This window comes from Nocardioides pacificus, from assembly GCF_054775955.1.
Genome location: NZ_BAAHCI010000014.1, coordinates 347,913 through 403,837 on the forward strand (window position 1 = coordinate 347,913; position 55,925 = coordinate 403,837).

Annotated in this window: 54 protein-coding genes (1 of these 54 only partly in view); 16 read left to right on the forward strand and 38 right to left on the reverse strand. The window is 70.6% G+C overall.

From position 1 onward, the window contains the following. Positions 1-111 precede the first annotated feature (111 nt). Together ACYU7L_RS18085 and ACYU7L_RS18090 are read left to right on the forward strand one after the other, a co-directional pair. Positions 112-210 carry an excalibur calcium-binding domain-containing protein gene (locus ACYU7L_RS18085; RefSeq protein WP_460799843.1) on the forward strand — a complete coding sequence of 33 codons (99 nt, stop codon included), beginning with the start codon at positions 112-114 and terminating at the stop codon, positions 208-210. Positions 211-270: 60 nt separating this feature from the next. Next, positions 271-1,119: an excalibur calcium-binding domain-containing protein gene (locus tag ACYU7L_RS18090; protein WP_460799584.1), complete on the forward strand. Its 849-nt coding sequence runs from the start codon at positions 271-273 to the stop codon at positions 1,117-1,119. 137 nt (positions 1,120-1,256) lie between these two features. Here ACYU7L_RS18090 and ACYU7L_RS18095 read toward each other — a convergent pair whose 3' ends face one another. The 6 genes from ACYU7L_RS18095 to ACYU7L_RS18120 form a co-directional block, all read right to left on the reverse strand. Next, complete coding sequence (locus tag ACYU7L_RS18095; RefSeq protein WP_460799587.1) at positions 1,257-2,279, reverse strand: SHOCT domain-containing protein; 1,023 nt, start codon at positions 2,277-2,279, stop codon at positions 1,257-1,259. Positions 2,280-2,378: 99 nt separating this feature from the next. Continuing rightward, positions 2,379-3,152 carry a protein NO VEIN domain-containing protein gene (locus tag ACYU7L_RS18100; RefSeq protein WP_460799589.1) on the reverse strand — a complete coding sequence of 258 codons (774 nt, stop codon included), beginning with the start codon at positions 3,150-3,152 and terminating at the stop codon, positions 2,379-2,381. 133 nt (positions 3,153-3,285) lie between these two features. Next, entirely contained in the window at positions 3,286-4,449 is a 1,164-nt protein-coding gene (locus ACYU7L_RS18105) for an acetyl-CoA C-acetyltransferase (protein WP_460799591.1), read from the reverse strand. Between the two features lie 25 nt (positions 4,450-4,474). Further along, positions 4,475-5,071, reverse strand: a complete 597-nt coding sequence (locus ACYU7L_RS18110) for a TetR/AcrR family transcriptional regulator (RefSeq protein WP_460799595.1) — start codon at positions 5,069-5,071, stop codon at positions 4,475-4,477. Between the two features lie 21 nt (positions 5,072-5,092). Beyond that, positions 5,093-5,896, reverse strand: coding sequence for an SDR family oxidoreductase (locus tag ACYU7L_RS18115; protein WP_460799597.1), 804 nt, complete (start codon positions 5,894-5,896; stop codon positions 5,093-5,095). After that, positions 5,893-7,107 (reverse strand): acyl-CoA dehydrogenase family protein, encoded by a 1,215-nt coding sequence (locus ACYU7L_RS18120; RefSeq protein WP_460799600.1) that lies wholly within the window; start codon positions 7,105-7,107, stop codon positions 5,893-5,895. Before ACYU7L_RS18120 ends, ACYU7L_RS18115 begins: the two co-directional genes overlap by 4 nt. Positions 7,108-7,197: 90 nt before the next feature. Here ACYU7L_RS18120 and ACYU7L_RS18125 point away from each other — a divergent pair, with 90 nt between their 5' ends. The 6 genes from ACYU7L_RS18125 (at position 7,198) to ACYU7L_RS18150 (ending at position 14,136) form a co-directional block, all read left to right on the forward strand. Next, positions 7,198-8,817: an AMP-binding protein gene (locus ACYU7L_RS18125; RefSeq protein ID WP_460799603.1), complete on the forward strand. Its 1,620-nt coding sequence runs from the start codon at positions 7,198-7,200 to the stop codon at positions 8,815-8,817. Beyond that, positions 8,814-9,719 (forward strand): enoyl-CoA hydratase, encoded by a 906-nt coding sequence (locus tag ACYU7L_RS18130; RefSeq protein ID WP_460799605.1) that lies wholly within the window; start codon positions 8,814-8,816, stop codon positions 9,717-9,719. Before ACYU7L_RS18125 ends, ACYU7L_RS18130 begins: the two co-directional genes overlap by 4 nt. Further along, positions 9,719-10,900 carry an acyl-CoA dehydrogenase family protein gene (locus ACYU7L_RS18135; RefSeq protein ID WP_460799608.1) on the forward strand — a complete coding sequence of 394 codons (1,182 nt, stop codon included), beginning with the start codon at positions 9,719-9,721 and terminating at the stop codon, positions 10,898-10,900. Before ACYU7L_RS18130 ends, ACYU7L_RS18135 begins: the two co-directional genes overlap by 1 nt. Beyond that, the gene (locus ACYU7L_RS18140; RefSeq protein ID WP_460799610.1) at positions 10,897-11,889 is read left to right on the forward strand and encodes an acyl-CoA dehydrogenase family protein; all 993 of its coding nucleotides are present in this window, start codon (positions 10,897-10,899) and stop codon (positions 11,887-11,889) included. Before ACYU7L_RS18135 ends, ACYU7L_RS18140 begins: the two co-directional genes overlap by 4 nt. 1 nt (position 11,890) lies before the next feature. After that, positions 11,891-12,958, forward strand: coding sequence for an acyl-CoA dehydrogenase family protein (locus tag ACYU7L_RS18145; RefSeq protein WP_460799612.1), 1,068 nt, complete (start codon positions 11,891-11,893; stop codon positions 12,956-12,958). Positions 12,959-13,509: 551 nt separating this feature from the next. Next, positions 13,510-14,136, forward strand: a complete 627-nt coding sequence (locus ACYU7L_RS18150) for a hypothetical protein (protein WP_460799614.1) — start codon at positions 13,510-13,512, stop codon at positions 14,134-14,136. A gap of 102 nt (positions 14,137-14,238) precedes the next feature. Here ACYU7L_RS18150 and ACYU7L_RS18155 read toward each other — a convergent pair whose 3' ends face one another. Beyond that, on the reverse strand, positions 14,239-15,852 hold the full coding sequence (locus ACYU7L_RS18155; RefSeq protein ID WP_460799618.1) for an ABC transporter substrate-binding protein: 1,614 nt from the start codon (positions 15,850-15,852) through the stop codon (positions 14,239-14,241). Between the two features lie 71 nt (positions 15,853-15,923). Next, positions 15,924-17,579 (reverse strand): FAD-dependent oxidoreductase, encoded by a 1,656-nt coding sequence (locus ACYU7L_RS18160; protein WP_460799620.1) that lies wholly within the window; start codon positions 17,577-17,579, stop codon positions 15,924-15,926. Between the two features lie 149 nt (positions 17,580-17,728). On the opposite strand from ACYU7L_RS18160, the gene ACYU7L_RS18165 reads away from it, so the two are divergent. Further along, the gene (locus tag ACYU7L_RS18165; protein WP_460799625.1) at positions 17,729-18,307 is read left to right on the forward strand and encodes a TetR/AcrR family transcriptional regulator; all 579 of its coding nucleotides are present in this window, start codon (positions 17,729-17,731) and stop codon (positions 18,305-18,307) included. A 108-nt stretch (positions 18,308-18,415) separates the two neighbouring features. Here ACYU7L_RS18165 and ACYU7L_RS18170 read toward each other — a convergent pair whose 3' ends face one another. The 7 genes from ACYU7L_RS18170 to hsaA all read right to left on the reverse strand — a co-directional run bounded on the left by ACYU7L_RS18170 (position 18,416) and on the right by hsaA (position 24,870). Further along, positions 18,416-19,483 carry a hypothetical protein gene (locus ACYU7L_RS18170; RefSeq protein ID WP_460799628.1) on the reverse strand — a complete coding sequence of 356 codons (1,068 nt, stop codon included), beginning with the start codon at positions 19,481-19,483 and terminating at the stop codon, positions 18,416-18,418. Next, on the reverse strand, positions 19,480-19,992 hold the full coding sequence (locus ACYU7L_RS18175; protein WP_460799630.1) for an RNA polymerase sigma factor: 513 nt from the start codon (positions 19,990-19,992) through the stop codon (positions 19,480-19,482). Before ACYU7L_RS18175 ends, ACYU7L_RS18170 begins: the two co-directional genes overlap by 4 nt. A 151-nt stretch (positions 19,993-20,143) precedes the next feature. Further along, positions 20,144-21,100: a hypothetical protein gene (locus tag ACYU7L_RS18180; protein ID WP_460799634.1), complete on the reverse strand. Its 957-nt coding sequence runs from the start codon at positions 21,098-21,100 to the stop codon at positions 20,144-20,146. A gap of 157 nt (positions 21,101-21,257) precedes the next feature. Continuing rightward, positions 21,258-21,878, reverse strand: a complete 621-nt coding sequence (locus ACYU7L_RS18185; RefSeq protein ID WP_460799638.1) for a flavin reductase family protein — start codon at positions 21,876-21,878, stop codon at positions 21,258-21,260. 17 nt (positions 21,879-21,895) lie between these two features. Further along, positions 21,896-22,789, reverse strand: coding sequence for an iron-dependent extradiol dioxygenase HsaC (hsaC, locus tag ACYU7L_RS18190; RefSeq protein ID WP_460799640.1), 894 nt, complete (start codon positions 22,787-22,789; stop codon positions 21,896-21,898). An 11-nt stretch (positions 22,790-22,800) separates the two neighbouring features. After that, positions 22,801-23,700: a 4,5:9,10-diseco-3-hydroxy-5,9,17-trioxoandrosta-1(10),2-diene-4-oate hydrolase gene (hsaD, locus tag ACYU7L_RS18195; RefSeq protein ID WP_460799643.1), complete on the reverse strand. Its 900-nt coding sequence runs from the start codon at positions 23,698-23,700 to the stop codon at positions 22,801-22,803. 3 nt (positions 23,701-23,703) lie between these two features. Then, positions 23,704-24,870: a 3-hydroxy-9,10-secoandrosta-1,3,5(10)-triene-9,17-dione monooxygenase oxygenase subunit gene (hsaA, locus tag ACYU7L_RS18200; RefSeq protein WP_460799645.1), complete on the reverse strand. Its 1,167-nt coding sequence runs from the start codon at positions 24,868-24,870 to the stop codon at positions 23,704-23,706. A 260-nt stretch (positions 24,871-25,130) separates the two neighbouring features. Between hsaA and kstD the strand changes: the two genes are divergently transcribed. Both kstD and ACYU7L_RS18210 read left to right on the forward strand, forming a co-directional pair. Further along, positions 25,131-26,864, forward strand: a complete 1,734-nt coding sequence (gene kstD / locus ACYU7L_RS18205; RefSeq protein ID WP_460799648.1) for a 3-oxosteroid 1-dehydrogenase — start codon at positions 25,131-25,133, stop codon at positions 26,862-26,864. Between the two features lie 7 nt (positions 26,865-26,871). Beyond that, the gene (locus ACYU7L_RS18210; protein WP_460799650.1) at positions 26,872-27,840 is read left to right on the forward strand and encodes an alpha/beta fold hydrolase; all 969 of its coding nucleotides are present in this window, start codon (positions 26,872-26,874) and stop codon (positions 27,838-27,840) included. Here the strand turns inward: ACYU7L_RS18210 and ACYU7L_RS18215 are convergent. Next, a complete protein-coding gene (locus tag ACYU7L_RS18215) occupies positions 27,800-29,212 on the reverse strand; it encodes a WS/DGAT/MGAT family O-acyltransferase (protein WP_460799653.1) in 1,413 nt (470 codons plus the stop codon). The two genes, ACYU7L_RS18210 and ACYU7L_RS18215, sit on opposite strands and share 41 nt — an antisense overlap. Before the next feature lie 136 nt (positions 29,213-29,348). Here ACYU7L_RS18215 and ACYU7L_RS18220 point away from each other — a divergent pair, with 136 nt between their 5' ends. After that, the gene (locus ACYU7L_RS18220) at positions 29,349-30,602 is read left to right on the forward strand and encodes an alpha/beta hydrolase fold domain-containing protein (protein ID WP_460799655.1); all 1,254 of its coding nucleotides are present in this window, start codon (positions 29,349-29,351) and stop codon (positions 30,600-30,602) included. Positions 30,603-30,720: 118 nt separating this feature from the next. Here the strand turns inward: ACYU7L_RS18220 and ACYU7L_RS18225 are convergent, their stop codons facing one another. The 3 genes from ACYU7L_RS18225 to ACYU7L_RS18235 all read right to left on the reverse strand — a co-directional run bounded on the left by ACYU7L_RS18225 (position 30,721) and on the right by ACYU7L_RS18235 (position 34,215). Continuing rightward, positions 30,721-33,171 carry an ABC transporter permease gene (locus tag ACYU7L_RS18225; protein WP_460799657.1) on the reverse strand — a complete coding sequence of 817 codons (2,451 nt, stop codon included), beginning with the start codon at positions 33,169-33,171 and terminating at the stop codon, positions 30,721-30,723. 6 nt (positions 33,172-33,177) lie between these two features. Next, positions 33,178-33,942, reverse strand: a complete 765-nt coding sequence (locus tag ACYU7L_RS18230; protein WP_460799659.1) for an ABC transporter ATP-binding protein — start codon at positions 33,940-33,942, stop codon at positions 33,178-33,180. Between the two features lie 114 nt (positions 33,943-34,056). Next, entirely contained in the window at positions 34,057-34,215 is a 159-nt protein-coding gene (locus tag ACYU7L_RS18235) for a hypothetical protein (RefSeq protein ID WP_460799661.1), read from the reverse strand. Positions 34,216-34,245: 30 nt separating this feature from the next. Here ACYU7L_RS18235 and ACYU7L_RS18240 point away from each other — a divergent pair, with 30 nt between their 5' ends. Next, complete coding sequence (locus ACYU7L_RS18240) at positions 34,246-35,085, forward strand: sulfurtransferase (protein ID WP_460799663.1); 840 nt, start codon at positions 34,246-34,248, stop codon at positions 35,083-35,085. A gap of 148 nt (positions 35,086-35,233) precedes the next feature. On the opposite strand, the gene ACYU7L_RS18245 is transcribed toward ACYU7L_RS18240, so the two are convergent. Beyond that, complete coding sequence (locus ACYU7L_RS18245; RefSeq protein WP_460799665.1) at positions 35,234-37,396, reverse strand: acyl-CoA dehydrogenase family protein; 2,163 nt, start codon at positions 37,394-37,396, stop codon at positions 35,234-35,236. Between the two features lie 85 nt (positions 37,397-37,481). Between ACYU7L_RS18245 and ACYU7L_RS18250 the strand changes: the two genes are divergently transcribed. Further along, complete coding sequence (locus ACYU7L_RS18250; RefSeq protein WP_460799667.1) at positions 37,482-38,168, forward strand: class I SAM-dependent methyltransferase; 687 nt, start codon at positions 37,482-37,484, stop codon at positions 38,166-38,168. On the opposite strand, the gene ACYU7L_RS18255 is transcribed toward ACYU7L_RS18250, so the two are convergent. The 3 genes from ACYU7L_RS18255 to ACYU7L_RS18265 are packed head-to-tail and all read right to left on the reverse strand — an operon-like array spanning position 38,127 to position 41,263. After that, entirely contained in the window at positions 38,127-39,269 is a 1,143-nt protein-coding gene (locus ACYU7L_RS18255; RefSeq protein WP_460799669.1) for a prenyltransferase, read from the reverse strand. The two genes, ACYU7L_RS18250 and ACYU7L_RS18255, sit on opposite strands and share 42 nt — an antisense overlap. A 7-nt stretch (positions 39,270-39,276) precedes the next feature. After that, the gene (locus tag ACYU7L_RS18260) at positions 39,277-39,996 is read right to left on the reverse strand and encodes a class I SAM-dependent methyltransferase (protein WP_460799671.1); all 720 of its coding nucleotides are present in this window, start codon (positions 39,994-39,996) and stop codon (positions 39,277-39,279) included. Then, positions 39,983-41,263, reverse strand: a complete 1,281-nt coding sequence (locus ACYU7L_RS18265; protein WP_460799673.1) for a glycosyltransferase family 4 protein — start codon at positions 41,261-41,263, stop codon at positions 39,983-39,985. Before ACYU7L_RS18265 ends, ACYU7L_RS18260 begins: the two co-directional genes overlap by 14 nt. 208 nt (positions 41,264-41,471) lie before the next feature. On the opposite strand from ACYU7L_RS18265, the gene kstR reads away from it, so the two are divergent. After that, positions 41,472-42,074: a cholesterol catabolism transcriptional regulator KstR gene (gene kstR, locus ACYU7L_RS18270; RefSeq protein WP_460799675.1), complete on the forward strand. Its 603-nt coding sequence runs from the start codon at positions 41,472-41,474 to the stop codon at positions 42,072-42,074. Positions 42,075-42,141: 67 nt separating this feature from the next. Here kstR and ACYU7L_RS18275 read toward each other — a convergent pair whose 3' ends face one another. The 15 genes from ACYU7L_RS18275 to ACYU7L_RS18345 form a co-directional block, all read right to left on the reverse strand. Continuing rightward, a complete protein-coding gene (locus ACYU7L_RS18275) occupies positions 42,142-42,897 on the reverse strand; it encodes a glucose 1-dehydrogenase (RefSeq protein WP_460799678.1) in 756 nt (251 codons plus the stop codon). A 95-nt stretch (positions 42,898-42,992) separates the two neighbouring features. Continuing rightward, a complete protein-coding gene (locus ACYU7L_RS18280) occupies positions 42,993-43,184 on the reverse strand; it encodes a ferredoxin (RefSeq protein WP_460799681.1) in 192 nt (63 codons plus the stop codon). A gap of 7 nt (positions 43,185-43,191) precedes the next feature. Next, positions 43,192-43,680 carry a pyridoxamine 5'-phosphate oxidase family protein gene (locus tag ACYU7L_RS18285; RefSeq protein WP_460799683.1) on the reverse strand — a complete coding sequence of 163 codons (489 nt, stop codon included), beginning with the start codon at positions 43,678-43,680 and terminating at the stop codon, positions 43,192-43,194. Between the two features lies 1 nt (position 43,681). Then, on the reverse strand, positions 43,682-44,653 hold the full coding sequence (locus tag ACYU7L_RS18290; protein ID WP_460799685.1) for an NAD(P)/FAD-dependent oxidoreductase: 972 nt from the start codon (positions 44,651-44,653) through the stop codon (positions 43,682-43,684). Between the two features lie 69 nt (positions 44,654-44,722). Beyond that, positions 44,723-45,451: a hypothetical protein gene (locus ACYU7L_RS18295; RefSeq protein WP_460799687.1), complete on the reverse strand. Its 729-nt coding sequence runs from the start codon at positions 45,449-45,451 to the stop codon at positions 44,723-44,725. Between the two features lie 4 nt (positions 45,452-45,455). Further along, positions 45,456-46,067 carry a hypothetical protein gene (locus ACYU7L_RS18300; RefSeq protein ID WP_460799689.1) on the reverse strand — a complete coding sequence of 204 codons (612 nt, stop codon included), beginning with the start codon at positions 46,065-46,067 and terminating at the stop codon, positions 45,456-45,458. Beyond that, positions 46,064-47,320 (reverse strand): MlaD family protein, encoded by a 1,257-nt coding sequence (locus ACYU7L_RS18305; RefSeq protein WP_460799692.1) that lies wholly within the window; start codon positions 47,318-47,320, stop codon positions 46,064-46,066. Before ACYU7L_RS18305 ends, ACYU7L_RS18300 begins: the two co-directional genes overlap by 4 nt. Then, positions 47,317-48,564 (reverse strand): MCE family protein, encoded by a 1,248-nt coding sequence (locus ACYU7L_RS18310; protein ID WP_460799694.1) that lies wholly within the window; start codon positions 48,562-48,564, stop codon positions 47,317-47,319. Before ACYU7L_RS18310 ends, ACYU7L_RS18305 begins: the two co-directional genes overlap by 4 nt. Continuing rightward, entirely contained in the window at positions 48,561-49,736 is a 1,176-nt protein-coding gene (locus ACYU7L_RS18315; RefSeq protein WP_460799697.1) for an MCE family protein, read from the reverse strand. Before ACYU7L_RS18315 ends, ACYU7L_RS18310 begins: the two co-directional genes overlap by 4 nt. Continuing rightward, entirely contained in the window at positions 49,736-50,722 is a 987-nt protein-coding gene (locus ACYU7L_RS18320) for an MCE family protein (protein ID WP_460799700.1), read from the reverse strand. Before ACYU7L_RS18320 ends, ACYU7L_RS18315 begins: the two co-directional genes overlap by 1 nt. Then, positions 50,722-51,783, reverse strand: a complete 1,062-nt coding sequence (locus tag ACYU7L_RS18325; RefSeq protein WP_460799702.1) for an MCE family protein — start codon at positions 51,781-51,783, stop codon at positions 50,722-50,724. The genes ACYU7L_RS18320 and ACYU7L_RS18325 overlap by 1 nt, the downstream gene beginning before the upstream one ends. Then, positions 51,780-53,096 (reverse strand): MCE family protein, encoded by a 1,317-nt coding sequence (locus tag ACYU7L_RS18330; RefSeq protein WP_460799704.1) that lies wholly within the window; start codon positions 53,094-53,096, stop codon positions 51,780-51,782. The genes ACYU7L_RS18325 and ACYU7L_RS18330 overlap by 4 nt, the downstream gene beginning before the upstream one ends. A 4-nt stretch (positions 53,097-53,100) precedes the next feature. Continuing rightward, positions 53,101-53,940 (reverse strand): MlaE family ABC transporter permease, encoded by an 840-nt coding sequence (locus ACYU7L_RS18335; protein ID WP_460799707.1) that lies wholly within the window; start codon positions 53,938-53,940, stop codon positions 53,101-53,103. Further along, positions 53,940-54,713, reverse strand: a complete 774-nt coding sequence (locus ACYU7L_RS18340; RefSeq protein WP_460799709.1) for an MlaE family ABC transporter permease — start codon at positions 54,711-54,713, stop codon at positions 53,940-53,942. Before ACYU7L_RS18340 ends, ACYU7L_RS18335 begins: the two co-directional genes overlap by 1 nt. Positions 54,714-54,899: 186 nt before the next feature. Continuing rightward, positions 54,900-55,643 carry a response regulator transcription factor gene (locus tag ACYU7L_RS18345; RefSeq protein WP_460799711.1) on the reverse strand — a complete coding sequence of 248 codons (744 nt, stop codon included), beginning with the start codon at positions 55,641-55,643 and terminating at the stop codon, positions 54,900-54,902. 101 nt (positions 55,644-55,744) lie between these two features. Between ACYU7L_RS18345 and ACYU7L_RS18350 the strand changes: the two genes are divergently transcribed. After that, positions 55,745-55,925, forward strand: the start of a protein-coding gene (locus tag ACYU7L_RS18350; protein WP_460799713.1) for a PP2C family protein-serine/threonine phosphatase. It continues 1,046 nt past the right edge of the window; the window shows 181 of its 1,227 coding nt (coding positions 1-181); its start codon is at positions 55,745-55,747; the stop codon falls past the right edge of the window.

Genomic DNA, 55,925 nt, shown 5'->3' on the forward strand with positions numbered 1-55,925 from the left:
ATGGTGCGCTTTTGGCACTGAGGCCTGGGCGCGGCGAATCCGCTCCCTCGTAAGGCAAAGCCACACATCCACAAGGTTGAGACAGTCCGCTGGAACGGCCCTGTTGGGCTTCTGCGTCGTCCGGGCAGCAGGTGCAGCGCCCGTCCATCGAGGAGAGCCTGCTACGACACCAGCCTCGACGGAGACGGCGACGGCGTGGCCTGCGAGTAGATCATCTACTACTTGTAGGACTAGTACCTCACGTCTAGGTGCTTGACCGATGATGGTGCCGTGATCAGTCGGCTGAAGTACGAGCACAAGTCCGTGAAGGTGCTGCGGGGCACTGATGGTGCATCGAAGTGGGCAGCGGATGGCTGGGAGGTTGTCGGTGAGGAGAAGGGAAAGATCCGCACGACTCTGCAACTGCGTCGCGCCCGAACGCGCGCAGGCTGGCTCAATATCGTTGGGCCGGTCGCTGCACTTGTGGCTCTCGCCGCCGCTATCGGCGTTGGCGCTGCCCTTGAGGACGACGAGCCTGCATCCGACGACTCCGCTCAGCCCGCACGCGAAAGCAGCAACGAGTCGCAGCTAGCCGATGAGAAGTCTGCGCCCCCCTCCGACGAGGAGAAGTGGGCCGTCAACTACGAGGAGTCCCAGGGGGCCTTCGCCGACGAGGTGGCTGCCGCCTTGGGTGTGGGCAAGGTCCGGGCACTCACGAGCAAAGTGCCGCTGGGCTCATGTGCCCTTCTGAAGAAGGACCTCCCCGTCGGGGCAAGGATCTCAGAGACAGCCCAAGCCATCTCGGTACGCCGCCCACCCACCGCTGCCCAGGTCTTCGACGTCATCTCAGCGGCCACGACCTACGTATGCCCCGAGTTGGCGAAGCGTCACGCCACCCAGGTATCGGTCTACACGCGTGCCGCACGCCAAGCTGAGCTAGATAAGCAGCGCCAAGCAGAGGCGCGTGAACGTCGCAAGGCCAGGCAACAGGCGGCAGCCAACCCGCCAGCGCCACCGGTCGACGTCTACTACGCCAACTGCACCGAGGTCGAGAACGCTGGCGCAGCACCCATATACGCCGGGCAACCGGGATACTCCCGCGATCTCGACCGAGATGGTGACGGCGTCGCCTGCGAGTAGCCGCAGCCCGTCCGGCTCACGTGCCGGATTCGTTCTCCGATCGCCAGCAAGCCCGGGTGCAGCCGAGTTTTCAGCGCTCAGGAGGTTGCGTCATGCCGCGTACCGGCGCGCTTGCCCATGTATGCATGGTGACTACGTCAGAGCTGCTCGAGAAGCTTGGCTTTGGCCGTAGCGAACTCTTCGTCGGACAGCACGCCATCGTTGTGCAGGTCTGCCACTTGACGCAACTGCTCGCCGACGGTGGCCGACGGCACGCTCTGAGTCATCATTGTCTGGCCTGCGTCGCTTCGCCGAGTGGCCTCCAACACTGCCTTCCCAGCCGCCTCCAATGCGAGCCCTGCCTTGTCCTCAGTGCGCCCCATTCCACCCTCAGCTTGGAGGGTGTGCACTTTCTTGTCCGTCGCGACGGTTAGAAACAGGACTCGCTTCTCGTTCGAGGTAAATGTGCTCAGACCCATGGTGAGTCCGGCAGCCACCGCACGACCGCCTGCGCTCTTGTCCTGCACTTGAGTCGTGAAACTGATCGACGCGAGCTTCTCGAAGGGCGACTTCTGCGTGAGGAAGAGCCCGATGCGCACGAAGCCGCGTTCGTAGATCTCGACCGTGGTCGCACCGAACACGCCCTTCTTGACGATCTGCCCGTACGTGTTGCGATTGTGTGCATCTCTCACTTGGCCTGCCGCCTGCGCGTCCCCGTAGGCCTTACTCATAGACGACCCGAACTTCGCAACCGCACCCGGCTGCTCAGCAACCTGCGCCTGAGTGCTTCCACCTGCATCATTGGCGGGGAGGATGTCGGGTTGAGCAGCACCCCCCGAAGAGTGCAAGTGGGCCCGAACGGCGTCGGCGTCGGCGACGTCCATCGACTTGAAGACGGTGCGGGTGCCATCTCTCTTGGTGATCGTCAGGGTGGCTCCTGACCAGTTCGACTCCGCGACGGCGTCAACTACCTCACCATGGCTAGCCCAGTACTTGATCTTTCCATCCGTAAGGCTGGCTGCCAGCAGGCGCCGGTCTGTCAGCAGGACGCGATCCACCAGCGGCTTGAAGTTGTTGCACTTGCATACGAGGAGGACTGTTTCCCCGTCGAGCAAGTCCGGTTTGATCTTCGCCGCAAGCTTCTCGGCGCTCGACTGCTTGATTCCATCGCCCAACTGCATGGGATCATCCTCCCTGGTTGTGAGGCCGTGGCGTGGCGGGGCCCCACTATCCACCGTTTCTAGTGCTCCCTTAGCGTCATACCACCGCCGGTGACGCCTTCAGGCCTCGGACGTGAACCTATAGACATACGGCGTCGCTCCGTTCGCTATCCGCCCTCTGTCGAGCACGATCACCCGCGGCTCGCTGAGCAGCGCATGGGTGACAATCACCAGTTTCCAGTTCACATCGTCCGCGGCTCGCCGCCATTCGTTTGCCGTCAGCAGAACGGTGGGCTTCGAGCCCGACACACCCTTCACCTCCGCATGCACCTCGTCGCTGCCACGTCGAAACGTGATGTCCCACCCACATTTCTTGACGCTCACGTCATCGTGGTCCCACCCCGCAAACGCCGTGATCGCGGCCCGCATCGCCGCCGTTTCAACGAGCCAGTTATGGTCCGGTGTCCCGTACCCGGCGCCCGCATCGCTGATCGTCACAACGGCCACTGTGTTCTCCGCTGCCTCGCTCACCGATCCCGCAGAGGAAACGTGAACTGATGATCCCTGGCCCGGCGCCTTCTGGATCAGCTCGTACTCGTCCTCCAAGAGGTCGTAGATCTCCCTGCGCAGCGGGCGCAGCCGCTTTACAGCCTCGTCGTAGAGCGGCTCGCCCAGCGCGTTTGCCCACCACGGCATGACCCCGGCTGAGCCAGCGCTGACCTCGGTCCAACCAGGCCTCGTCGAGGGCTTTCCACGACGTGACCGTAGAAACTCCAGAGTCGCTTTAGCCAGCCCAATCCTGTGAGTGTCGGAAAGGTCAGACAACCTTGCAGTCTTCCGACCAGCTGAGACCGCGGCAATCCTGGCGTCGGTGAGTATCTGTTCCAGGCTCATGCCCAGGATTGAACCACCGTGCGTCAGCTAACGGTCGAAGTAGACCCACCATTCCTGGCGCCCGCGGCTGCGTCCTATCACCGCGATAGGGACGCAAGCCGGCACGTGTGTCCCGCTTGTCGTGTGCCCGCTCTCAGAGCCGTTCGATGATCGTCACGTTCGCCTGCCCGCCGCCCTCACACATCGTCTGCAGCCCGAACCGCCCGCCGGTCCGCTCCAGCTCGTTGAGCATCGTCGTCATCAGCCGTGTCCCGGTCGCCCCGATCGGGTGACCCAGGGCGATCCCTCCCCCGTTGACGTTGACCTTCTCGTGCGGCGCGCCGGTCTCCTTCATCCAGGCCAGCACGACCGAGGCGAAGGCCTCGTTGCACTCGAAGAGGTCGATGTCGTCGATCGACATCCCCGTCTTCTCCAGCGCGTGCGCGGTGGCGCGGATCGGGCCGGTGAGCATCCAGATCGGGTCGTCGCCGCGCACCGAGAGGTGGTGGATGCGGGCGCGCGGGGTGAGGCCGTGGTCCTTCACCGCCTGCTCGGAGGCGATCAGCATCGCCGAGGACGCGTCGCAGATCTGCGAGGCTACGCCCGCGGTGATCCGGCCGCCGGGTGCCAGCGGCTGCAGGCCGGCCATCTTCTCCAGCGAGGTCTCGCGCGGGCACTGGTCGGTGTCGAAGACCGTGCCGTCGGCCAGCGTGACGGCCTCGATCTCGCCGGCGAAGCGGCCCTCCGCGATCGCCGTACGCGCGCGGGTGTGGGAGGCGAGTGCGAACTCCTCCATCTCCTCACGCGAGATGTCCCACTTCTCAGCGATCATCTCCGCGGAGTTGAACTGCGAGACCTCGACGTCGCCGAAGCGCGCCTGCCAGCCCGGGGACTGGGCGAAGGGCGTGGTGAAGCCGTACTGGTCGGCGACCAGCATCGCCGCGGAGATCGGGATCGCGGACATGTTCTGCAGGCCGCCGGCGACGACCAGGTCCTGGGTCCCCGACATCACGCCCTGCGCGGCGAAGTGGACCGCCTGCTGCGAGGAGCCGCACTGGCGGTCAATGGTCACGCCGGGCACGTGGTCGGGCAGGCCCGCGACCAGCCACGCCGTACGCGCCACGTCGCCGGCCTGGGAGCCGATCGTGTCGCAGCAGCCCATGATCACGTCGTCGACGGCGCCCGGGTCGACGCCCGTGCGGCGCATCAGCGCGGACAGCGAGTGCGCGCCGAGGTCGGCGGAGTGCATCGCGGCGAGCGCGCCGCCGCGCTTGCCGACCGGGGTGCGGACGGCGTCGACGATGTAGGCCTCGGGCATGGGGGTCTCCTCAGATGACAGTGAGCTAGGACTTGGCGGCGATGCCGTCGAGCAGGATCGAGAGGTATTGATCGGCGACGACGTGGTGGGAGGTGTCGCCGCCGGGGCGATACCACCGCACAGCGACCCAGACGGTGTCGCGCACGAAGCGGTAGGCCAGGACGAGGTCGAGGTCCTTGCGCAGCACGCCGGCCTCGACGCCCTCGGTGAGCAGCGTCATCCAGACGTCGCGCAGCTGCGCCTGGCGCTCGGCGAGGTAGGAGAAGCGTTCGAACGCGCCGAGATAGTCGGCCTCGTTCTGATAGATCGCGACCTCGTGGCGGTGCTGGTCGATGGCCTCGAACGAGAGCCGGACGACGCGCTCGATCTTGGTGCGCGGGTCGTCGTCGCTGCGCAGGACCTCGTCGTAGGAGCCGAAGAGCTCCTCCTGGAAGCTCTTCAGGATCTCGTCGACCATCGACTCCTTGGAGTCGAAGTGGTGATAAAGGCTGCCCGAGAGGATGCCCGCCCCGTCCGCGATGTCGCGCACCGTGGTGTTCTTGAAGCCCTTCTCGGCGAAGAGCCGCGCGGCGATCGCGAGCAGCTCGGCGCGCCGGGTGGGGCCGGTGGCGGCGGGTGACATGGGCAGGCTCCTCTAGGGCGTTCAGGCGTGCTGGCTGCTGACGGAGACGACCTCGCCCGTCATGTACGACGCATAGTCGCTCGCGAGGAAGACCATCACATTGGCCACCTCCCACGGCTCGGCGGCCCGGCCGAACGCCTCGCGCTGCTTGAGCTCGGCGAGCAGCTCGTCGCTGGTCACCTTGGCCAGGAACGGGTGCATCGCCAGGCTCGGCGAGACCGCGTTGATCCGGATCCCGTGCGGCGCCACGTCGAGCGCAGCGCAGCGGGTCAGCGCCATCACGCCGGCCTTGGCGGCGGCGTAGTGGGCCTGGCCCTCCTGGGCGCGCCAGCCGATGACCGAGGCGTTGTTGACGATCACGCCGCGCTTGCCGGCCGCGACCATCTTGTTGCTCGCCGCGCGCACGCAGCGGAAGGTGCCGGTCAACGTGATGTCGAGGACCCGCGACCACTGCTCGTCGGTCATCTCCATGACGTTGACCGTGCCGCCGAGACCGGCGTTGTTGATCATGATGTCGACCCCGCCGAACTCGTCTGCCGCGTCGAGCAGCGCGGCCACCTGGGCCTCGTCGGTGACGTCGCAGACCAGGCTGCGCACGCGCTCGGCGCCGAACTCCTCGCCCAGCGTCGCCTCGGCCTCGGCCAGCCGGCGCTCGTGGGTGTCGGAGAAGACGACCGCCTTCGCGCCCTCCTCGAGCGCGCGTCGTACGACGGACGCGCCGATGCCCGCGCCGGCCGCGGCGGTCACCACGACGACCTTGCCGGCCAGCAGGTTGTGCCCCTCGACGTAGGCGGGGGTGGGCTGCTCGGGACGCTGGACGCTCATGCACGTGCCTCTCGGGTGGGCTTGGGTTCGCGGGGAAGGCCGAGCACGCGCTCGGCGAGGATGTTGCGCTGGACCTCGTCGCTGCCGCCGTAGATCGTGTCGGCGCGCGAGAAGAGGAAGAGTCGTTGCCACTGGTCGAGCTCGTAGCCCTCGACCTCCTTGGCGGTCAGGCCGGCGGGACCCGCGACCTCCATCGCGAGCTCGCCGAGGTGGCGGTGCCAGTTACCCCAGACCAGCTTGGCGATCGAGGCCGCTCCCCCGCCGGCCGAGGAGTCCGAGCCGCCGGTGACCAAGGAGAGCCCGCGCAGCGCGTTGAGTCGCATCACCTCGAGCTCGACCTTGGCGACCGCGAGCCGGTCGCGCAGCACCGGGTCGTCGATCGCGCCGGTACGGCGAGCGAGGTCGACGACGCCCTCGAACTCGCGGGCGAAGCCGACCTGCTGGCCGAGCGTGGAGACGCCGCGCTCGAAGCCGAGCAGGCCCATCGCCACGCCCCAGCCCTGGCCCGGCTCGCCGACGACCATGTCGGCGCCGGTGCGGGCGCCGGTGAAGAAGACCTCGTTGAACTCCGAGCCGCCGGTCAGCTGCTCGATCGGGCGGACGTCCACGCCGTCCTGGTCCATCGGGACCAGCAGGAACGACAGCCCCGCGTGGCGCTGCGAGCCGGCCTCGGTGCGGGCGATCACGAAGCACCAGTCGGACAGGTGGGCCAGCGAGGTCCACACCTTCTGCCCGTCGATCACCCAGTCGTCGCCGTCGAGCCGTGCACGGGTGGCGACGGCGGCGAGGTCGGAGCCGGCGCCGGGCTCGGAGTAGCCCTGGCACCACAGCTCCTCGACCGCGACGATCCCGGGCAGGAAGCGCTGCTTCTGCTCCTCGGTGCCGAACGCGATCAGGGTGGGGCCGAGCAGCTGCTCACCCAGGTGGTTGACGGTCGCCGGCGCGTCGGCGCGGGCGTACTCCTCGTAGAAGATTACCTGCTGCATCAGGCTGAGCTCGCGCCCGCCGTACTGCTTGGGCCAGCCGAGCGCGGTCCAGCCGTGCTTCGCCAGGTGGCGGTTCCAGGCCAGCCGCTCCTCGTGCGCCTCGTGGTCACGACCGGGGCCGCCGAGGCCCTTGAGGGCGGCGAAGTCGCCCACCAGGTGCTCGTCCAGCCACGCCCGGACCTCGGCCCGGAAGGCCTGGTCCTCGGCGGAGTAGCTCAGATCCACGGTGTGGGTTCCTCTCGACATCGGGTCGGGCTAAGGTAGCCTACCAAGCACTTGCTTGGGAACACTCAGCCGCTCCAGTGGAGGACCGCGATGTCATCGGACCAGCCGCTCACGCTGCCCGCCGCGCTGCGCCGCGCCGCGCAGTCCTTCGGCGGGCGCACCGCCGTGGTCGACGCCGGCGCGCGCACGTCGTACGGCGAGCTGCTCGAGCTCGTCCGCTCCGCCGCGAGCGGGTATGCCGCACTCGGGGTCCGCCCCGGCGACCGGGTCGTCGTCTGGGCGCCGAACGGGCGCGAATGGGTCGTCGCCGCGCTCGCCGTCAGCTATGCCGGGGCGACGCTGGTGCCGGCCAACACCCGCTACACCGGCCACGAGGTCGTCGAGCTCGCCGAGCGCACCCGCGCCTCGCTGCTGGTGCTCTCCGACGGCTTCCTGGGGCGCGAGCAGCTGCGCGAGATCGTCCGGGCGGCCGACGCGCTGCCCGCCGCGCACCGCGCCCACGCCGACGACGACGTGGTGCCGGGGCTCCCCTACCTGCGCGCGGTCGTGCGGATCGGCGACGGTCCCGCGCCCGCCCACATCACGCCGTACGACGCGCTGGCCGGGCTGGGCGCGGACCTCCTCGCGACCGTCGACGAGCGCGCCGCGGCCGTCTCCCCCGACGACATCGCCGACATCCTCTTCACCTCCGGCACCACCGGCCGCTCCAAGGGCGTGCTCACCGCGCACCGGCAGACCATCGCCGCCGCGCGGGTGTGGGGCGAGACCGTCGGCGTCGGGGAGGGCGACAGCTATCTGCTGGTCAACCCGTTCTTCCACTCGTTCGGCTACAAGGCCGGGATCCTGGTCTGCCTGCTCAACGGAGCGACCATGCACCCGCAGGCCACCTTCGACGTCGCCGAGAGCATCCGGCTGATCGAGGAGGAGCGGATCTCGGTGCTCGCCGGGGCGCCGACGATCTTCCACTCGATCGGCACCACGCCCGGCATCTCGCGACGCGACCTCAGCTCGCTGCGGGTCGCCGTCACCGGCGCGGCGACCGTGCCGGTGGCGGTCATCGAGATGATGCAGCGCGAGCTCGCCATCGAGACCGTGGTGACCGCCTTCGGGATGACCGAGTGCGTGGTCGCGACGATGTGCCGCCCCGGCGACCCCGCCGACCTGGTCGCCGCCTCCTGCGGGCTCCCGGTCGACGGGCTGGAGCTGCGGATCGTCTCCCCCGAGACCGGCTCCCCGCTCGAGGCCGGCGAGGAGGGCGAGGTGCAGCTGCGCGGGCCGATGGTGATGCAGGGCTACCTCGACGACCTCGAGGCCACCGCCGAGGCCATCGACGCCGACGGCTGGCTGCACACCGGCGACGTCGGCAAGGTCGACGAGCGGGGCTACCTCGCGATCACCGACCGGCTCAAGGACATGTACATCTCCGGCGGCTTCAACGTCTACCCCGCCGAGGTCGAGCAGGCCCTGGCCCGCGTGCCCGGCGTCCTCGACGCTGCCGTCGTGGGCGTGGCCGACGAGCGGATGGGCGAGGTCGGCCGCGCGTTCGTCGTACGCCGCCCGGGCAGTCCGGTCACCGCCGGCCAGGTGCTCGACGGGCTGCGCGAGCGGCTGGCCAAGTTCAAGGTGCCGCGCGAGGTCGTCTTCGTCGACGAGCTGCCGCGCAACCTGTCCGGCAAGATCCTGAAGAACGAGCTGAGGAGTCAGTCGTGAGCGTCTCTCCCCCGACCGGGCCCACTGACAGCCCCGAGGTCGTGACGTACGACGTGGAGGGCGCGGTCGCGCGGATCCGGCTCAACCGGCCGGAGTATCGCAACGCGCAGAACAGCGCGATGACCTATGCCCTCGACGCGGCGTTCACCCGCGCGGTCGACGACGACGCGGTCAAGGTGATCGTGCTGTCCGGCAACGGCGAGCACTTCTCCGCCGGCCACGACATCGGCACGCCCGGGCGCGACGTCGACCAGAGCTTCGAGCGGCAAGCGGTCATCTGGTGGGACCACACCGACAAGGAGGGCGGCGACGCGCGCTTCGCCCGCGAGTCGGAGGTCTACCTCGGCATGTGCCGGCGCTGGCGCGAGATCCCCAAGCCGGTGATCGCGATGGTGCACGGCGCCTGCATCGCCGGCGGGCTGATGCTCGCCTGGTCGTGCGACTTCATCGTCGCCTCCGACGACGCGTTCTTCGCCGACCCAGTCGTGAAGATGGGGATCCCGGGTGTGGAGTACTTCGCGCACCCGTGGGTGATGAACCCGCGCGCCGCCAAGGAGCTGCTCTTCACCGGCGACCGCTTCAGCGCCGAGCGCGCCCGCGAGCTCGGGATGGTCAACCAGGTCGTCGCCCGCGACGACCTCGAGGAGACCGTGCTGGCGATGGCCGGTCGGATCGCGCAGATGCCGCGCTTCGGCCTCGCGCTGACCAAGAAGGCCGTCAACCAGGCCGAGGACCTCCAGGGGCTGCGCGCCGGGATGGACTCGGTCTTCGGGCTGCACCACTTCGCCCATGCCCACAACGCCGAGGTCTCGCGCGACTCCCTCGGCGGGCTCGACGCCAAGGCGATGGCCGCGCACAACCGGACCCACGCCGACGACACGAATCAGGCAGGCACCCGCTGATGGATCTGACCCTCTCCCCCGCCGAGCTGGAGTTCCAGGCCGAGGCCCGCGCCTGGCTCGCCGCCAACGTGCCCTCGCAGCCGTTGCCGTCGATGGACACCGAGGCCGGCTTCCGCGCCCACCAGGAGTGGGAGGCCAAGCTGGCCGAGGCCCGCTGGGCGGTCGTCTCGTGGCCCTCGGCCTACCACGGGCGCGAGGCGTCGCTGGTCGAGTGGGTGATCTTCGAGGAGGAGTACTACCGCGCCGGCGCGCCCGGCCGGGTCTCCCAGAACGGGATCTTCCTGCTCGCCCCGATCATCTTCGACCACGGCACGCCCGAGCAGCAGGACCGGTTCCTGCCGTCGATGGCGACCGGGGAGAAGGTGTGGGCGCAGGCGTGGTCCGAGCCTGAGGCGGGGTCCGACCTGGCGTCCTTGAGGTCGACTGCCTCGCGGGATGAGGCTCGTGGGGGGTGGGTGCTCAACGGTCAGAAGACGTGGTCGTCGCGCGCGTCGTACGCCGACTGGGGCTTCGGGCTGTTCCGCTCCGACCCCGAGGCGGCGCGGCACAACGGGCTGACCTACTTCCTCTTCCCGCTCGACGCGGACGGGATCACCGTGCGGCCGATCGCGCAGCTCGACGGGGAGGCCGGGTTCGCCGAGATCTTCTTCGAGGACGTGTTCGTGCCGGACTCCGACGTGCTCGGAGCGCCCGGGGACGGGTGGCGGGTGGCGATGAGCACCGCCGGCAACGAGCGCGGGCTGTCGCTGCGGTCGCCGGGGCGGTTCTGTGCTGCTGCTGATCGGCTCGTCGGTTTGTGGCGGTCGGATGGTGCCTCGGTGCCGTCGGCTGCGGACGGGGTCGTGGATGCGTGGCTGAAGGCGCAGGCCTATCGGTTCTACACGTGGGGCACCGTGACGCGGCTGGCCGGCGGCGGCGAGATGGGGGCTGCCGGGTCGGTCAACAAGGTGTTCTGGTCCGAGTTGGACATCGCGCTGCACGAGACTGCGCTTGATCTCTTGGGGGCGTCGTCGGAGCTCGAGTCCTCGTGGACCGATGGGTATCTCTTCTCGCTGTCCGGGCCGATCTATGCCGGGACCAACGAGATCCAGCGCAACATCGTGGCGGAGCGGATCCTCGGCCTGCCCCGCGAGCCGAAGGTGAGCCCTGTGAAGAGTGACTCGAAGGGAGCGACCCGATGAGGTTCGTGCTCACGTCCGACCAGGAGGACTTCGCGTCCTCGCTCGACTCGCTGCTCTCAGCGTCCGACTGCGTGGGCGCTGCCCGTGCGTGGGCGGCCGACGACACCGCGCCGGGGCTGAAGCTGTGGGGCAGGCTCGCCGAGCAGGGCGTGCCGGCGCTGATCGCGTCTGAGTCCTCGGGCGGCATGGGGGCCAGTGCGGTCGAACTGATCGTCGCGCTCGAGGCGATCGGGCGGCACGCCGTCCCGGGTCCGTGGGTCGAGACGGCTGCCTATCTGCCGGTGGCGCTCGGTGACTCGGGTGTCGTCGAGGCGCTCGCCGAGGGGGCTGTCGGGAGCGTGGCGGTCGCTCCGCACACGCCGTACGCACTGGACGCGGACGTCGCCTCCCACCTCTTCGCGGTCGCTGACGGGTCGCTGACCGAGGCCACGGCCGGGGAGCTGCACCGGTCGGTGGACGGGACCCGGCGGCTGTTCTCGGTGTCGTCGGGCTCTGCTGTTGACTCCGGTGACCTGTCGCGGGCGTTCGACCTGGCCGTGCTCGCGTGCTCCGCGCAGCTGCTCGGCGCCGGGGAGCGGCTGCTCGCCGACAGCGTGGCGTATGTGAAGCAGCGCAAGCAGTTCGGTCGCGAGATCGGGTCCTACCAGGCCATCAAGCACCAGCTCGCCGACGTGCGGATCGCACTCGACTTCGCGCGGCCGCTGGTGTTCGGGGCTGCGCTGTCGGACGAGGCTCCTGAGTTCTCCCGTGATGTGTCGGCCGCCAAGGTCGCTGCCGCGGACGCCGCTTACCGCGCGTCGCGGACGGCACTGCAGGTGCACGGGGCGATCGGCTACACGCAGGAGTTCGACCTGTCGGTCTGGATCACGAAGGTGCGGGCCCTGGTCGCGGCGTGGGGCACCACGGCGTACCACCGGCAGCGGATCCTCGACGCGCTCGTCTCTGCTTCTCCCTCGTCTGAGTCGGCCGCCATCGAGCAGGGGGTCTGAGATGGAGTTCGGGCTCTCCGAGGAGCAGCAGGAGCTGGCCTCGACCGTCCGGTCGCTGCTGGACAAGCGCGCCGACAGCCAGGCCGTGCGGACCGCGTCGGAGTCTGACGCGGGGTACGACGAGGCACTCTGGGCGACGCTGTGCGAGCAGATCGGCGCGGTGGCGCTGGGGATCCCGGAGGAGTACGACGGGGCCGGGTTCTCGCTGTTCGAGACGTTCGTCGTGCTCGAGGAGCTGGGGCGGGCGCTTGCTCCGTCGCCGTTGCTCGCGTCGCTCGTCGCCGCCGAGGCTGTCTTGGCGTCGGGTGACGTGGACGCCTGTGGGCGGCTGCTGCCGCGGATCGCCGCGGGCGAGCCCGCGACGCTGGCGTGGTCGGGGACGGCGTCCGTGCCCGGCTCCGAGCCGGTGCGGGCCTCCGGGGACCTGCTGACGGGGACGATCTCGTGCGTGCTCGACGGCGACGTCGCCTCGGTGCTGGTCGTCGCGGCCGCCACGGACGACGGGGTCGCGCTGTTCGAGGTCGACCCGGCGTCAGTGACGCGGTCGCGCACGCAGGCGATGGACATGTCGCTGCGGCTGGCGACGCTGACGTTCGACGAGACGCCGGGGACGCGGCTTTCTGGCTCCGCCTCTGACGCTCTGTCTCGTGCGCATGTGGTGGGGGCCGCGGCCGTCTCGGTGCTCGCAGTCGGCTGCGCCCAGCGAGCTTTGGACATGACCGTCGCGTACGCCAAGGAGCGCGAGCAGTTCGGCCGCCCCATCGGGTCGTTCCAGGCGCTCAAGCACCGGATGGCCGACATGCTGGTGCTCCTGGAGATGTCCCGCTCGGCCTCGCTCGCCGCCTCGCACGCCGTCTCGGTGGGCTCGGACGACGCCCCCCGCCTCGCGGCCGTCGCCGCGTCGTACACGGGGGACGCGGTGGGCCGCATCGCCGCCGAGACCGTCCAGCTCCACGGCGGCATCGCCATCACCTGGGAGCACGACGCCCAGCTCGTCTTCAAGCGCGCCCACGCCCTCACCCAGCTCTACGGCCGCCCCCACCAGCACCGCGCCCTCCTCCCCCTCTGAGGCCCCGCCGTCAGGCAGGGCAGGCCTGACAGGCTGGCTGGGCTTGGGTGGGCGGGTGGTTGGTAACAAGCAACCCCCAGACCCGCCGACCCGTCACTCGCTCGACCAGACACGCCGTGTACGGCGGCGCCGGTGACGGGTCGTGCCGTGTGCGGCCTGCTGGTCCGTGCGTACGACGAGCCCGCGGCGCGCGCCGTACCGGCTCCCCTGGGTGCCGAGCACGCCAGACTGGAGCACGCTGAGCTCGCCCGCGTTGTCAGCCCGCCGGCGAACCACGGACCCTGCTGGGCCCCCTGGCAACAAGCTGGAGATCTTCACGCACCCGATGCCTGAGGAACGCCAGTTACCCGTCGGTCACCCTGACGCACGAACCTGGGCTCGCTGCATCGGGTAGGCGCCTGCGATCGACCCGTCACTCGCTCCGCCACGCTCGGCGTGTCTGGTCGAGGGAGTGACGGGTCGCCGTAGCCTGGGGGTCCCCTGAAGCTCTTTGACGGCGGGGGGCTCGCGTCGGCGACCGTCATGGCGCACCTGGGACCCACGGGGGTTGAGTGAACCGAGGACCTCGAGCCACCCGGCTCAGCGACGCGCGCCCCGGGCGATCCGCTCGAGGCGCGCTCCCGGCCGGGCGACTCGGCCTGGCCACCGGCCTGCTTGCCTGTCTGGCGCTCGCCTCCGCGTGCGATGAGGAGATGCCCGGTGGCAGCGCGGACGGCACGTCGGATGCCCTGTACGCCGTCGGGACTCCGCATCGCATCTGCGCCCCCTCCGAGCACCACAGCGCCTTCTCCGAGGGGTTCGACACGTTCGCCAACCGCGGGCCGGCGCCGGTGACGATCGACCGCGTCGAGTGGCCGACCGAGGGCGACCTCGCCGTGACGTCGGTGAGCGTCTTCCAACGCGAGCCGGGCGACATCTTCGCGACGCTCGGGATCTGGGGCGGACTGCCTCCGGGCGAGATGACTGACCGCGAGCTGCGCGCCTGGCAGCGGGCCGAGCCGGCTGACGGGGCGGTGCTCGACCTGGCGGATGACGGCGAGCGCTATCTGGTCTTCGTCGTCGGGTTCACCGGGACCAGTGGCTCCGGTGGGCCGCTGACCGTGCACTTCACCGACGCCGACGGGCGGGAGGGCTCGGCTACCTCGTTGGCCGAGGTGCGGGTTTCGCGCACCTGCTAGCGCCCCCGGCCGCCAGCGGCCGAGCCCCGCCGCGCCGACCCGTCACTCGCTCCGCCGTACTCGGCGTGTCTGGTCGAGGGAGTGACGGGTCGGCGGGTGGGGTTACTGCTGGAGCCAGGCCTCGGAGAAGTCGGGCATGTACTCCGCGCCGAGCTCCACGCCGTGGACGTTGTCGTTCCAGGCGTGGACGGCGGCGTTGGCGCCGGTGACGACGATCGGGTTGTCCTGGTTGAACAGCTCCTGGATCTCGTCCAGCACCGCCTGGACCTCCTCGTCGGTGGCGGCGGACTGCAGGTCGGCCAGCGCCGCGTCCATCTCCTCGGAGGCGTAGCCGGTCTCGTTGCCATAGCTGGTGGAGCTGAGGCTGCCGACGAGGCGGTGGTAGGGGTCGGACTCCGAGACGCTCATCGCGCCGCGGGCGAGGTCGAAGTCGTGGTCGACGAAGACGCGGTTGGTCTGGTCGGCGATCGAGGCGACCAGGTCTGTCTTCACGGCGAAGCCGACGCGCTCGAGCATCGCCTTCATCGCCACCGCCTGGGTGCGCGAGGTCGGGTCGGCGCCGTCGAGGTAGGTGATCTGCCCGTCGAAACCGTCGGCCTTGGCCTCCTCGACCAGCTGCTCGGCCCGCTCCAGGTCCACGTCGAGCGCCGCGTCACTGGTGTCCCACTTCGACTCCGGGGCGAACATCTCCTTGCCCGGCAGGCCCTTCCCGTCGTACGAGCGCTGGTAGTCCAGCTGCGGGTCGTAGGCCAGCGCGATCGCCTCCCGCACCCGCGGGTCGGACCCGGGCCGGCCCTCACGGTGGTTGATCGAGAGGTTGTTGCCCAGGCTGGTCAGCGTCAGGTGGCCGGCAATGTCGGCCTCGACCACCTCGTCGACGACCTTCGGGTCCCGGATGAACGCGACGTCGGCACTGCCGTCCTCGAGAGCGTCGAGCTTGGCCTCGTCGGCCAGCGGCCAGAAGATCCGGATGCCGTCGAGGTGCGGGGCGCCGTCCCAGTAGCTCTCGTTGGCGGTGAGGAGGAGCTCCTCCGCCGGCTTGTACTCCTCGAGCATGAACGCCCCCGCGCCGATCGGCTCGAACTCCGCACCCGCGTAGGCGGCCGGCGCGACGATCATCCCGGCCGCCTGGGCCAGCATCGCCGGGAACCGCGCCCACGCGTTGTTGAGCTCGAAGACCACCGTGCGCTCGTCCTCGACCTTCATCTCGGCGAGGTTCGGAGCGAGCATCGCGGTGTCGACGCCCTGGCTCTTCATGTACCACTCGATGCTGGCGACCACGGCCTTCGCGTCCAGCGGCGTCCCGTCGGAGAAGTCGACACCCTCGCGCAGGGTCAGTGTCCAGGTCTTGAGGTCGTCGCTGCTCTCCAGCGACTCCGCCAGCTTCGGCTCGAACTCCTGGCTCTCGGTGTTCAGGGTCATCAACGTGTCGTAGACGGCGACGAGGGCGCCGCCGCCGGAGGCGCCCGTGGCGTACGACGCGGCGGGGCTGAGGCTGCGGATCTCGCCGTAGTCGGCGAAGTCCAGCGTGCCGCCGTCGACCGGGTCGCCGGCCTCGGGCTGGTCGCCGATCAGCCCGAAGGTGTAGCGCCCGCGGTCGACCGCGGCGCCCTCCTTCTTGGCTGCGTCGTCATCGTCCGCGGACGCACAGGAGCTGAAGAGCAGGGCGCCGACGACAGCGGCGACGGCAAGACGGACACGAGGGGTCGAGTTCACGGGTGGTTCCTCCAGGGTGGGGGTGCTGACGAGTGGTGGGCAGTGAGGTCGATCAGGTCTGGTGAGCCAGGTCAGGCAGGCAGCACGCGGGCGGTCGCCTTGATCTCCAGGCGCACCCCCGGCAGCCCGCCGCCGATCTGGGTGGCGCCGATCGCGGTCCAGGCGGGCCACGGCTCACTGAGCCGCCGGTCGCGGACCTGCATGAAGGTGGGCACCTGCGCGGCGAGGTCGAGGTGGAAGGTCAGCAGGTCGACCACGTCGGCCAGGCTCGCGCCGGCCGCGTCGAGCACGTGGGCGAGGTTGGTGAGGGCGAGGTCGATCTCCTCGGCCAGGTCATCGGGGACGGAGCCGTCGGGGCGCGTGCCGAGGACGCCGGAGCAGTGGATCGTGTCCCCCGCCCGGACGGCCGGGGCCAGGTGCCAGGCGGCGTAGGTCTCCTCCTGGCCGGCAGGCACCACCGGCACGAACGACGCGGCGCCCGCCGGGCGCTCGCCGTACTGCTCGTCGATGGGGGCCGCATCACCCTCGGCCCAGGCCGCGGCGAAGACCTCGTGCGGGATCGAGTCGCGCCACTCCCCCGTCAGCGCGAGCTCGGCGCCGAGCCGGCCGATCTCGTCGGCGGCCATCGCGCCGCGCTCGCCCTCGACGAGGACGACGGTGCGGTCGTCGGCCCAGTCGATGTAGGGCCGGTCGGAGGGGGTGTCGCAGACCAGGCACGGGCGGGTGCGCATCGAGAGGATCTCGACGTCGGGCAGCAGCTCGCCCAGCAGCTCGCGGGCCTCGTCGATGTCCGCGGCCCGGCCGCCGGTGCGCACCCAGGCGGCGATCTCGTCGCGTTCGGTCAGCGGGTTGGCGAGCAGGCTGGCGCCGGAGGTCTTGATGTACCAGCGGCCGTCGGGATACTGCACCGGCGCCATCACGATGCCGCCGAAGGCCATCGCGCCGTCGCGGACCTTCATCATCATCATCGTCGGCATCGCCACCGCGTCGGGGCCGGCGACCTCGGCCAGCACCACGGTGGCTCCATAGGTGGTGGTCTGGAGGCGGCGGGCCAGCAGCCCGGTCGCGTTGGTCGCGGCTCCTGTCGCGACCACGACCCTGGCGGCGGTCCAGGACTCGCCGCCCCGCGCGGTCACCTGGATCCCCTCGGCGACCTCGGCGGTGGCGACCACCTCGTCGCGCACGAGTACGGCGCCCGCGGCCAGCGCTGCGGACAGTTCCGCCTGGACCAGCGCGCGCGGGTTGAGGAGGAAGGCGTCGGGCTCACGCAGGGCCACGTGGTCGGGCGGGAAGGAGAGCGTGGGGTACGCCGCGGCGAGCTGCTGGGCGTCGAGGTGGTCGACGGCGACGCCGAGGTCGGCCGCGTTGCGGGCCAGCACCTCGCGGTCGAACCACAGCGAGGACGCGGCGCCCTCGCCGTCGGGCAGCACGGTGACCGAGTGGGTCGGGGTCAGGAAGTCGATCCCGGTGCGCGCGATCAGATCGGCGAAGCGGCGCCGGCTGCGCATCGTCAGCAGCGAGGTCGCCAGCGGTACCTCGAGGACGTGGCAGAGCCGGCCCTGGTCGTAGTAGCCGGCCCACGTCCCCTCGTGCGACTCGGTCCCCGCCGGCTCGTCCGGCCCGATCAGCAGCACCCGGGCGCCGGACTCGGCGGCGTGGCGGGCGGTCGCCGTACCCAGCGGGCCGGCGCCGATCACAGCGAGATCGAAGGTCGGGGTGGTGCGCACGGGCGTCTCCGAGGGTCAGGGGGAAGGCGGAGGCCACAGCATCCACGCCACCCCTGCTTAAAGCAACAGGCTGTTGCTTTAGGTGGGACACGGCTCCGCGTCCCGTCTAGACAGGGGTCTCCCGAGGACTGCCCTAGGCTGGCCCGACCATGAGCGTCCAGACACGTCAGCGCAGCGGCGGCCGCAGCGAGCAGGTGCGCCTGGCCGTCGGTCGCGCGGTGCTCGATCTCCTTGCGGAGGGGCACTTTCCGTTCACGACCGTCGAGGTCGCCGAGAGGGCCGAGGTCAACCGGCGCACGCTCTATCGCTGGTGGCCCACCCACGACGACCTGCTCGCCGAGGCGCTCACCCATCACGTGCGGACGGTGACGGTGCCCGACACCGGCAGCTGGACCGCGGACGTGCGCGTGTTCGCCCACGAGATCGCGGCGTTCGCGGCCGATCCGGTCGACCTGACGATGACGCGGATCATGGTCTCGGGGCTGCACCCGGCCTTCAACGCGGCGGTGGTCGAGCACTTCGCGCCGGTGATGGCCGGCTGGTACGAGATGCTCGCCCGTGCCGTCGCCCGCGGCGAGGCGAGCAGCACCCACGATCCCCGGACCGTCATCAACACCCTGGTCTCCCCGCTCTTCCTGGCCCCTCTCACCAGCGGCCAGCGCACACCACCTGAGTTCGTGGACCAGCTGGTCGCCCTGGTCCTGGACGCCACACGCCCCGTCCCCTGACGCTTCACCTCTGGGGGCAGCCCCTGCAGGCGCAGGCCCCCAGACCGCCGACCCGTCACTGCCTCGACCAGACACGCCGTACGCAGCGGCGCGAGTGACGGGTCGTCGTCAGTCGGGGGTGGGGCCTGGGAGGGGCGGGGTGAAGGTGAGCCGGGTGTGGGGCCGCTGGCCCTTGATCTGGTCGCGGGGCCAGACGGCCGTGCCGACGTACTCCTCGCCGTCCAGGGTCAGCCTGACCTCGTAGGTGAACGGGGCGGGGCCCAGGGTCGCCTCCGGGTGGACCGGGGGCTGACCGCTGAAGGACAGCGACCCCTCGACGGGGCACGTGCCGGGGTGGTTCAGCGTGGCGTCGACGACGATCGGGATCCCCCGGGCGGTCCTCGCCACCACCTCGGCCTCGACCTCGTCGGGCTGGAATCCCAGACCCTCCACGACCAGCTGCATCCGAGGAGCGACCGCATAGTCACCGGCCTTGCGCAGCAGCGCGAGGTGGGCCGACGGCTCCTCCCCGGGCCCGCCGACGGGCGTGGTCCAGGCGAAGCTGGTGGTCACGTCGCCCGCCTCACCCGTGCCGAACAGATCCACCCGATAGCGGCCGGGAGGACCGGCCGGCTGCAACCGGAACGTCTGGTCACCGATCCGCTCGGCCCTCACTGTGTGGCTGCGCGGGCAGGCCGCGTCGAGCTCGGTGAACGTCGCTCGGAAGTCCCATCCCTTCAGACCGAACCAGAAGTCGAGGGCATCGTGCTCTCCGGCGCTCGGGAGGTCACGTGTGCTCGGGCCGAGGCTGTCGACACAGATCCCCTTCGCTGTCCCCCGCGGGCTCGGCGGCCCGGTCCAGCAGTAGCCCCAGGCGGAGAGCGCGACATCCCCGTCCGCCAGACGGAGCACGACCGGCGACGGCTCGTCGCCCCAGGTGTACGACGGATCCGGACGATCGCTCGGACTCGGGGAGGAGCCGGCAGCGCGGTGATCCGGGCTCGGGTCGCCACCTCCGACCACGCCGATACCCACTGTCACCGCGACGACCGCAGCCATCGCGGCACCCCCCGCCAGGACCGCCCGCCGCCGCCGACGCCGCCGAGCGCGCCGCGACGACACCTCATGGAACGGCGCCACCCCCTCCGGAGTGAGCTCGTCGACATGCCTGCGCAGCCGGTCGCCGAAGTCGTTCATCTCGTGCTCCGTTCCTGGTCAGCGCGTGTCTCGTCAGCCAGCAACGGCGCCAGTGCCGCGCGGGCGCGCGACAGCCTCGACTTCACCGTGCCGGTGGGGACGTGGAGCAGCTCGGCGACCTCGTCGACCGGGAGGTCGTGCAGGTGGTGCAGCACCACTGCCGCACGCTGGGCCACGGGAAGCGCCATCAGGGCCGCCGTCAGTTCGAGATCTGTGCCTGGGGAAACCGCCGGCGGTGCGGTCACAGCTCGTCGGGCGAGCAGGCCCAGCCCCCGTGCCGCCACCTGCCGCCGCCGCAGCCTCGACACGAGTAGCCGCACGGCGACCGTGCGCAGCCACGCCTCGGGATCGTCGTACTCCCGCACCTTGCGCCAGTGCTCCAGCACGCGCGCGAACGCATCCTGGGCGACCTCCTCTGCATCGGCGCGGCTGCCGCCGATCGCGGTCAGCAGCCCCACCAGCGCCGGGCAGGCGCGGGCATACAGGGCAGCCACCTCGTCCGTCTCCACACCCCTGTCACGCTGCAGGGGCCGGTCAGGTTCCATGAGAGTCAGCCCTATCGCACGAGCACCCCCGGCGGCCACCTCCCCGTCCGCGCCGACCCGTCACTCGCGCCGCCGTACCCGGCGTGTCTGGTCGAGGGAGTGACGGGTCGGCGGGTCAGGGGCCTCTCAGGTGCTGCTCCAGGGCCTTGCGTACGACGTGCGCGGTCTGCTCGCGGGGCACGCCGTAGACGTCGCGGTCGGTGAGGACGCAGATGCCGAAGCCGTGCTCCTCGCGGACCCAGGCCCGGCGACGTCGGTCGCGGGCGCGCTGCTCGTCGCTCTCGTGCCAGGCGCGCCCGTCGTACTCCACGGCGAAGCGGCGGATCCCGTCCCCCAGGTCGAGGTAGGCCCGCTCCAGCCAGCCGTCGTGGCGGCGTACCTCCAGCTGCGGTTCGAGGATCAGCCCGGCGTCGCGGCAGCGGATCCGGACGAAGGACTCCGCCTGGGACTCCGCGCGCGGATCCGACAGCGGCACCAGCTCGCGGCCCTGGACGATGCCGCGCGCGCCCTTGAAGTCCGGGAGCCGCTCGATCAGCTCGTCCAGCCCCACGCCCAGGTGCCGGCGGATCTGGTCGAGCGCCGCCAGCGCCTGGTCGCGCGGACGCAGCCGCGCCATGTCGAGCGCGAGCCGCACCGGCGACAGCACCCGGATCCCGGCCACTTCCGCGACGTCCTCGGGGCGCAGCGTCCGCTCGCCGCCGTCGCAGCCCAGCTTGCGGATCCGGGTCGAGCCGGGTGTCCGGAACACCCGCAGGGGCGCCGCCACCCAGCGCGCTCCCGGCGGGTCGAGGTCGAGGCCGTAGACCCAGCAGGCCGTCTCCTCGGTGACCACCGCGTCCTCAGGCAGCACCAGGGAGAGTGCCTGGACCCGGGTCAGCGTCGTGTCGGGGACGGCATTGTCGACATAGACACCGAGAAGCGGGCGGCGCAGGATCCCGTGCGCGCACAGGGTCGTGAGCTCGTCGCGGCTGACCCCGACGTCACGGGCCTGCGCGAGGGTGAAGGGGCGCGCCAGCGGGAGTCGCGGGTGGGAGTCCGGCAGCGCCAGCGGCAGCTCGTCGTACGCATGCATTCGCTCAGACTGCCCAAGGACGGCGCGACGCCGCCGAGCTCATCCACAGGCGCAGATCGACCCGTCACTCCCTCCGCGACACGCCGCGAAAACGGTCGAGGGAGTGACGGGTCGGCGGGCTTGGGGCCCGGCTGAGCCCTGACCTGACGTGACCTGCTCAGGTGGTGGTGCGGTACTTGCCCTGGAAGAACAGCAGCGGGTCGTTGTTGTCGGTGACGTCGAGGTCCTGGACGCGGCCGACGACGATGTAGTGGTCGCCGGCCTCGTGGATGGCGTGGACGGTGCAGTCGACATACCCGACGATGCCCTCGAGCAGCGGCGAGCCCGTCTGCGACGGCGCCCACGAGACGCCGGCGAACTTGTCCTCGGCGCGGCTGGCCATCGCGTTGGAGATGTCGATCTGGTCGGCGGCCAGGAAGTTCACGCAGAACTTCCCCGCGTTGCGGATCGCGGCGAAGGCGCGCGAGGTGCGCATCGGCAGGAACGCCACCAGCGGCGGGTCGAGCGAGACGCTGGTGAACGACTGGCAGGTCATCCCGACCGGCTCGCCGCCGGAGACGGTGGTCACCACGGTCACCCCGCTGGCATACCTGCCCAGGACGTCGCGGAACTTGCGCGCCTGGGCCTGCGCCGTCTCGTCGTCCGCCGGGACGGCGAAGTGCTCGCCCGCACGGAACTCGAAGTCGACCTTGCCCAGGAACGACTCGATGAGCTCCTGCGGCGGCCAGGACGCCTGGGCGTCCTCGCGCATTCCCTCGGGGATCTCGTGATCAGACATGAGGTCCATTCTTAACCTCAGTGCCCCACGCTGAAGTCATGCCCCCAGTAGGACACGGCCGTCGACTCGCGCGCGACCCACTTCGCGTCGTCGACGGTCATCCCCTCGGTGCCGTACTCGACGTCGAAGCCGCCGGGTGACTTCACGTAGAACGACACCATCTCGTCGTTCATGTGGCGCCCCAGCGTCGCCGACAGCGGCACGTTGTGCTTGCGCACCCGCTCCAGCGCGCGGCCGACGTCGTCGAGCTTGTCGACCTCCATCATGATGTGCACGCACTTGGCCGGGTTGGGCATCGGCAGGAACGCCAGCGAGTGGTGGCGCGGGTTGCAGCCCAGGAAGCGCAGCCATGCGGTCGAGCCGGGCTCCTTGCCGACGAACTCGCCGGGCATCCGCATCGAGTCGCGCAGCCGGAAGCCGAGCACGTCCTCGTAGAACTTCAGCGCCGCCTCGTCGTCGCCCACCGGTACGACGATGTGGCCGAGGCCCTGGTCGCCGGTGACGAACGTGTTGGCGTACGGCGTGACGACGGGGCGCGACTCGTAGGTCACCCCGTGGTAGAGCTCGAAGACGTTCTCCCACGGGTCCTCGAACCGGATCATGCCCTCGACGCGCCGCTCCTTGAGCTCCTCCGGCGTGGCCTCGTGGACCTCGACACCGTGGTGCTTGAGCTCGTCGAGCGCGACGGCGAGCGCCCGGTGGTCGGGGACCTCCCAGCCCATCGCGGCCAGGCAGTCGCGGTCGCTGGGCTCGATGACGATCCGTGCGGACAGCGCGTCCATCCGGTAGTAGAGGTTGGCCGGGTCCGGGCCACGTCCCTCGGCGAGGCCGAGCACCTTGCCTGCGAAGTGTCGCCACTTCTCCAGGTCCGTGCTGGCGACGCGGACGTATCCCAGTGCGCGGATGTCCATGTTCTCCCTCCCTAGCCCTTCGGCTTCTCGCGGTGCATCGCGAGGTAGTTGGTGGCCACCGCGCGGAACTCCGCGGCGGCCTCGATCTGGGCCCAGTGGCCGCAGTTGGGGAAGACGTGCAGCGACGCCTTCGGGATCAGCTTCAGCGCCGCGAAGGCGCCGTCGAGGGGGTTGACCCGGTCCTCGCGGCCCCAGGTGAGCAGCGTGTGCTGGCGGATGCGGTGCGCCTCGCGCCACAGCAGCCCGTCCTCGAAGGTCTCGGGCTTCATGAACGACGCGCCCATCGACGCCATCGCCTCCCGCGCACCGGGCGCCGTCGCGTCGGCGAAGCGCTCCTCGACCAGCTCGTCGGTGACCAGCGCCTGGTTGACGACCATCGTGGAGATGAACGCCCGCAGCGCCTCGCGCGACGGGTTGCCCGCGAAGTCGTAGAGCCGCTTGATGCCCTCGGTGGGGTCGGCGTGGAACAGGTTGAGCGAGAGCCCGCCCGGCCCCATCAGGATCAGCCGACCGACCCGCTTGGGGTGCTCGAGGGCGAACCGGACCGCGGTGCCGCCGCCGAGGCTGTTGCCGAGCAGGTGGATCCGCTCGATGCCGAGCTCGTCGAGCAGCGCGGCCAGCGCGTCGGCGGAGAACCGGTAGTAGTTGCCGACGATCTCGGGCTTGTCCGAGGCGCCGAAGCCGGGCTGGTCGACCAGCAGCGTGCGGAAGTCCTCGGCGAAGCCCGGCAGCGCGGCGCCGAAGTTGGACCACGCCGAGGCGCCCGGTCCGCCGCCGTGCAGCATCACCAGCGGCAGTCCCCCGCCCAAGGGGCCGTCGGGACCGACGCGGGACTCCCCCGCCTCGTAGTAGTTGAGCGTGAGGTCGCCGGCCTTCGCCGACCGCCTTGTCGTCTCCTGAAGAGAGGTCATCGCTCAGTACATCCCCGGGTCGACCTTGTGGCCGAACTCCGATGCGCCGTACATCTGCAGGGCGCGCTCGGGGTCGTTGGCCGCGTGCACCCGGCCGGCGTGGGAGTCGCGCCAGGCGCGCTGCAGGTAGGTGCCCTCGGCGAGCGCGCGGCCGCCGGAGGCCTCGAAGAGCGCGTCGATCGCCTCGATGGCGCGCTCGGTGCCGACCACCTGGTCGCGACGCACCTTGAGGCGCAGCGTCAGCGGGATCTTCTCGCCGCGGGCGACGTGGGCCTGCTCCTCGCGGATGTTGTTGGTCAGCAGCGCCCAGGCCGCGTCGATCTCGCTGGAGGCGCGGGCGATGCGGACCGCCGCGAAGGGGTCGAGCGACGCCTTCTCCCCGATGTACGACGCGCGCACCCGCTTGCGCTGCATGTCGACGTGCTCGTCGTACGCCCCCATCGCCATGCCGATGATCGGCGTGGTGATCGTGCTGGTGAACAGCGAGTGGAAGGGCAGCTTGTAGAGGTCGGAGGTGTTCTGCTCCTGGCCGGGGCCGAAGCAGCGCCCGGTGTCGCTCATCGAGAGCGTGAACGCGTCGGGGATGAACACGTCGTCCACGACGATGTCGTTGGAGCCGGTCCCGCGCAGGCCGACGGTGTTCCACACGTCGATGATCCGGTAGTCCTTGCGCGGCACCATGAACGTCTTGAAGTCCACGACCTGGCCCTCGGCGTTGAAGACCAGCCCGCCGAGCAGCACCCAGGTGGCGTGGTCGCAGCCCGAGGAGAAGCTCCACTTGCCCGAGAGCGTGTAGCCGCCCTCGGCGACGACCGCCCGGCCGGTGGGGGCATACGACGAGGAGAGGCGCGCGGAGGTGTCGGAGCCCCACACCGCCTGCTGGGCCTCGTCGGCGAAGAGCGCGACCTGCCAGGGGTGCACGCCCAGCACGCTGGAGACCCAGCCGGTCGAGCCGCAGGCCGAGGCGATGTCGCGCACGGCGGTGTAGAAGTCGATCGGGTCGGCCTCGAGTCCGTCGAAGCGCTGGGGCTGCAGCAGCCGGAAGAAGCCGGTCTCCTCGAGCTCCTTGACCGACGACTCGGGGACGACGCGCAGTCGCTCGGTCTCGTCGGCCCGCTCCCGGAAGGTGGGAAGCAGGTCGCGGACCCCGTCGAGGACTTGCTGGGACATCGGCTCTCCTGAGATCGCGTGGTTCGGTGCTGCCATACTAGAACACGTTCTAAATAGTTCGTAAGGTCGAGGCCACCTCGTCCAGACGCCATTTCCAGACGCCATGGAACCCGCCCGGATCGCCTGACAGGCACCGACTCCCACTCACCGGGCGATCGTGTGGACGCGGGAGCGAGGCCGAATGGAACCTTTGATCCGCCAGACACCTATTGCCTGACACACCCATCAGGCCAGCAGCCCGCAGAGCATCAGGAGCGCACGTGACCGCAGAGTCCCTCACCCCGGGGCCCGCAACGCCCGAGACGACCGTGGACGTGGTGGTCGTCGGCACCGGCGGGGCCGGCATGACCGCCGCGCTCGCCGCGAAGCACCGCGGCCTGGACACGGTCGTCATCGAGAAGACCGACGGCTTCGGCGGCTCCACCGCGCGTTCCGGCGGCGGGGTCTGGATCCCCAACAACCACGCGCTCACGGCGGCAGGCCAGGGCAACCCGGACTCCGAGACCCGCGCCTACCTCTACGAGGTGATCGGCGACGTGGTGCCCCAGGAGCGCATCGACGCCTTCGTCGACCGCGGCCCGGAGATGCTGAAGTTCGTCACCGACAACTCGGCGGCCGACTTCATGTGGGTGCCGCAGTACTCCGACTACTACCCCGAGGCCACCGGCGGTCGCGCCAGCGGGCGCAGCGTCGAGCCGAAGCCGATCGACGGCAACATCCTCGGCGACGAGCTCAAGCGGCTCACCAAGCCCTACACGAAGGCGCCGGTCGGGCTGGTCATCGGCCAGGCCGACTACCGCAAGATCAGCCTCGGGCTGCGCTCCTTCCGCTTCCCGCTGACGATGATCAAGGCGATGCTGCGCCGCACGATCACGCTCGCGCGCGGCAAGAAGATGTACGGCATGGGCAACGCGATGATGATCGGGATGCGCAAGGGCCTGATGGATGCCGGCATCCCCGTCTGGTACGAGACGCCCCTGACCGACCTGGTCGTCGAGGACGGCCGCGTCGTCGGCGTCAAGGTCACCCGCGAGGGCAGCGAGCAGGTCATCCGCGCCCGCCGCGGCGTGATCCTGGCCTCGGGCGGCTTCGAGCACAACGCCGAGATGCGCCAGCAGTACCAGCGCGGCCCGATCGGCTCCGAGTGGACGACCGGCGCGGCCGGCAACACCGGCGACGGCATCAACGCCGGCATCCGCGCGGGTGCGGCGCTGGACCTGATGGACGACGCCTGGTGGGGCCCGTCGATCCCGCTGCCGTCCGGCCCGTGGTTCTGCCTCGCCGAGCGCAACCTGCCCGGCTCGATGATCGTCAACCAGGCCGGCAAGCGCTTCAGCAACGAGGCCGCGCCGTACGTCGACGCGGTGCACGCGATGTATGACAACGCCGAGAGGACCGGGATCGAGCACGTCCCGTCCTGGATGATCATCGACCAGCGCTACCGCAACCGCTACCTCTTCGCCGGGCTCAGCCCGCGTCAGCCCTTCCCGGGCCGCTGGTACAAGTCCGGCTCGATCGTGAAGGGCGACTCGCTGCGCGAGCTCGCCGAGAAGATCGGCGTCCCGGCCGACACGCTGACGCAGACCGCGGAGCGCTTCAACCAGATGGCGCGCACCGGCAAGGACCTCGACTTCGGCCGCGGCGACTCGGCCTACGACAAGTACTACGGCGACCCGAGGTCCAAGCCCAACCCGTCGCTGGGCGTCATCGACCAGGGGCCGTTCTACGCCGTGAAGATGGTGCCGGGCGACCTCGGCACCAAGGGCGGCATCGTCACCGACGAGCACGCCCGGGCGCTGCGCGAGGACGGCTCCGTGATCGAGGGCCTCTACGCCGCCGGCAACGTGTCGTCGGCCGTGATGGGCCGCACCTACGCCGGCGCCGGCGCCACGATCGGGCCGGCGATGACGTTCGGCTACATCGCGGCGCACCACATCGCGGACTCCTCCGCGGACACCGGCTCTCGCCGCGGCGCCACCGCCGAGGCCTCCTGAGGCGCCCGTGCCGGCTCTCCCCCGCTCCGTCGCCGCGCTCGTGCGGCCCGTGATGCCGCAGCAGATCGCACGGCGACGGGTCTACCTCCCCTGGGTGCCGATCCCCCAGGGGAGGATGGTCGAGCTGCCCGGGCGGGGCTCGACGTACGTCACGGACACGCCGGGGCCGAGCGAGAAGGCGCCGACGATCGTGCTGCTGCACGCGGTCGGCTGTACCGGGCTGCTGACCTGGTTCCCCGCGATCAAGGCGCTCTCCGAGCGCTATCGGGTGATCACGCTCGACCAGCGCTGGCACGGGCGGGGCATCCACTCCCCGACGTTCTCGCTCTATGACTGCGCGGACGACGTGGCGGCGCTGCTCGACGTGCTCGAGATCGAGGAGGCGGTGATCGGGGGCTACTCGATGGGCTCGATCATCGCCCAGCGGGTCTGGCGCCAGCACCCCGACCGGACGGCCGGCCTCGTGCTCTGCGCGAGCACCGCCCACTTCCGCACCCACGCCCACGAGCGCGCGTTTCACGCCGGCGTCGAGCTCGCGATGGTGGGCGCCCGCGGCATCTCGACCTCGCGTACGGCGGTGCGCGCGTCGCGCTCGGCGGCCCAGGCGCTGGGCGACGTGCCCGACGACCTCTACGAGTGGGCGCTGGCGGAGTTCCGCCAGACCAGCCCGTGGGCCGTCGCCACCGCCGTCGCGGCACTGGGGCGCCACCACTCCCGCCCCTGGCTCGCCCGCATCGACGCGCCCACTGCCGTCGTCGCCACGCGCCGCGACCGGGTGATCCCCTTCGACCGGCAGCTCGCGCTGGCGCGGCTGATCCCCGGTGCGACGGTCCACGACATCGACGCCGGGCACGCGGCCTGCACGATCGAGTCCGAGCTGTTCGTCCCGGCGCTGCTGGAGGCGACCGCGACCGTGGTGGCGCGGGGGCGCGACTTCAGCCGTCGACGGACGTCTGGGCGGCCACGGCCTTCCTGAGCCGCTCCAGCTCGTCGGGGAACAGCCGCACCAGCTCATCCACGTGGGGCATCGACTCGCGGCACGCGATGATGCCGATGTGGAGGGCGCCGTTGTGCGAGATCACGGTGATGTTGAGCCCGGCCCCGTGGAAGACCGGACCGAGCGGGTAGAGCCCCAGGATCCGGGCGCCCATGTAGTAGAGCGGGACCGGCGGCCCCGGGACGTTGGAGATCACCAGGTTGTGGATCACCGGGTGCTTCTCGGGCAGCTTCCACCCGGCGTAGGCGCGCATCGCGAGCCCGAACGTGCGGGGTGCGGCGAACTCCGCCCAGTCCTGCAGCGCGTCGGCGCTGATCGCGTCGTGGTGCTCCTTGGCGTGCCGGTTGTTCTCTGCCATCTCCTGAAGCCGCTCGAGCGGGTCCTCGACGTCGGTGCCGAGGTTGGCGAAGAGCGCGGACACCTTGTTGGCTCCCGAGGAGCGCTTCGAGCTGTCGCGCACCGAGACCGGCACCGTGGCCAGCAGCGACGACGACGGGAGCTCGCCGCGCGCGTCGAGGTAGGAGCGCAGCGCCCCGCCGGCGATGGCCAGCACCACGTCGTTGACGGTGGTGCCGGTGGCCGTCTTGATCGCGCGGACCGCGTCGAGGTCCATGTCGGCGAAGGCGATCGAGCGGTGGCTGGTGATCGTGCCGTTGAACGACGTGCGGGGCGCCGAGAACGGCGCCGCCATCGCCGTACCCTCCAGGGCCTTGCCGATCGTGCGCCCGATCAGCTGCACCGAGGGGGCGAGCAGCTTGACGACCGTGAACGGCTTCACCGCGGTGCTCACCAGCGCCCGGCCAAACAGCTCCACCTGGTCGGGGTCGCGACCGGCACGCGGCTTGTCGTCGGAGGTCATCACCGGAGGGGCGTCGGGCTCGAGGCTGCACAGGTGGGAGATCAGGTTGGCGCCCGAGACCCCGTCGACGGTGGCGTGGTGCATCTTCATGAAGACCACGACCTTGTCGGTGTCGAAGCCTTCGATCACCCACAGCTCCCACAGCGGCCGGGACCGGTCCAGCGGCAGGCCGGCCAGGTGACCGGTCAGCTCGGTGAGCTCGTCGTAGCCCCCCGGCTGCGGCACCGCGACGCGGTGCACGTGGCGGTCGATGTCGAAGTTGCGGTCCTGCACCCAGATCGGGTGGTCCAGCCCCATCGGCACCCGGCGCAGCTTGCGAGTGAACTCCGGGACGTCGATCACCCGCCGCTCCAGCTCGTCGCGGAACTCACGGAAGTCGTAGCCGCCCGGGATCGTCGCGGGGTCGAGCAGGATGAGCCCGCACACGTGCATCAGCTGCGCGGGGGTCTCCAGGTAGAGGAAGCTCGCGTCGAGACCGGACAGACGTTCCATGGTGCTCCCCCAGGGATCTCCAGCGCAGAATTAGAACAGGTTCTCATTATCTCCGGGCGGGGCGCGTTGCGCCAGAGCGTCCGGTCAGCGGACCCGGGGTCGCCGGTGGGCCCGGGCCGGGGCCTAACATCGAGGCGTGGGTTTCCTTCGCCGCCAGATCGTGACCGCCGCTCTCACCGCCAACGCGCTGCGTCCGGTGCCGGGCTTCCGCCCCGGCATCCCGGCCTTCTTCGCCGGCTGGCTCACCTCCGAGCTGGCCCCGCAGCTGCTCGCGATCACCGCCGGCGACGCCGCGGCGCACGTCGTACGCGGTCGGGGTGCGCGTGATCGTGCCGGCCTCCTGCTCGCGGCGGGCAGCGCGGCCGGGCTGGCCTGGATGATCCGGCAGGGCCAGCAGGTCAAGGACGACGTCGAGACGGCGCTGGAGGAGGGCATCGGCGTGGACTACGTCGAGCAGCTCGACACGCCGCCCACCCCTGCCGAGCTGGCCACGCCGTGGCGCAAGCTGGCGAACCCGTTCCGGATGAAGGACGTGCGGGTGCGCGTGCAGCGCAACATCGCCTTCACCGAGGGCGGTCGCCGCGGGCACCTCGACATCTACAGCGCCGCCGACGGCGACATCAGCAACGCCCCCGTGCTCCTGCAGGTGCACGGCGGCGGCTGGGCGATCGGCCGCAAGGACCAGCAGGGCGTCCCGCTGATGCAGCACATGGCCGCGAAGGGCTGGGTCTGCGTGGCGATCAACTACCGCCTCGCCCCCAAGCACCCGTTCCCCGCGCAGATCATCGACGTGAAGCGCGCGATCGCGTGGGTGCGGGAGAACATCGAGCAGTACGGCGGCAACCCCGACTACCTCGCCATCACCGGCGGATCCGCGGGCGGCCACCTCACCGCCCTCGCCGCGCTCACGCCGAACGACCCGGCCTACCAGCCGGGGTTCGAGGAGGCCGACACCTCCGTCCAGGCGGCGCTCCCCCACTACGGCGTCTACGACCTGGCGGGGTCCACGGGCCTGCGCAGCGCCGTGCTGATGCGCGACACGTTCCTCGCGCCGTACATCGTGCGCAAGAAGTGGTCCGAGGCCCCGGAGATCTTCGAGGCGGGCTCCCCCATCCTGCGGATCACCCCGGACGCGCCGGACTTCTTCGTCATCCACGGCTCGCAGGACACGCTGGTCAACGTCGAGCAGGCGCGCCTCTTCGTGCACGAGCTGCGCACCAAGACCCGCGCCAGCGTCGTCTACGCCGAGCTGCCCGGCGCCCAGCACGCGTTCGACATCTTCCCGTCGATCCGCAGCGCCCACGTGGTGCGCGCCATCGAGCGCTACCTGAACTGGCACTGGAACAGCTACCGCAGCCAGCGCAAGGACGCCGAGCCCACCTCAGCCTGACCCCCACCCGCCCAGTCGGCGCGGTTTCACCGCCCAGTCGGCGCAGTTTCACCGCCCAGCCGGCGCAGTTTCACCGCCGAGCCGGCGCAGTTTCACCGCCGAGCCGGCAGCGCGTGGCTCACTCCATGACGCGCAGGGCCGACGGGATGTCGGTGCGCCGCAGCCGGCCGAGGGTGAGCAAGGGTGCCAGGGCGACCGTGAGGACACCCAGCGCGAGTGCCTCGACGACGGTGGCTCCCGCGACCGTGGCCGTGACGCCGATCTCGGGCATCACCTCGGCGATGGTCGTCGCTGCCATCCAGCGCAACACGAGATAGCCCCCGCCGATGCCGACCAGCGTCCCCGCCGCGCCGACCACGACGGTCTCGAGCGCGGTGAGACCGAGCACCGTCCGCACCGGCAGCCCGAAGGCAAGCATCGTCGCGTGCTCCCGCGCTCGCTCGTCCACGGCGATCGACGTGGTGTTGAACGCGATCAGCAGGGCCAGCAGCAGCGTGATCAGCGCTGCCACGTTGAGGATGCCGACGAACTCGTCCAGGGTCGCGCGCATGCCTTCGGTCGCGGCGTACGGCGTCTGGGCCGAGGCGACGTGCGGCACCTCGAGCAGTGATCGCCGTACGCCCTCGGAGGGGACGCCGTCGGCCGGCTGGACGCTGAGCGTGTTGGTGAGCCCGGCCAGCCCGAACGCGTCGGCGTAGACCGGGTCGAGGTAGGCGAACATCCGCATCGGATCCGGGTGGAGACCGACGACCGGGAGCTCGCTGCTGATGGTCTGCAGGCCGTCCGGGGTGGCCTGGGGGTGCTCGACGAGCACCGTGTCCCCCACCCCGACCCCGAGGTCCGTCGCAGCCTTCTCGGCCAGCACCAGGCCACCGTCTCGAGACCCGGCGACGAGGGTCGGCGTCCAGGTGGCGTCATCGGGAAGCATCTCGATGATCAGCTCGACGCCCTCTCCTCCCCGTCCGGTGGCCTCACCGGCCAGCAGGAGGCCTCTCTCGACGGCCCCGGTCTCGGGCAGACCCTCGACGGCCTGTACGACCTCACCGTCGCGCGGCTGGAAGGTGTCGAGGGAGACACTGACCCGGTCGGGGGCGGCGTGGAGCATCTCCTCCTCGGCACGATTCAGGGTGGCTCCGAAGGTGTCGAGCAGCCCGACCGTCGTCACCAGGGTCGTGATCGCCGTCGCGATGCCCAGGGCGGTGAGTGCGCTGCGTCTGGGGGTGCGCAGGACGTTGCGCAGCGGCACCTGCCAGTAGCCCCGCCCCGGCACCCGCAGCCGACTCAGCAGCGGCGCCAGCCCACCGCCCCGAGCCGCGAGATGACCGACGCGGATCGCGTCGACGGGCTGCACCCGCAGCGCCCGCCACACCGGCCAGGCGATGGCCACGAACGGCAGCACGAAGCCGAGCGCGGCCGCCTGCGCGAACACATCGACTTGCAGGGGGGTCCGCCAGACAGGCAGCGGGACCATCTCGACGAACACCCCTCGCAGCGGGATCGAGATCGCCCAGCCGGCGACCAGCCCCAGGCCGACGCCGAGCAGAGCGATCTGGGCGCCGAAGAGCAGCGGACGTACGGCGAGCAGCGCCGGCCGGACTCCCAACGCCATGCCGATGCCGATCTCGCGCCGCTGGGCCTCGACGATCCGCGTCGTCAGGTTCATGGCAGCGAAGGCCGCACCCACCAGCACGAGCAGCGCGATCACCCGCCACAGCCGCTCGTCGCCGTCGATGTCGTCGTACAGCACGCGGTAGGCGCTGATCTCGTCACGAGTGGTGACGTCGGCGGCGAGCGGCGGCCGGGCGGCGGCAAGCGCCGCGTCGAGCTCCTTGAGGACGGTCTCTCGATCGGCGCCGGGCCTCAGCGTGAGGACCACGTCGTTGACCCGACCGGAGTTGGCGGTGGCCTGCTGTGCGGTGTGCAGCGAGGAGAACAGCACTCCGTAGGACTTCTGGGTGAGGAACGGCAACCCGCCCTGGCCCCCGCTCAGGATCAGGTACTCCGGCGCCTGGCCCCGGCCCACCATCTCGACCCGCGCGCCACCGGAGAGGGTGAGCTCGGCACCGAGGGGAAGGTCGTTGGCCTTGGCGAACGCGAAGTCGGCGACGACGGTGAGCTGTCCCTCGTCGCCCTCTTCGCCCTCGTCCCCGTCGGCGAAGCCGCGCCCGGTGTTGATGTTCACCCCGTCGACTCCGGGGCCGGGCCGGGCGTCGGTGCCGATCAGCTCACCCGGGACCAGCAGTCCGTCGGGGCCCGCCACCTGGGTGGGCACGACCAGCCGCTCCCGGGCCCCCACCACGTGGTCGCTGTGTGGCAGCCCGGCCACGATCTCGAGCAGCCGCCCCTCCTCGGTCATGCTGCCGCTCGGCAGCGCGGCGCGCAGGTCGTGGACGTCCAAGAGGGCGAAGCTCGCGTCGTTGGACTGGGTGCGCCACGCGGAGCTGCCCAGCAGGGCGGCATAGGTGCCGGTGCCCAGCGCGATCACGGCCGCGATCGCGATGACGGCCGTCCAGCGCCGGCGCAGGTCGCGCCACGACCAGCGCAGCCAGAGCGTCGTACCCGTCGCCATCGTCGACTACCAGTGCAGATCCGCGGTGCCGGTCCGACCGCCGGGTGGCGGGCCGTCCGCGACGATGTGACCGCTCGAGAGCTCGATCACGCGATCGGCCACCCGGGAGATCTCCCGGTTGTGCGTCACGACGATGACGGTCTTGCCGAGCTCGGCCTGCGCTCGCAGCAGCTCCAGGATCTGGACGCCGGTGCGGAAGTCCAGCTCGCCGGTCGGCTCATCGGCCAGCAGGATCGGGTTCCCGGTCGCCAGCGCGCGGGCGATCGCCACTCGTTGCTGCTCGCCCCCGGACAGCTGGTGGGCGAAGTGCCGGGCCCGTGCCCCGAGCCCCACCTGCTCCAGCACCTCGGCGGACACGGCCTCGGCGTCCGCCCGCCCCGCCACGTCGGCGCCGAACTGGACGTTCTCCAGCGCGGTGAGACCGGGGAAGAGGTTGAAGCTCTGGAAGATGAAGCTGACCGTACGACGGCGGATCCTGGTGCGCTCGGCCCGGGAGGCGGTGGTGAGCTCGACGCCGGCCAGGCGCAGGGTGCCCTGGCTGGGAGTGTCCAGTGCGCCGATCAGGTTCAGCAGCGTGGTCTTGCCCGACCCGGACGCGCCCAGCACCACGACGAACGTGCTGTCGTCGACGTGGAGGCTCACCTGGTCCAGGGCCTTCACGACCGTGTCCCCCACGGTGAAGAAGCGACAGACGTCGTCGAGGTCGATCCGGGTGCCCTCCGAGCCGGCCCGTGCGTCGACGACCGGCCGCGGGTCAGCGACTCCGCTCATCTCTCCACGGTGCCGGACGGGCACGAGTGGGGGCAGAGCACAAAGACCCACCCCCGCCGAGTCGGCGCACTTTCACCGCCGAGTCGGCGCACTTTCACCGCCGAGTCGGCGCAATTACACGGGCGCCGGCTCGGTCTGCGGCTCCGGCGGCAGCCCGCCGGGGTCCTCGCCGGGCATCGTCCCGGGCATCGGGTCGGGCGTCGGGATGCCACCGGGGTCTCCGCTGGGAACGACCTCAGGGTCGGGGCTGGGCTCGATCGGTGTCGTAGTCATGGGTCTTCGGTACCCGGTTACGTTGGACGCATGACCGACCAGCGTTTCGTGTCCCCCGAGTGGCTCCGCGATCACCTCACCGACGACGACCTGCGCATCGTCGACGCGACGGTGCATCTCACCTTCGACGCCGACGGCGCCCATGTGGAGTCCGGCCGCGCCACCTATGAGGAGGCGCACGTGCCGGGCGCGACGTTCGCCGACCTCATCGTCGACTTGGCCGACCCGGACGGCGAGGCACCCTTCGCCGCCGCTCCCTCCGGCCGGTTCGCCGCCGCCGTCGGCGAGCTGGGCATCTCCAACGACAGCACGGTGGTCGTCTACGACCACGCCAACGGCATCTGGGCCACGCGGCTGTGGTGGCAGTTCGCGCTCGAGGGGTACGACGAGGTCTACGTGCTCGATGGCGGCCTGGACGCGTGGGTGTCGGCGGGTTTCGAGACCGCCGCCGGCCCGGCGTCGTACCCGCCTGCCACGTTCACCGCGCATCGGCGCCCCGAGCTGCTCCGCTCGACAGCCGAGGTCGAGGCCGCGATCGACGACCCCGGCGTGCTGCTGGTCAACGCGCTCGACGCCGACTCCTTCGCCCAGGGCCACATCCCGGGCAGCGTCAACGTGCCGTTCGGCGACCTCGTCGACGAGGAGGGAGCTCTGCGCTCGCGCGAGGAGCTGCGCGCCCTGTTCGAGGGCGTGGGTGCGCTGGATCCCGACCGCACCCCGGTCACCTACTGCGGTGGCGGCATCGCCGCGACCGCCGCAGCCTTCGCCCTCGCCGAAGCCGGCCGCAGCGACGTCGCGGTGTACGACGGATCCATGAACGCCTGGACCGCCGACCCCGCCCGCCCGCTGAAGCAGAGCCCCCAGCCCTGACCTCTTCAGTCCCGACCCCACCAGCCGAGTCGGCGTGAATTCACGCCGACTCGGGGGTGAAATTGCGCCGACTCGGCTGTGAAATTGCGCCGACTCGGGGGTGAAACTGCGCCGACTGGGCTGTGAAGATGCGCCTACTCGGCTGGGGTCAGGATCTGGGGAGGCCCAGGATCCGCTCGGCGGCCACGTTGCGCAGGACCTGGGTGGTGCCGCCGGCGATCGACAGGCAGCGGGTGTTGAGCATCTCCCAGACCGCCTCGCGCACGTCGTCGCCGTCGGTGACGACGCGGTCCTCGAGCAGGCGTACGACGAGTTCGGCGCCGTCCTGCCGGTTGCGGACGCCCAGCAGCTTGGCCACGCTCGACTCGGCGCCGGGCCCCTTGCCCGCCAGCGAGCGCAGCGTCGTCCGCACCCCGAGCAGCGTGCACACCGTCGACAGTGCGACGGCGCGCCCTACCCGGACGAGCTGGGCATCGGTGAGACCCCCGTCAGCGGCCAGCGCCACCGCCCGCTCGGTGCTCCGGTCCAGCCGACTCGTGGCCATCGCGACCCGCTCGTTGGCGAGCGTGGTGCGGGCCAGCCGCCAGCCGCCGTCGACCTCGCCGACCAGGCAGTCGTCGGGCACGAACACGTCGTCGAGGAAGACCTCGTTGAACAGCGCCTCGCCGGTGATCTCGCGCAGCGGTCGCACGTCGATGCCCTCGCTGCGCATGTCGACGAGGAAGTAGCTGATCCCGCGGTGCTGCGGGGCGTCCGGATTCGTGCGAGCGAGGCAGATCGCCCAGTCGGCACGGTCCGCGACCGAGGTCCACACCTTCTGCCCGGTCAGCCGCCAGCCGCCGTCCACCCGCTCCGCACGCGTGCGCAGAGACGCCAGGTCGGAACCGGCGCCGGGCTCGGAGAACAGCTGGCACCACACCAGCTCGCCCAGCAGCGACGGTCGCGCGAAGCGCTCCTGCTGCTCCGGCGTGCCGTGCTCCAGGATCGTGGGCACCGCCCAGCCGGCGATGACCAGGTCGGGGCGCACTACCCCGGCGCGGGCGAGCTCCTGGTCGATCACGAGCTGCTGCACCGCGTCCGCGGCGAGTCCGTACGGCGCGGGCCAGTGCGGCGTGAGGAGGCCTGTCTCGACGAGCGCCGCGCGCTGCTCCTCCTCGGGCAGTCCCGCGATCCGCTCGGCGCTCGCCCGGGCCTCGCCGCGCACCGCCTCGTCGCGCCCCTCCAGGTCGACGACGACCCGGCGCCGTACGCCGGAGGCCGCGCGCCCGGCGAGCCGCAGCGCCGCAGCGTCGGTGTCCCCCAGCAGTCCACGCAGCATGAGCGCCCGCCGCAGGTAGAGGTGCGCGTCGTGCTCGAACGTGAACCCGATCCCCCCGAGCACCTGGATGCACGCCTTGGCGACCTCGACCGCGCCGTCGAGCGCCGTCACGTGGGCCACGTCGGCCGCGAACGCCCACTGCTCCCCAGCTCCGTCAGCCCCGCCAGCAACCTCCTGGGCCGCATTGGCGACGTCGAACGCCGCCGCGGTGAGGGCCTCCGCGGTCTCGAGCATCTCGGCGCACAGGTGCTTGATCGCCTGGAACGACCCGATCTTGCGGCCGAACTGCTCACGCACCCCGGCGTACTCGACCGCGGTCTCCAGGCACCACCGGGCCACCCCGGCGGCCTCGGCCGCCGCGAACGTGACCGCCGCCCGGCCCACCAACTCGGCCGACACGTCCGGCGCCGCCACGAGGTCGGCGAGAGCCACGTCGACCGTCACCGCGCCGGTACGACGCGACAGGTCGCGCACCGGGTGCGGCGCCACGGCCACAGCCCCACCCGGCACCACGAACCACGACTCCCCGCTCGAAGCACCCTCAGCACCACAACCGAGGAGGAGCAGGTCGGCCCCCGGTGCGTCCCAGACCACCGCGACCTCTCCCACCAGCCGGTCGCCCTCGACGCGCAGCGACGGCACGGGTCCGATGGCCAGGTGCGCCCCGTCGGCGACCTGCTGCGCGACCGACGACACGTCGGCCAGGAGCAGGCCGCCCACCGCGGAGCTGAGCACGGGCCCCGGCAGCAGCGCGTGGGCGCAGGCCTCGAGGGCGACCGCCACGTCGAGCGCGGAGCCACCTCCGCCGCCCACGGTCTCCGGCAGCCCGATGCCCGGGAGCCCCATCTCGAGGGCGGCCTTCCACTGCTCGGCGAACCCTGCGGCCGGGTCGGTCTCAGCCGCTCGGGCGGCCCTCACGCCGCCGGTGCTCGCCGCCCAGCCGCGCAGGCTCGCCGCCAGCTCCGCGTGCTCCTCGCTGATGCCGATCGACACGGTGCCTCCCCTGCTCGGCGCCCACGACTGACGCGGACGAACAACTAGAACGTGTTTCAATCCTAGGGCAGTTAGGGTGTGCGCCGTGAACACCCCCGACGCCATCTCCAACGCGGGCCCCGACGCCCTCCCCGCAGACCTGCTCCCCCACGCGCTCGGCGCCAAGGGCTTCATGCCCGAGGACGAGGGCCTGCTGCTGCACCGCCTCGCGCGCCGCCAGCTCCCGCTGGGCCCGGTGCTCGAGGTCGGCACCTACTGCGGCAAGTCCGCGATCTACCTCGGTGCCGCCGCGCGCGAGGTCGGCGGGACCGTGTTCACCGTCGACCACCACCGCGGCTCGGAGGAGAACCAGGCCGGCTGGGAGCACCACGACCCGACACTCGTCGACGACGAGATCGGCCGGATGGACACGCTGCCGACCTTCCGACGCACCATCCAGCAGGCCGGTCTGGAGGACCAGGTCGTCGCCGTGATCGGACGCTCCACGACGGTCTCCGCCCACTGGCGCACGCCGCTGTCGATGCTGTTCATCGACGGCGGGCACGCCGAGGAGCACGCCCACAACGACTACACCGGCTGGGCGCCCTGGGTGCAGCGGGACGGGCTGCTCGTCATCCACGATGTGTTCCCCGACCCCGCCGACGGCGGGCGCCCGCCGTACGACGTGTACCTGCGGGCGCTCGCCGGCGGGGCCTTCACCGAGGCCGAGGCGCTCGGCTCGGTGCGGGTGCTACGCCGTACCGGCGGGGACGCCGGGGACCGGGTCGCCTGAGGGGCAGCCGCACTCCAGCGCGATGTCGGCGAAGTCGGGGGCGAGGCTGTCGCCGCGCATGATCCCCGACCCAGGCGTCCCCCGGCCCTCGAGCTCGGCCAGCGCGTCCACCGCGAGGATCACGGCGGCCGCGGTGTAGGTCGTGAACTCCGGCGGCCAGTTCACCTCGTCGGGCCAGACGTAGCCGGTCCAGTAGCTGCCGTCCTCGGCGCGCAGGTGCTGCATGTCGATCAGCAGCCGACGGGCACGCTCGTGGTCGCCGATGGCGTCGAGCGCCATCACGAGCTCGCAGGTCTCCGCACCGGTCACCCACGGGTTGGTGTCCACGCAGCGGATGCCGAGGTCGGGCACCACGAAGTCGTCCCAGCGCGGCGCGAGCAGCGTGTAGGCGGCCTCGCCGCGCACGGCACCGCCGAGCACCGGGTAGTACCAGTCCATCGAGTAGGTGGACTTGTCGAGGAACAGGTCGCGGTGCTCGCGCAGCGCGTGCCGGAGCCGGCCGCCCGCCAGCTCCCAGGCCGGCTGCGGGTCACCGACGAGGTCGGCGAGCGCGACTCCCGCGCGCAGCGACTGGTAGATGCTCGACGATCCCGCGAGCAGCGCGTCGGCGTTGAGCTCGCCGAGGGCACCGGTCGCCTCGTCCCACTCGTGCGACCAGCCCAGCCCTCCGAAGGGCAGCTGCCGGTCGGTCACCCAGTCCAGCCCACGGCGTACGGCGGGCCACATCCGGTCGACGAAGGCCCGGTCCTGGCGCAGCAGCCAGTGGTGCCACACGCCCACCGCGAGGTAGGAGCACATGTTGGCCTCGCCGCGCGGGTCCTCGACCACGCCGGCGACATACTTCATCGCCCAGGAGCCGTCCTCGCGCTGGGCGTCGAGGCACCACTGGTAGGCACGCTCGGCGGCCTCCACCTCGCCGCCGACGAGCATCGCCATCGCGGCCTCGACGTGGTTCCACACGTCGGTGTGCTCGCCCTCGGCCCAGGGGATCGAGCCGTCGGGGTGCTGCAGGGCGGCGATGGAGGCGGCGGTCGCACGGACGTCGGCGGCGCTCAGGACCCCCTCGACGGAGGGGATGCCGCGCAGGTCGTCGTTCGTCATCGCCTGCTCAGGCCGTCTCGGGCTTGCGGAAGTAGAGCACCATGCTCTTGCCGATCAGCGGGTCGAGCACCTTGCCGGCCAGCTGCAGCGCCTTGGGCTGCTTCATGATCTCCCAGACGAGCAGCTTGTGGTACGTCTTCGCGGCCGGGTGGTCGTCGTTGCGGACGCCGACGGCGCACTTGATCCACCAGTACGGCGTGTGCAGGCCGTGGGCGTAGTCCTTGCCCTCGAACTCGAGGCCGGCCTTGACGACCTTGTCGGTGAGCTCCTTGTCGGTGTAGATCCGGATGTGACCGCCGGGGACGTTGTGGTAGTCCTCGGACAGCTTCCAGTTCACGACCTCGGGGAACCAGCGCGGCACCGAGACCGCGAGGGTGCCGCCGGGGCGCAGGACACGCACCAGCTCCTCGATCGCCTGGATGTCGGCGGGGATGTGCTCGAGCACCTCGGCCGCGACGATCCGGTCGAACTCGCCGTTCGCGAACGGGAGGGCGAGGGCGTCGCCCTCCTTGGTGTCCGCCTCGGCGCCCAGGGGCACCTCGCCGGCGTCCTTCATCGCGCCGAACAGCTCCCGGACCCCGGCGAGCTCGTCGGCGTCCTGGTCGAAGGCGATGACGTCCGCACCGCGGCGGTACATCTCGAAGGCGTGCCGACCGGCACCGCATCCCATGTCGAGGACCCGCTCACCGGGGCGCAGCCCCAGCCGGTCGAAATCAACGGTCAGCACTGATCTTCTCTCCTTGGTTGTTCCCGGCGGCGCCCGTGGCGCGGCTCGTGGCGATGACGTCCTCGTAGGCGGCGGCGGTCGCGGCGGCGACCGCGCGCCAGCTGAAGCGCTCGAGCACCCGGCGGCGGCCGGCGGCACCCATCCGCGCCCGGCGCTCGGGGTCGTCGAGCAGGGCGGCGATGGCCGCCTCGAGCTCGCCGACGTCCCCGGGGGTGACCAGGTCGGCGCAGACGCCGTCCTCGCCGACCACCTCGGGGATCGCGCCGGCGCGGGAGACGACGAGCGGGGTCTCGCAGGCCATCAGCTCGGCGGTGGGCAGCGAGAAGCCCTCGTAGAGCGACGGGACGCAGGCGATCTCGGCCGAGCCCATCACGTCGACCAGCTCGGCGTCGGAGATCCCGTGCACGAATCGCACGTGGTCGGCGATCGAGAGCCGCTCGATGAGCTTCTCGGTGCGTCCGCCGGCCACGGGCTTGGTGACCAGCAGCAACTCGACGTCGCGCTCGGTGCGCAGCTTGGCGAAGGCCTCCAGCAGGGTCGCGATGCCCTTCATCGGGGCGTCGGCGCTCGCCATCGCCACGATGCGCCCCGGCACCCGGGGCTGGGTCGGCGGGACGAACACGTCGTCGACGCCGAGCGGGATGACCTGCAGACGGTCGATGTCGACGCCGAAGTCCTTGGCGATGTCGCGGCGCGAGGACTCCGAGACCGTGAGGATCCTGCTCAGGCCGCGGGCGACCTTGCCCTGCATCCGCAGGAAGCCGTACCAGCGGCTGAGCGTGAACTTGCGCCACGGGTTGCGGGCGGTCGAGATGTCGATGCGCCGGTCGAAGGTGATCGGGTGGTGGATGGTCGTGATGAGCGGCAGGCCCATCTTCTCGATCTCGGCGATGCCGTGACCCAGGACCTGGTTGTCGTGGGCGATGTCGAAGTCGTCGAGCCGCTTCTCGAGCAGCCGCGCCACCCGGCGGCTGAAGGTGCGCGGCTCGGGGAAGCCGGCCAGGCACATGATCGCGAACTCCTGGACGTCGATCAGGTCGCGGAACTCGCGTGGCTTGGGGACCCGGAAGGGGTCGGGCTCGCGGTAGAGGTCCAGGCTGGGCACCTTGGTCAGCGCCACGCCCTCGTCGAGCTCGGGATAGGGCTGCCCCGAGAACACCTCCACGTCGTGGCCCAGGGTCACCAGCTCCCGACTCAGGTGCCGCACGTAGACGCCCTGGCCACCGCAATGGGGCTTGCTACGGTACGAAAGCAGCGCGATGCGCATGGCCACGACCTCTCTCTTGTAGTCCGACGCGGGGGTCCCGCCCGGGACTCACCGGCTCGAACTCAGGTGAAACGTGTTCCAGTTCCGTCTCACAGGTTGATAGCCTAGTCATCAACGTCAACAGACGGAGCGGGGGCCGCCCCTTGCGGGCAACTCCCGCAGGGGCCGGAGGGAGCCCGCTTCCTACCAACAGGTAACAGGAGGCTTCGTGAGCAGCGTCAGCTCGCTGTCCGTCGAGGAGCTCGGGTCCGCCGCACAGCGCGACCGCCGCAAGCGCATTCTCGACGCGACCATCTCGCTCGCCTCTCAGGGCGGATTCGACGCCGTGCAGATGCGCGCCGTCGCCGAACAGGCCGACGTGGCCCTCGGCACGCTCTACCGCTACTTCCCCTCGAAGGTCCACCTGTTGGTATCGGCGCTGGCCCGGCAGTTCGAGCGCGCCGAGAAGGCCGGCCGCTCGGTCCCGATCCCCGGCGACACCCCGCACGAGCGGGTGATGTTCGTGATCGGGCGGACCACCAAGTCCCTGCAGCGCGACCCCAACCTGACCGAGGCCCTCACCCGGGCCTTCATGTTCGCCGACGCCTCGGTGAAGAACGAGATCCACGTCGTCGGGATGCTGCTCACCCGGATGCTCACCCAGGCCATGGGCAAGCGACCCGAGGACGAGCCCACCGAGGAGGAGATCGCGATCGCCAAGGTGATCGGCGACGTCTGGCTCTCGACCCTCGTCGGCTGGGTCACCGGTCGGGTCGCCGCCAGCGACGTCCAGAGCTCGATGGACGTCGCCGTGCGGCTGCTGCTGCGCTGACAGGTGGGCTGACGGCTGGGCTGACGGCTGGGGTGACGAGTGGGCAGACTCCCGAGGACGCGCGCCCTCAGCCACCGAAGGCGTGCGTCGCGGTGACACCGCCGTCGATGGCGATCTCGGCGCCGTTGACATAGCTGCTCTCGTCGGCGGCGAGGTAGACGTAGAGCGGCGCGATGTCCAGGGGGGTGCCAACCCGGCGCAGCGGCACCTTGCTGGCGCCGAACTCCATCGCGAGGTCGCCGCCGTGCACGCGCGTCATGCCGGTGTCGATCATCCCGGGGTGCACGGAGTTGACCCGGATGCCCTTGGGGCCGAGCTCGAGGGCCGCGACCTTGGTCATCCCGCGGATGGCGAACTTGGTGGCTGAGTAGGCGACCAGAGACCCCATGCCGCCGAGCCCCTCGACCGACGAGGCGTTCACGATCGACCCACCGCCGGCGGCCTCCATGCCCGGGATCACCGACTTCATGCCGAGGAAGCAGCCGAGCTGGTTGACCCGGAAGACCGACTCGTACTCCTCGACCGTGGTGTTCACGATGTCGTTGAAGCGCAGGATCCCGGCGTTGTTGACCAGCACGGTGACCGGCCCGAACGCCTCCTCGGCGCGGGCGACGACCGCCTGCCAGGAGGCTTCGTCGCTGACGTCGTGGTGCACGAAGACCGCGTCGTCACCGAGCTCCTTGGCGAGCAGCTCGCCGGGCTCGGTGGCGACGTCCGCGACGACGACCTTCGCTCCCTCGGCGACGAACGCCCGGGCGATCTCGGCGCCCTGTCCCTGTGCACCGCCGGTGACGATGGCGACCTTGCCGGCAAGACGAGCCATGGTGTTGCTTCCTCTCGGGGGAAGGCCGCGCGCTCGCGCGACCCGATCTGGTGGAGCGGGGGTGCTGCTGGGTGCTGGTGGCTGGCCGCTCGCGGTCACTCCTCCAGGGAGATCGCCGCCCGTGGGCAGGCGGCCGCGGCGCGTCGTACGGCGTCGTGGTGCTCGGCGGCGGGCTCGTCGGTCTTCACCACCAGGTAGTCGTCGTCGTCCAGCTCGAAGACCTCCGGGGCCAGCCCCTCGCACAGGGCGTTGGACTCGCAGAGATCGAAGTCGACCTTCACTCGCATGGTGCTCTCACTTCCTCTCGCCGGTCCCGGCGAGCAACTTGGCGTGGTCCCACGTGGCGACGTGGTCAGGATGGATGACGACGGCGACCCGCTTGGCGACCTGTCGCTCGACCTCGCTCATGCCCAGCTCCCCCAGGTCGGCCAGGTCGGCGACGCCGGCCATCCGGCACGCGACGGCCGAGCCGATCTCGCGCAGCCGGTCGGTGTCGCGGACGATCTCGGCGGTGCCGGTGATCGAGGCTCCGCGCAGCGCGAAGTAGTCGTCGCCGTCCTCGACGAGGCAGCTGACACGGGCGTCGCGCTCGAGGTTGCGGATCTTCTGCGAGCGGGCGTAGGTCCAGAACGCGATCCGCCCGGCGTCGTCGAGGACGTAGAACAGGGTGGACAGGTGCGGGGCGCCGTCCTTGCCCACGGTCGCCACCTGGGCCTTGAGGTGCTCGCGCAGGAAGGCGGCGACCTCGTGGTCGTACATCCGCACGACGTCGCGGGTGCCCACCTCAGCCTGCTTCGCTGGAGTGGCCGGGGAACACGTGGGCGGACGGGTCGATGACGACCGCGGCGTTGTTGACCGCGGTGGCGGCCTCGCCGAAGCCGACCGCGATCAGCCGGACCTTGCCGGGGAACTCGGTGATGTCGCCGGCTGCGAAGACGCGCGGCAGGTTCGTGCGCATCGCGGAGTCGACGACCAGGTGGCGCTTCTCGACGGTGAGGCCCCAGTCCTGCAGCGGGCCAAGGTCGGCGATGAAGCCGAGGGCGGCGACCACGGCCTGCGCCTTGCGCTCCTGGACCTCCCCGGCGACGTCGATCTCCACGCTCTCGAGGTGCGCGTCACCGCTCATCCCGGTGACCTGGGCCTTGGTGAGGATCTCCACCGACGAGGCGCGTACGGCGTCGACGGTGCGCTGGTGGGCGCGGAACGCGTCGCGGCGGTGCACCAGCGTGACCGACGCCGCCACCGGCTCGAGGTGCAGCGCCCAGTCGAAGGCACTGTCGCCGCCACCCACGATGACCACGTCCTTGCCCGCGTAGGGAGCGAAGCTCGGCACGAAGAACTCCACGCCCCGCCCGATCCACCCCTCGGCGGCCGGCAGCGGTCGCGGGCTGAACTTGCCGATCCCCGCGGTGATCAACAACGTCTTGGCGGTGATCTCGGTGCCGTCGTCGAGCCCCACCGTCACCGACTCTTCGTCGTGGCGCAGGGTCGTGGCGGTCCGGTCGAGGTGGTACGTCGGGTGCGCGGTCGCCGCTTGCGCCACCAGGCCGTCGACGAGGTCGCGTCCCTTGATCGACGGGAAGCCGGCGACGTCCATGATCTGCTTCTCGGGATACATCGCCGTGATCTGCCCGCCCAGCTCGGGCAGCGAGTCGATGACAGCGACGCTCAGTCCTCGGAAGCCGGCGTAGTAGGTCGCGAACAGCCCGGCCGGACCCGCACCGAGAACCGCGAGGTCGGTTGCGACGGATGCCACGTCGACCGTCCCTTCACCTCTGGGGGAAGCCCGCGGGCGACCCGAAACTGAAACGTGTTCTTGTTTATATCAGAGCGCGTCCAGGTCTGTGACCAACCACACGCCCCCGTCTCGCCGCAGCGTCACCACGACCCGGTTCAGGTCGGTCCGGGGCGCCTCGAGGTGCTTGCCGGTGGTGGTCTGGTTGACGAACAGCAGGGTCTTCGCCGACTCCTCGCCGACGGAGATCACCGAGGATGCCACCACTGAGGCCTCGACGACAGCCTCGTTCTTCACCGTGTCGTCGCGGATCGTGGCCATCGTCTCGTCGTACTCGTCGAGCATGGTGCCGTCGAGCCGCTCCTTGGCCTTGGCGACGTCCTCGTCAAGGGTCTTGGAGTCATAGGAGAGCACCTCCTCGACGGACTCCGTGGCGGCCACCATCGCCGCCTGCTTGGCGCCGTCGCCGACGATCTGGGTCCCCTCGGCGAGGGGCGTGCCGCCCTCGGGCGCGGCCGCCGCGTCGTCGCCGGTGAGCATCAGCCCCCAGACGGTGCCGAGCGCGCCCACCAGCACGAGGAGCAGCGCCGCGACCGCCGGGAGCAGCCGGCGCCGCGACGGGGCAGCGGGCACGGGGTCCTCGTCGGCCGCCTCGCTCACGGTCTCGGGCTCGACGCGCGCCTCGGGCTCCGCGTCATCGACGACGGGCTCCGCGGGCTCTGCGGGCGCCCCGGTCAGGTCCGAGTGGCAGTAGCGGCACTTGATCGCCGCGGCCCGGATCGTCTCCGCGCAATAGGGACAGGTCTTCTCGTCGCTCATCTGCTCACCCCACGAACTTCACGTCGGAGGCCAGCCAGCGGCCGTCCACCAGGGTCATGTCGAGCTGCAGCCGGTAGTAGCGCGGCTGCTTGGTGCCGTCGGTGCTCGTGTTGGAGACCTCGCTGTTGGCGGCCACGTAGACCAGCGCCGAGTCGTCGTCCATCTCGCCGACGCCGAGGGCCACCACCTCGCCGGTGGAGATCGACTTGTTGAGGGTGGCGGCCTCGATGATCTCCTCGCGCCGCGCGGCGTAGTCCTTCTTGAAGTCACCGGTCGCCCCGTCGAGGACCTTGTCGATGGCGGCGTCCATGTCGCGGTGGTCGACGCTCAGGAAGGCCACCGTCTCGGCCTCGGCCGCCCGGGCCACCTCGCGGTGCTGCTCGGCGAGACCCCCCTCGTCGCGCCCCTGCCAGGCCTCGAAGCCGACCGCCGCCGCGAGCCCGAGCGCCAGGACGGCGAGCGCCACGATGATCCGCCTCCAGGTGCGGTCCGTCGGCCCGCGCCGCCGCGTGGGCGTGCTTGCCCCTTCCGGTGCCTGCTCGGCCTCGGGACTGGCCGCGGCGTCCCTCTCCTGGAGGTCGCCTTCCTGGGCGGGGTCCTTCGTCAGGCTCTTCACTGCGGCTCCATCGGTCCGATGAGCATCCATCGCCACGAGTCATCTCCGAACACGGTCTGAAGTCCTCCTTGGTGTCCGACGATCACGTCGGCGTCGTCTCCGGAGCCCTCGACGACCCCGGTGACCGGGTCGTACGGCGCGACCCGGCTCGCCGTACCGTCGTCGAACTTGGGGGCGTACTTCGATCCGCGCATGTTGTAGGGCGGGCCCTGCAGGCATCGGGCCGGGTAGGGCTCGGTGTCGGTCAGGTCGGTGCTGTCGCGCCACTCGCTGCTCGGCTTGTAGCCGTCCCGGCAGGGACCGGGACTCTGGGCGAACTGCAGGTTGATGTGGCCGTAGCCGTCGCCGGGGGTGCCGGTGAACCCGGCCGCGACCATCTTCGGGAAGGTCACCAGCAGCTGCTCGACCGCGGGCAGCCGGGCCGTCACCACCTGGTTGAGGGTGACGAGGTTGCTGATGAAGATCGGCAGGGTCGGCTCCAGCCCCTGCATCAGGGCGTCCACCTCGCGCACCGCGGACCCTCCGCCCTCGAGCACGTCGCGCAGCTCGGGGTCGCGCGCCTTGAGCGTCCCGGTGAGGTCGGCCAGGTCGCGCGCGAAGCTGCGGATGTTCTCCTCGTTGCGCTGCTGGGTCGCCAGCACCTTCCCGCCGTCCTCGAGCAGGGCGAACGTCGCGTCCTCGTTCTCGATGGCGGCGGTGAGGAACTTGTCTCCCCCGTCGAGCATCCGCTGCAGGGGGTCCGCGGTGTCACGGAATGCGGTGCCGAGCTCGCGCAGGACGGTGTTGAGGTCCTGCTCGTCGACCGAGCTGACGAACTCGTCGAGCTCGATGAGGATGTCCTCCTCCGCGACCGGCAGGCTCTCGGCGCTGCCCTCGAGGGTGTCCCCGTCCTCGGCGTAGGGCCCCTTGCCGTCGGCGGGCTCGAGATCGAGGTACTGCTCCCCCACCGCCGAGAGGTTGTGCACATAGACCTTGGAGTCCAGCGGGATCTCGGTGCCCTCCTCGATCGCGAGGTCGGCGCGCATCCCCTCACGGGTCACGTGCATGGCCGAGACCTTGCCGACCTTCACCCCGCGGTAGGTCACCTCGCTGCCCACGAAGAGGCCGCCCGACGACGGCAGCGTCGCGTGGATCTCGAGCCCGCGCCCCAGCACCCGGTCGACCAGGCCGAGGTAGGTGCCGGTGATGTAGACGACGCCGACCGCGGCCAGCACGGCGAACGCGGCCAGTCGGATCCGGACTCCGGTGCTCATCCCAGTCCTCCCGCGAGCAGGCCGCCGTCGGTGCCGACGCGGTCGTCGATCGCCGGGGCGCCGGCCTGCTGAGCGCCCTGCCTCTGCTTGCCGGCCGACTGCTTGAGCCCCAGGTCGAGGCCGAGGGAGTCGAGGATGCCCCCCAGGTCGGGGAGCGGGATCGTCGGCAGGCCGGGGATCTTGATGCCGTCCTCGTCGAGCGTGACGCCGGCGGCCTGCAGGATCCCCTCGAGGGACACGTCGAGGCCGAAGAGCGCGTTGGCGTAGTCGCCCTTGACGTTCTCCATGGCCTCCTGCGGGAACGGGAAGCTGATCAGCAGCGAGAGCCCACGAGGCAGCGAGTCCCCCGTCTCGTTGAGGCGGCGCAGGATCGGCTTCAGGTGCTTGAGATCGGCGATCAGGTTGTCCTTGGTGCCGTTGATGACCCGGGTGCCGACGCGCCCCAGCTTGTCGAGCGAGCCGAGCATCGTGATCAGGCTCTTGTGCTGGGTGTTGAGCACCTTGAGCGCCGGCCCGGTCGCGTCCAGGGCCGACCCGATGGTCCTCTTCTCGCGGTTGAGCGTCTTGGTGAGCGAGTTCAGCGACTCCATCGCCGCGATGATGTCGTCCTTCTGGTCGTCGAGCGTCCCCACCAGCGAGTCGAGCTCGCGCAGCAGGTGCTTGACCCGCCCGGTCCGGCCGGTCATCACCTCGTTGATCTCGGTGCTGATCTCCTTGATCTGGCCCACGCCGCCGCCGCTCAGCAGGAACGAGAGCGCCCCGAGGACCTCCTCGACCTCCGGGTTGCGGCTCGTGTCGCGCAGCGCCAGGTGGTCGCCCTCACCGAGAGCGCCCACCGCCTTGCCCTCCGGGGCGCTCACCTCGATGAACTTCTCGCCCAGCAGGCTGGTCTGGCGGATCTCGGCCACCGCGTTGTCCGGCAGCTCGATGTCGGCGCGGATCCGCATGGTGACCTCGGCGGCCCAGCCCTTGCGCTCCACCTCGGTCACCTCGCCCACGGTCACGTCACTGACCATCACCGGCGAGCGGGGCACGACGTTGAGCACGTCGGCGAAGTCGGCGGTGATCGTGAACGCCTCCTCCCCGGCGATCGGGCTGCCCGGCAGCGGCAGGTCGTAGGCGCCGTCGAAGTCGCAGCCGGTGAGCACCGACGTGCCCAGCGCCAGGCTGAGGCCGAGAGCCGCCAGCCGGGGCCCGCGGCACGCCGTACGACGGGCCGCGCCGGGCGAGGCGTCCCTCGTCATCGTCCACCTCCCAGCAGGCCGGCGAAGGAGTCGGCCGGGACGGCCTCACCCGGGACGCGAGTCGTCTCGACACCGGCGCGGGCGCCCAGGTCGGGCAGGCGCAGGCCCAGCGGCTCGAGGAGTCCCTTGAGCAGTCGGCAGACTCCACCCGCACCGGGGACGCCGGCGTTCTTGACGATCGCGCAGAGGAACCCGTCGAGGTCCTCGATGTTGGGCCCGATCTGGATCCGTGCGTTCTGCGAGCCGGTCTTGGTGTCGAAGCCGAGCGCCAGGTTGCCGGCACCCAGCGGCCCCTTCTCCAGCGAGGTCGCCAGCGACTCCTTCTCCTGGACCAGCGCGTCCAGGACCACGGTCAGGTCCTCCACCTCGCCGGTGACCGCCTTGCGGTTGTCGCGCACGAAGCCGCGGACCTTGCCGACCGCGCTGGCCAGCGCCCTCAGCACCTTGCCGATCTCGCGACGCTCGCCGGACAGCTGCCGCGAGGCCCGCCCCAGGTCGCCCATGAAGTCATCCACCAGGCGGTCGTTGCGTGCGAGCGTGCGGGTGAAGAGGCCGAGCTGGCGCACGGTGCCGAACAGGTCCCCGCTGTTGTCGCCGAACGTCTCGGCGGCCAGGGAGAGGTCGCGGATCGTCTGGTTCATGACGACCCCCTGCCCGTCGAGCGTGTCGGCGCCCGCCTTCAGCAGGTCGTTGAGGGAGCCGTCGCGGTTGGCCCCGTTGGGGCCCAACGCCTCGGAGACCATCTCCAGGCTGGCGTAGATGCGGTCGAGCTCGACCGGGGTGCCCGTCTCCTGGAGCGGGATCTCGCCGCCGTCGGCCATCACCTTGCCCTCGGTGTAGACCGGCGTCAGCTGCACGAAGCGGTCCGCGACCAGGGTCGGGGTGACGATGACCGCCTGGGCGTCGGCCGGCACGTCGTACTCCGCGTCGTAGGCCATCTCCACCCGCACCGAGTCGCCCTCGGGCACGACCGCCGTCACCTCGCCGATCGTGACGCCGAGGATGCGGACCTCGGTGCCGCGGAAGACGCTCACCGCCCGCGAGAAGTGCGCGGTCACGGTCTTGGTCTCGGGGCCGTCGAAGACCACCACGAGCCCGGTCAGCACCAGCGCGACCACGGCCGCCACGGCCACGCCCCGCAGCGGGTAGCGCTTCGAGATCCAGGTGGCCATCAGTTCGTCTCCCGCGGTCCGGGCAGGAACTCGCCGGCCAGGCCGCCAAGGTTGACCAGGTAGGCGTCGAACCACGGCCCCGTGCCCACGATGTTGCCGAGGATGTCGGCGTAGGGGCCGACCGCCGCGGCCGTCGCCCGCAGCTCCTTCTTCTTGCGCTTGAGCATGCTGGTCACGGTCCTGAGCTCCTTCAGGGCGGGAGCGAGCTGGTCCTCGTTGTCGTCGACGACGCCCTCGAGCGAGACCGAGAGCTTGCGCGCGTTGACGAGCAGACGGTGGATCGCCTTGCGGCGCCGGTCGAGCTCGTCGAAGACCAGGCTGCTGTCGGCCATCAGGTCCACGAGGTCGCCGCGCCGGTCGGCGAGCAGCGTGCTCACGGAGTTGGAGCGACCGAGCAGCGCCTCCAGCTTGTCGTCGCGCTTGGCGATGGAGCGGGAGAGCCGGGAGAGGCCGGTGAAGCTGGAGCGGACCTCGTCGCTGGATCCCTCCAGGGTCGTGGCGAGCGTGTCGAGCGCCGTCCCGAGCTGCTTGTCGTCGATCCCCTCGGTGGTGAGCGTCAGGTCGCTGAGGACGTCGACGATGTCGTACGCCGAGCGGGTGCGCTCCAGCGCGATCGTGCTGCCCGGCTCGAGCTCGCCGCTGCCCTCGGGGCTGAGCTCGAGGTACTTCTCGCCGAGCAGGTTGAGCACCTCGACCGACGCCCGGGTCTCCTCCCCCAGCTCGATGCCGGCGTCGAGCTCGAAGTCGACCAGCACCCGGTCCTTCTCGACGCTCAGCTTCTGCACCCGACCCACGCGCTTGCCCGCGATCTGCACCATGTGCCCCTTGCGCAGGCCGCTGGCGTCGGCGAACTCGGCGTGGAAGCCCTCACCGCGGAAGCCCGGGAACTTCTGCAGGTTGAAGGCCGCCGCCATGATCACGAGCAGGATCACCAGCGTGATCGCTCCCAGGCGCAGGACCGCTGCGTCGCTCCGTCCGCGCGCCATCACTGGCACCTCGGGGCGGTGCTGTGGAACGACAGGTCGTTGAGGCTGTCCTGGATGACGCTCAGGTCGATGCCGAGGTCGGGGAGCTTGATGCTGCCCTCGAAGTCGCAGAGGTAGTAGTTGTACCAGGACCCGTAGGTGCCGATCCGGGTCTGATCGGTCATCGCCTCCGGAAGCCGGTCGAGCAGCTCGGTGAGGACCTTCTGGTTCTCGGGCTTGGCCAGCAGCGTCATCAGCTTGCGCAGCTCGGCGACGTCGTCCTTGAGCAGCGGACGCGCCTGGGTGAGCAGGTCGGCCACCGTGTCGGTGAGCGTGGACATGTTCTCGATGGAGTCGCCGATCGAGGTGCGGTCCTTGGACAGGTTCCGCATCCAGCCCTTGAGCTGTACGACGAGCTGGTTGAGCTGGGTGCGCCGGGTGTCGACGGTCTCCAGCATCGTGGAGAGGTTGGTGATCACCTCGCCGATGAGCTCGTCGCGGTCGGCGATCGAGTTGGTGAGCGAGGCGGTCTCCGCCAGCAGGCTCTTCACCGTGCCCCCCTCCCCCTGCAGGACCTGGATGATGTTCAGCGAGAGCTTGTTGACGTCCTCGGGCTCGAGTGCCGAGAAGAGCGGCTGGAAGCCGTTGTAGAGCTCGGTGAGGTTGAGCGCCGGCTGGGTGCGCTCCAGCGGGATGACCGCGTCCTCCTCCAGCGCCGGCGAGTCAGGCACTCCCTGCTCGAGACCGAGGTAGCGGTCGCCGACGATGTTGAGGTAGCGGACCTCGGCGCGGCTGGCCTCGGTGAGCTCCACGTCGCTGTCGACACGGAAGGTGACCAGGGCCTGGCTGCGGTTCTCGAGCTCGACCGAGCGGACCTCGCCGACCGGGATGCCCGCGATCCGGACGTCGTCGCCCTTCTCGAGCATGCTCGCGCTGGTGAACAGAGCGCGGTAGGTGGTCTGGTCGCCGAAGCTGAAGCCGCCCATGATCGTGGCCAGCAGCCCGGTGACCAGCAGCGAGCAGATCGTGAAGATCCCCAGCTTGACCGCGGCGAGCGAGGTGACGGTGTTGCGCGAGCTCATCGGCTCACCCGCGTTCCGCGCACCTGCGGGCCGTAGAGCAGCGTGGCCAGGGACCCTCGGCTGGAGCTGCTGGGGGAGGACGTCCCGCCGCGGGAGGCCAGCAGCGTGTTCACCAGCCGCTGCTCCGCCGGGGTGCCGGCGTAGCCGCTGGTGGGGTTGGCGAAGGATCTCGAGGCGAAGGGCAGGGTGGGGCCGGTGAGCTCGTCCTGGTCGCTGCCGTCCTTGAGTGGGATGGGCCGGATCGGCACCTCCGGGTCGGGCAGGCCCACGCACCAGGGCCCGTGACCGACCTCGCCGTAGACCGGCCTGTCCCCCGCGTCGTAGGCCGGCCTCTGGACCGAGCCGAGCTCGAGGATCTGGTTGACCCGGCCGTTCTGGAAGACCTCGGCCAGGCGACCGGTGTAGCGGTCCAGGCCGCGCAGCAGGCAGGGGTACTCCGGCGAGTAGGTGTCCATCAGCCGCAGCAGCGGCCGCGACAGCTGGCCCAGCTTGATCAGCCCCGCCTCGTTCTCGGCCAGCACCCGGGAGGTGGTCTGCGCCATGCCGGTCAGGTCGCCGAGGAACGCGGAGAACGCGTCCTCCTTCTCCGCCAGCGTCTTGGCCGTCACCGTGGCGTTGCGCATCAGCCGGACCAGGTCGGGGGCGGCGATCTCATAGCTCTTCGCCACGTCGGCCAGCAGCACCAGGTCCTTGCGCAGAGTGGGCAGCCGGGTGTTGAGACGGGTGACGTAGCCGTCCATGTCGTCGAGCAGTCCGCCGATCTGCTCGCCGCGTCCGCTCAGCGCCGTGGAGAGCGCATAGAGCGTGGCGTTGAGGTCGGCCGGGGAGATGGCCCGCAGCAGCGGAAAGAGGTTGCCGAGGATCCGGCTGAGCTCGACGTTGGTCTCCACTCGGTCCGAGGGGATCACGTCGCCGTCCTCGAGGCTGTCCTCGGCCGGCTTCTCGGGGTCGATCAGCGCGACGTACTTCTGGCCGAACAGGGTCGTGGGCAGGATCTGGGCACTGACGTTGGCCGGGATCGACGTCGCGGCCTCGGGCTTCAGGCCGAGCTTGATCACCGCCTCCTCGCCGTCCTGGGAGATCTCGCGGATCTGCCCCACGAGGACGCCGTGCACCCGGATGTCGCCGCCTTTGGCGAGCTGGAGACCGGCTCGCTCGGCCTTCATCGTGACCATCGTGACCGGCTCGAACTTCTTCTGGTAGACCGCGATGGCCAACCAGATGAGGATCGCCATGATCGTCACGAAGACCACGCCGAAGAGCAGCAGCCGCCGGTGCTCGGCGGGGCTGTCATGGTGGACGTTCACGAGCATGGCGTCACCCCGTGATCCGCACGGTGGTGGTGGAGCCCCAGATCGCGAAGCTGAGGAAGAAGTCCGCGACCACGACCGTGACGATCGAGGTCCGGATGGCGCGCCCCACGGCCATGCCCACGCCGGCCGGCCCGCCCGAGGCGGTGTAGCCGTAGTAGCAGTGGATCAGGATGATCGCGACGGCCAGGAAGATCAGCTTGCCGAAGGACCACAGCATGTCGATGGGCGGCAGGAACTGCAGGAAGTAGTGGTCGTAGGTGCCGGCCGACTGCCCGTAGATCATCGTCGTGATCAGCCGCGGCGAGAGGTACGACGAGAAGAGCGCGACGACGTAGAGCGGGATGACCGCGATGAAGGCGGCGATCATCCGCGTCGTCACCAGGAACGGCAGGGACGGGATGCCCATCACCTCGAGGGCGTCGATCTCCTCGGAGATCCGCATCGCGCCGAGCCGGGCGGTGTAGCCGCACCCGACCGTCGCCGCCAGTGCGATGGACGACACGAGCGGGGCCACCTCGCGGGTGTTGAAGTAGGCGGAGATGAACGCCGTGAACTTCGCGACCCCGAGCTGGCTGAGCGACGCGTAGCCCTGGATGCCCACCTCGGTGCCGGCGAAGAACGCCAGGAACGCGATCACGCCCACCGTGCCGGCGATCACCGAGAGGCCGCCGACGCCGAAGGCGACCTCGGCCAGGGTGTTCCAGATCTCGCGGCGGTAGCGGGTCAGCGCGCGCGGCGTCCAGGCCAGTGCCTTGACGTAGAAGAGGAACTGGTCGCCCCGCTCCTCCAGACCGGCGCGGCGCTCCCTGTAGAACGCGGACCCGAACTCACTGAGTGCAGACATCACAACCCCGGCTGTGGGACGACCTGGAAGTAGATCGCCGTGATGATGGCGTTGAGGAAGAACAGCAGCATGAAGGCGACGATCACCGACTCGTTGACCGCTCGACCGACGCCGCTGGGCCCGCCTCCGGCGTTGAGGCCCTTGTAGGCCCCGACGATGGCGGCCAGCCACCCGAAGACCGCTGCCTTGACCATCGCGATCCACAGGTCGGGCAGGCTGGCCAGCGCGGTGAACGACGACAGGAACGCGCCCGCCGACCCGCCCTGGATGATCACGGTGAAGAAGTAGCCGCCACCGATGCCGGCGCCGATCACCAGCCCGTTGATGCCGAGGGCCACGAACACGGTCGCCACGACGCGGGGCGCGACCAGGCGCTCCAGCGGGTTGATGCCGAGCACCTCCATCGCGTCGATCTCCTCGCGGATCTTGCGGGCGCCCATGTCCGAGCAGATCGCCGACCCCGCGGCACCCGCGATGAGCAGGGCGGCGGCGATCGGGGCGGCCTCGCGAACGACCGCGAGCACCGCCGAGGCTCCGGCGAAGGACTGCGCGCCGAGCTGTCCGGTCAGGCTCCCGACCTGCAGCGAGATGACGGCGCCGAAGGGGATCGAGACGAGGATCGTGGGGAAGAGACACACGCTGGTGATGAACCAGGCCTGCTCGATGAACTCGCGGGTCTGGAACTTCGTGGTGAAGATCAGCTTGGTGACGTCGACCACCATCGCGGCGAGCTCGCCGGGGCCACGCAAGAGGGACACAGCCGAGAATGCCATCGTCCCACCTCCCCTGTTAGCGACGGCCGTGAGCGAGAATAGAACCTGTTCTCATTTTCCACAACGGCAGTTCGAACTCCGAGTTACCTTCTGTGCCACAACGAGCAGAACCCCCCGGTGGTCACGCTCACCGGGGGGTTCTCGAGGGGCCTGAAGCCCGTCTCACGTTGTGGTCAGGTCACGGTTTCAGGGGCGGTCGAAGCGGTAGGCGGAGCCGTCGACGGTGGTGATCCACGTCGTGCCTCGTGCCGCCTTGCGCAGCTTGCGCCGCAGGCTCCCGATGTTGACGTCGAGCTGGTAGTCGGACTCGACCACCTCCTGGCCCCAGAGCTCGGCGACGATCTCGGCGCGCCCCATCACCTGCCCGGGACGCTGCGCCAGGAAGGTCAGGATGTCGAGCTCGGGCGCGGTCAGGCCCAGGTTGTCGTCGTGGAGCCGGGATTCACGGCGCGCCACGTCGATGACCAGGCCACCGCCCGCGTCGAGGGGCTCGGGGACGGTGCGCTGCGCGAGGCCCGACTCGGGCTCGGGCTCAGCTTCAGGCGGGGTCGGACGGGCCACCGCGGCCCTGCGCAGCATCGAGGCCACGCGCGCCCGCAGCTCGCGGGGATGGAACGGCTTGGCGAGGTATTCGTCTGCACCGCTCTCGAGCCCGACGAGCCGCGCTGCCTGCTCGTCGCGGCCGGTGATCATGATGACGAAGGCGTCGCTGAACTCGCGGAGCCGGCGACACACCTCCATGCCGTCGATGTCGGGCAGGGTGAGGTCGAGGGTGACCAGGTCGGGGTTGATCTCGCGGATCTTGCGCAGCGCCTCTGCGCCCGAGGCGGCGATGTCGACGTCCAGCCCGGCGCCCTCGATGATCGTGACCACGAGGTCACGCACGTCCTGGTCGTCGTCGACCACCAGTGCCCGATGCCGCGTCTCCACGCACACTCCTCTCGACCGTGTCCCCGTGTCCGCTCACGCTAGCCGGTGGAATCACAAGGTTAAGGTTCCGGGTAAAGACGACGCTCGGAGGACGCGCGGCCATGGCAGTGAGCAGGCACGACCAGCAGGAGGCGAGCCAGCAGGCCCGTGAGGACCGGCGCCAGCGTGCTGTCGAGAGCCTCGGCATCCTGGACCAGCCGCCCTCCGAGCGCCTGGACCGGATCACCCGCCTGGCCCGGACGGTGTTCGGCGTACCGATCACCGCCATCACCGTGCTGGACC

Excerpts from the sequence above, each read along its gene's own strand:
- ACYU7L_RS18315 (WP_460799697.1), bottom strand. The coding sequence starts at position 49,736 with ATGGCCACCTGGATCTCGAAGCGCTACCCGCTGCGGGGCGTGGCCGTG.
- ACYU7L_RS18275 (WP_460799678.1), bottom strand. The coding sequence starts at position 42,897 with ATGGCTCGTCTTGCCGGCAAGGTCGCCATCGTCACCGGCGGTGCACAG.
- ACYU7L_RS18280 (WP_460799681.1), bottom strand. The coding sequence starts at position 43,184 with ATGCGAGTGAAGGTCGACTTCGATCTCTGCGAGTCCAACGCCCTGTGC.
- ACYU7L_RS18305 (WP_460799692.1), bottom strand. The coding sequence starts at position 47,320 with ATGAGCACCGGAGTCCGGATCCGACTGGCCGCGTTCGCCGTGCTGGCC.
- ACYU7L_RS18240 (WP_460799663.1), top strand. The coding sequence starts at position 34,246 with ATGACCGACCAGCGTTTCGTGTCCCCCGAGTGGCTCCGCGATCACCTC.
- ACYU7L_RS18320 (WP_460799700.1), bottom strand. The coding sequence starts at position 50,722 with ATGGCGCGCGGACGGAGCGACGCAGCGGTCCTGCGCCTGGGAGCGATC.
- ACYU7L_RS18140 (WP_460799610.1), top strand. The coding sequence starts at position 10,897 with ATGAGGTTCGTGCTCACGTCCGACCAGGAGGACTTCGCGTCCTCGCTC.
- hsaC (WP_460799640.1), bottom strand. The coding sequence starts at position 22,789 with ATGGACATCCGCGCACTGGGATACGTCCGCGTCGCCAGCACGGACCTG.
- ACYU7L_RS18330 (WP_460799704.1), bottom strand. The coding sequence starts at position 53,096 with ATGCTCGTGAACGTCCACCATGACAGCCCCGCCGAGCACCGGCGGCTG.
- ACYU7L_RS18170 (WP_460799628.1), bottom strand. The coding sequence starts at position 19,483 with ATGAACGACTTCGGCGACCGGCTGCGCAGGCATGTCGACGAGCTCACT.
- ACYU7L_RS18265 (WP_460799673.1), bottom strand. The coding sequence starts at position 41,263 with ATGCGCATCGCGCTGCTTTCGTACCGTAGCAAGCCCCATTGCGGTGGC.
- ACYU7L_RS18215 (WP_460799653.1), bottom strand. The coding sequence starts at position 29,212 with ATGGAACGTCTGTCCGGTCTCGACGCGAGCTTCCTCTACCTGGAGACC.
- ACYU7L_RS18230 (WP_460799659.1), bottom strand. The coding sequence starts at position 33,942 with ATGAGCGGAGTCGCTGACCCGCGGCCGGTCGTCGACGCACGGGCCGGC.
- ACYU7L_RS18295 (WP_460799687.1), bottom strand. The coding sequence starts at position 45,451 with ATGAGCGACGAGAAGACCTGTCCCTATTGCGCGGAGACGATCCGGGCC.
- ACYU7L_RS18325 (WP_460799702.1), bottom strand. The coding sequence starts at position 51,783 with ATGAGCTCGCGCAACACCGTCACCTCGCTCGCCGCGGTCAAGCTGGGG.
- ACYU7L_RS18185 (WP_460799638.1), bottom strand. The coding sequence starts at position 21,878 with ATGTCTGATCACGAGATCCCCGAGGGAATGCGCGAGGACGCCCAGGCG.
- ACYU7L_RS18340 (WP_460799709.1), bottom strand. The coding sequence starts at position 54,713 with ATGGCATTCTCGGCTGTGTCCCTCTTGCGTGGCCCCGGCGAGCTCGCC.
- ACYU7L_RS18110 (WP_460799595.1), bottom strand. The coding sequence starts at position 5,071 with ATGTCACCCGCCGCCACCGGCCCCACCCGGCGCGCCGAGCTGCTCGCG.
- ACYU7L_RS18310 (WP_460799694.1), bottom strand. The coding sequence starts at position 48,564 with ATGACGAGGGACGCCTCGCCCGGCGCGGCCCGTCGTACGGCGTGCCGC.
- ACYU7L_RS18105 (WP_460799591.1), bottom strand. The coding sequence starts at position 4,449 with ATGCCCGAGGCCTACATCGTCGACGCCGTCCGCACCCCGGTCGGCAAG.
- ACYU7L_RS18145 (WP_460799612.1), top strand. The coding sequence starts at position 11,891 with ATGGAGTTCGGGCTCTCCGAGGAGCAGCAGGAGCTGGCCTCGACCGTC.
- ACYU7L_RS18095 (WP_460799587.1), bottom strand. The coding sequence starts at position 2,279 with ATGCAGTTGGGCGATGGAATCAAGCAGTCGAGCGCCGAGAAGCTTGCG.
- hsaA (WP_460799645.1), bottom strand. The coding sequence starts at position 24,870 with ATGTCCCAGCAAGTCCTCGACGGGGTCCGCGACCTGCTTCCCACCTTC.
- ACYU7L_RS18235 (WP_460799661.1), bottom strand. The coding sequence starts at position 34,215 with ATGACTACGACACCGATCGAGCCCAGCCCCGACCCTGAGGTCGTTCCC.
- ACYU7L_RS18125 (WP_460799603.1), top strand. The coding sequence starts at position 7,198 with ATGTCATCGGACCAGCCGCTCACGCTGCCCGCCGCGCTGCGCCGCGCC.
- ACYU7L_RS18135 (WP_460799608.1), top strand. The coding sequence starts at position 9,719 with ATGGATCTGACCCTCTCCCCCGCCGAGCTGGAGTTCCAGGCCGAGGCC.
- ACYU7L_RS18165 (WP_460799625.1), top strand. The coding sequence starts at position 17,729 with ATGAGCGTCCAGACACGTCAGCGCAGCGGCGGCCGCAGCGAGCAGGTG.
- ACYU7L_RS18100 (WP_460799589.1), bottom strand. The coding sequence starts at position 3,152 with ATGAGCCTGGAACAGATACTCACCGACGCCAGGATTGCCGCGGTCTCA.
- ACYU7L_RS18225 (WP_460799657.1), bottom strand. The coding sequence starts at position 33,171 with ATGGCGACGGGTACGACGCTCTGGCTGCGCTGGTCGTGGCGCGACCTG.
- hsaD (WP_460799643.1), bottom strand. The coding sequence starts at position 23,700 with ATGACCTCTCTTCAGGAGACGACAAGGCGGTCGGCGAAGGCCGGCGAC.
- ACYU7L_RS18180 (WP_460799634.1), bottom strand. The coding sequence starts at position 21,100 with ATGCATGCGTACGACGAGCTGCCGCTGGCGCTGCCGGACTCCCACCCG.
- ACYU7L_RS18115 (WP_460799597.1), bottom strand. The coding sequence starts at position 5,896 with ATGAGCGTCCAGCGTCCCGAGCAGCCCACCCCCGCCTACGTCGAGGGG.
- ACYU7L_RS18335 (WP_460799707.1), bottom strand. The coding sequence starts at position 53,940 with ATGTCTGCACTCAGTGAGTTCGGGTCCGCGTTCTACAGGGAGCGCCGC.
- ACYU7L_RS18255 (WP_460799669.1), bottom strand. The coding sequence starts at position 39,269 with ATGACGAACGACGACCTGCGCGGCATCCCCTCCGTCGAGGGGGTCCTG.